A 57,671-nucleotide genomic window follows, 5' to 3' on the forward strand; every position below is an offset into this window, starting at 1 on the left:
CGGTAATCTTCCAGATCACCGGAATTTGCAGAGATTTCGCTGCTACAGCTGGCATCACGTTGACACAGGTATTCGTTAACACCAGTTCAGGCGCAGTCTCCCGGATAAGGGAAACCACGTCCTGATAGGCTGGTGATTGGCGAAGCTGTTCTGCATCCGTTGCGATTCCCCGGTAAGGTGTGTACACACCGTGAAGCATCGGCAGGAAACATATTTTGACCTGAATATCGAACCTCCGCGCAAGTCCGGCAAGCTTACCTTCCTGAGGCACGACAAGTATGCAATCGAAGATGGTACCCATTTCCCTCATAAAATGAAGCAGCAGCTTCTCCGCCCCCGTAATGCTGCGGGTGTTGCACACATGGGAAAACAACATGAGTCTAGGTTTATTCGCCATGGCCGCACGGACCCTGCATGAAGCATGCAGGGTTCTGTGCACACCTCCTTCCGGCCAAAATTAAGGGAATATTATGGTCAACAGTTCATTGATTCTTTTGCCATACGTGTGGTCTTTCAGTGTGCGTTCAAGTCCGCGCAAGGCAATTTCGCGGCGTTCTTTCTCATGGGAAATATAGTATTCCACCTTGTCGAGCAATTCCTGAGGGGATGAGTACGTCTCGATCTCCACACCCGGTTTATAGAAACGTGCCAGATCATCACGGGCATCGGTCAATTGAAGGGTAGCGGAAGCGGCAATTTCAAACGTTCTCGGGTTCGGTGAGGCTGGTGGAATCTTAATATGATTGTTGTTGACCGAATCGTCTTCGTGGGAGCGATGGAGGTTTATGACAATTTTAGTGCCGTTATACACATCATTGGTTTCCTGTGGACTCATCCAGCGACCCAGTTCAATCTTTTCACCGTAAGCAGCATAGTCAGGCAGACGGTCCCACCAGATGCCATTAAACACAGTATTGTGTGACATCAGCTGTGCCATGATCGGATTAAAGAAATACACCCGGTTCCAGTAAGCCGAACCGATAAAGCTAACTTCCCGGTGGAGTGAAGACGGCGTTGTAATTGGGAAGTAGTGGTTGGTAAAGGCAGCAAACGGCAGGTAGTGTACTGAAGGGCAACCATTCTGCCGATACAGATCCACACAGTTCAGTTCCAAGGTAAACACATGGTCGAAATGCCTCACTGTCTCAAGCGTCATATCCGTGTAATACGGATCATCGGTAAGCCAGATCGCCGTCCGAATGCCTGCTTGCCGAATTGCATCCAGATGCTCCATTGGAATATCCATGCCATCCAACACAAGCACAAGATCAGGCCGAGTTTGCAATGCAATTTCCGATACAGGCTGGCGTGGATCGGAAAGAGTTACCTGAGCAACCATGCCCTGTAATGTGGCCATGATTGCCTCATCCAGTGGAGAGTACGGGAAACCTTTACCTGAAGATACGTACAGGACGTGGATCTGTCGAAAAGGCAATGGTTCCTGTGCACAATTGACGATATAGTTGGCACGGCCGCGAAGATATCCTTCTTCCTTACCCGCATCATATCCGGCATGTTGCCCGTTTTTGCGTGCTTGGTCAGCCAGACTGAGCACTGGTGCATGAGACTTTCTCGTTTTACGGTGTTTGAGAGACATACCGCCACTCCTTTTATTTTTGGGATAGGGTTCTCTACCTCTGCTGTCCTGCAGATAGAGATTTACACGTGTTCCAGCAGCTGAGCAATACGACGAGTGAACGTATGCTGGTTCAGTGTGGTAAGCAGCCCACGCCAAGCTATGGCTCGCCGTTCCTTTTCATGGTGCAGATAATATTTGATTTTGCGCTGAAGTTCACCCGCCGTTGTAAAGGTCTCGATGTCATATCCTGGACGGTAGTAGCGGGGCAAATCAATGCGTGCATCCGTTATCTGCATCGTGCCACAGGCACTGATCTCATACGTCCGCGGATTAATGGAATGACCTTGGAGATGATGCGTATTCCGGTTGTCTTCCCCGTTCTCGCAAGTCCGATGAACGTTAATAACGATTTTGGCGCCATTGTAATAATCCACTGTCGCTCCCGGATCAATCCAGCCTTCATGGATGAATCGGCCCATGATGTCGGAGCGTTGCAGCCGGTTCCACTGGCTGCCGGCAATGAATACCTTTTTGTCCGCCAGAAAAGGAGCAAGCTCATCGAACAGTGCAATTCGATTCCAGAATCCGGTACCGATAAAACAAATGTCATACTGATGCTGTGGCCCCGTACGTCTTGGCTGAAACATCCCCGGGTTCACTGCCAGCGGCATATAGATCACCCGACCCGCTCCATGTGCAGTATAGAACGGCACTGCCGCTTCCTCATGCGTGAACACAACATCATAATGCCGGCAAATGCTTGTCGTATCTTCGGTAAAATAAGGGTCATCCACAAACCATACTGCTGTTCGAATTCCCAGTTCCCTTATGCCATTCACCTGTTCCAGATGATCGGGGGGAAATACGTGTAGTCCATTCATGACCAGCACCAGATCGGGCCTGTGCTGGCTGGCTTCCTGCAGCATGTTTGCCGGCGATCCGACAACACATTCACGAACAGATTGCTGCAATGCTCCAATGACGCCTTCATCGATGGCATCGAATCCTTGCGGAATGTACAGCACTTTCATATTCCGCACGGTCGGCTCAAACATCTGCACTCGCTCCATCATGGCCTGACAGCCGCCAAATCTGCGGCCTTCTGCATATCCGCCACGGTAAGCGGTCTCCGCTTCTGTAGGCGGCCGGTGTCGTCGTTTTGCCACATCCTTCACCCTGTCTTCCTTCAGGAGATTCCACTTCAGATTCTCCCCGAGATTGGTGTTCCCTCTAAAGGATATGCCCCGGGGTCAGATGCATCATGGACGGGTGTCCTGCAAGGCGCAAAATTGGCGTCTGCCCTCCACATCCGCCTGCACGGGCATGTCCGCTTTTGCGGTGATACAAATAACCCGGAGGGATCCATCCCCCGGGCAATCGTCATTCGCTGGATATGCATCTGTAGTCATTCGAAAATGCACACCTACTCTGTTATTGCGCTTTGTAAGCCAACTGATGTCCGTCCTCGAATCCCTTGGCGAAACCCGCGTTGAATCCCTCGTTGTACGCTTCGTTGTACCCCTGGCTGTAGGCACCGTCCGGGTTCGGATCGGTAGGGGTAGCCGGGACGAACGGTTGTGCGGGCTTCACACTCCGGTGCCGTCGTACCGCACGTTTCTTTTTTTTGAGCCACGCACTGCGTCCTTTGAGGGTACGTTTGTGCAGTACACGTTTGCCTTTGATCGCACGCAGTTTACGTACTTTACGCAGACGGGTCCCGCGAGCAAGCAGAGCTCTTTTGGTTCTTAGACGTATTTTTTTCTTCTTTAACATGTCAACATTCCTCCTGTATGTTCCGGACCATGCGTATCGCATATCCAGGGTCTTTGAGCCATGGTACACCAGGCTCCCCATGCTGGATTCGGGCCAATTGAATCCCCGTAACCATCCGGGACATCTCCTCTTGATAACGGCTCAGCAAACGAATGTTCTCGGCCAGACTGCGGGCGGATACTTCCGAGTGGGCAGACACGCTGGCCACACTGTCCAGAATGCGGGCGAGCGCCTGCTGACTGTGTGCAATGGACTCAATGAGGGACAGTTTCGCTTCCTGCTCACGCCGCAACAGACTCATTTTCCGAGATCCCCCATATCCATACCGCCAAACATGCCACCATCCATGCCGCCTTCTTCACCGTCACTCTGTACCATGATGGCCTTCAGGTTATTGCATAATCCGGTTTCCATTCGGGTCAATCCTTCCAGTATTTCCACCAGCTGATCATGCATTTTGAGTGGCTCTGCCACCTGATCGCTATGCGTCAGAAAAGCCTCACCATTCAAATGATTTAACGCCCAGTTCCTTACCTTCTCGGCTTCAATCGCCTTGGCCTCCAAAATCAGGGCAATATTCCACTGCATTTTTGCTGCTGCATCCAGCATCAGTATGAGACTTTGTTCTCTGCTCATGTCCATTCACCCGCCTTCCGGGCTTATTCTTCCTCTTGACCCGCCATCTCCCGCATCACCTGGGTCAGCGTTTCGGCTACGGCTTCTTCCAGGTCTGCTAGGCCTCCCAAATAGGAGATGATGCTTTTGTTGATCTGTCCCGAGCTATCCAGCAGACCGTCAACGCCATCCAGCTCCGGTTCGATATCCGGCAAATGATTAATGATTTCAGACATGCGCACAGCGACTTGACGTTTGGCATCCAGTACACGCGCAACCTGCTGGTGAGAATGTGCAATATGTGTGAGTATTTCATCGATTTTGCTCTGCATGGTCCTCCTCCTTACCGTCACGGCCTGCTTCACCCATAGAAAAACCCGGCCTATCAGCATTTGCCTGCTACAGCATATGCCGGGCCGGGATCGTCAGTTACTCCAGCTTGCGCCTATATCGTCAGATGACATAACTCCAATCGGAAGAGTATCGACTGAGGAATTGGCGGGTACGTTCCTGTTTGGGCCGCACAAATACTTCCTCCGGTGTGCCTTCTTCCACGACGGAACCCCCATCCATGAATACAACGCGATTCGCCACCTCACGTGCAAAACCCATTTCATGGGTGACCACAATCATGGTGATGCCTTCCTGGGCAATCGATCGAATGACCGACAGCACCTCACCTACAAGTTCAGGATCAAGTGCCGAGGTAGGTTCATCGAACAGAATGACCTCTGGATTGAGTGCCAGCGCACGAGCAATGCCTACCCGCTGTTGTTGTCCACCTGACAGCATGCTGGGATACTCATTAATTTTGGCGGACAGCCCTACTTGTTCAAGTACACGCAAGGCTCGTTCACAAGCATCGGCTTTGGACATTTTCTGGGCAATGATTAATCCTTCCGTTACGTTATCCAGCACCGTTTTATGTTTGAACAGATTATAGTGCTGGAACACCATCGCCGTTTTTCGCCGCAACTGCACAATGTCATGTTTGCGGGCATGCTTGCAGTCTACGGTTAATCCGCTGATCTGTACCTTGCCCTCATCGGCACGTTCAAGAAAATTCACACAGCGAAGCAATGTCGTTTTGCCAGACCCACTAGGTCCAAGAATGGCAACAACGTCCCCCTGCTCCACAGTCAGATCGATACCTTTCAACACTTCCTGCTGACCAAAAGATTTGTGTATATTCGTCAGTGATATCATGACACCCCTCCTTTGCTGTACACGGCAACTCTGCGTTCCAGCAAAGCTGTAATCCGTTCGACAATCACCGTCAGACCCCAATAGATCAATGCGGCAGCAATGAAAGCCTCCAGAAATTTCAGACTGACCGAAGCCACCACATCCGCTTTACCGAGAATATCCATCTGCGATACAGTAAACGCAAGTGTCGATCCATGCAGGAAACCAACAAACATGCTGCACAGATTCGGCAAAACCGCACCAACCGCCTGAGGTAAAATGATGCGTCTCAACGCTTGGGGGGTACTCATGCCCACGGCATGTGCAGCTTCCATCTGTCCGGTATCCACCGCCAGAATGCCGGAGCGGATAATCTCAGACATATAAGCTCCCGCAGTTAACGAGAAGGCAAATAACACAAACACTAGAATCGGAATGGAAGACGACTGAAAGGCCCAGCCGTACCGGGCTGCAAGCTTGTCGATGATCAGCGGAATCCCGTAATAGATTAGAAACAAGTGCATCAGCATCGGTGTCCCCCGAAAAAACGAAACATAGAAATCAGCGATTCGGTAGATCCAGGCTACCTTATAGATTCGAATTAAAGCAGTGACCAGACCAATGCCAAATCCTGCGATCAACGGTACAATCGTAATGACGAGTGTCAGTGGCAATGCCTTTAGAATCTGGAAAAAAGATGTGTAGATAAAGTTGATATCAATAGACATTCGCTCACCCCGCTATTCGTTTCAGGCGTTCAGCTCTTACCACTGGCCCAGGGACTTCCTTTTTACGTTCGTGACGCTGGAGTCTGCGTTCTGCGATAGCAAACCCTTTTTCAAGTACAAGCACGATAACATAGTAGACAATCGAAAGACTGATATACACTTCAAGTGCATGCGATGTAGCCGAGATCAGCGTTTGCCCCCTGCCCACCATGTCCATAACTCCAATCGAAAAGGCAAGTGACGTATCCTTTAACGAACCAATCAACGTATTCGCCATATTCGGAAAAGCAACAATGAGTGCCTGCGGAACCACGATCCGCCGAAACGACTGAAACGTGGTCAAGCCCGCAGCATAAGCTGCTTCCGTCTGACCCCTGTCCACACTGCGCACAGCTCCGCGAAAGATTTCAGCAAAGGACGCCGCATCACTTAACGCATAAGTCACGATGACGAATACCAGCGGATCGGTCCTGGACAGATCGACTCCTATGGGCTTGAGCAATTCAGGTAATCCGTAATAGACCAGAAACAACTTGATGAGAATCGGTGTGCCCCGCATAAAAGAGATGTACAGGGTAGCGAGCTGGCTCAGCACCGGAATCCGGTATAACCTCGGAACCGCCAGAAGCACACCGCCCACCAGACCGAGCACAATGGAGCCGCCCAGTACAATCAGTGTAATATGCAAATATCGCAGCAGTTCAGGCACGAAATCCAGAACCAATGACAGATCGAATGATTTACCCATAACCGTCGCTCACCTTTCTTAAGGCACTATTCCTCAACCGTGTAGTCGGCTCCCAGCCACTCTGTGCTCAATTTGCTCAATGTTCCATCTTCCTTAATTGATTTGAGCGCTTCATCAATTTTAGTTTTGAGCTCTTCCTCATCCTTGTTCAGAATGAAATACACTTTGGAGTTGGACAGGGCCTCTCCGACAGTCTTTAACTGTGCATCCACCACTTTGTTCTGATAATCGATGGCAAACTGCGTGCTGATGGTTGCAGCCACCCGGCCTGTTTTGATCTGGGTATTCGTATCTTCCCCTGCGCCGGAATACACAATGTCGATGGCGTTACCGTTCGCTGCATTCCATTTCTCAGCCAGTACAGCCGCATTACTCGTAGCGCCAACAATCAGTTTTTTACCTTTCAGATCCTCGATGGATTTTACATCCTGGTTTTTCTCGCTTACAACGATTTTATTAGGGAAAATGTTATATGCTTCATCATTAAAAAGGAACTTGGCCTGTCTCTCTTCATTCACTTCCATCTGGTGAGCGATCAGGTCTATTTTCTTCGTCTCAAGACTGAGCAGCAGATTTTTGAATTCCATTGTACTAAACTCGAATTCATATTCAGGCAATCGTTTATCAATCTCGCGGATCAGTTCTACATCGTATCCCGTCAGCTTGCCATTCTCATCAATGAAGCAAACATTCGGGAATTGAGTGCCTGTACCCACAATGATCTTCTTCACTTTATCTTGACCGGACGCAGATGCGGTATCCGATTCATTCGATGCATTGCCTGAACTGCAACCCGCCAGTACCGCCAACATAGTAATGAACAGCAATGCTGTCCGGAATTTCTGAATCCCCCATTGATTAACCATTCCCGATCTCCTCCACAGGCTGTCATTTCAGCCAATATGATGTGTACTCCCATTCCTCATCTTTGATTTAACTAACCATTCACACTTGTATAGTCGGAATTAGGTTGAACAAAGAATAGCACCGGATGTCATGCCCAGGCAATATGTATGTTAATAGGACATCCTGATAACGTTATAGAACTTCTCTATGCTTCACCCGTTCCCTGATCCAAAAGTAAACCAAAAGAAGCGACCTCCAACGGGAGATCGCTTCTTTAATTCCAGATCACTTTTATTCAAATACGCATCTATCTGCGACTAGCCCATTTAATTTTACGAGCTACCTCTATACGCTGCAGTTGCAACAGTCCGATTCGTTCTTCAAACTTTTTGCGTTCATCCGTTGAATGGGCCGCGTGAATCTGGTGGCGGAGACCTGTCAGTTTACTGTTGATATAATCAAATCTCATCCATAATTCTTCTTCAGGTGTGTGCTGCTCCGCTTCCGGCTGAAATATTTTGAGCTGGTGGATAAGGGACTGCTGCCATTCCTGATCCTCGATTTGGATGGCAAAATGCAAAAGATCCAGATAGTCGTCGATTTGCAACGATATACCGCAATCAGGTTTCGTATTCATTAGTCGTCTCTCCTTATTTCAGTTCTTGGCTGGAATCAGTTAGTTCTATTTTACAGGATAGAGCATGGTTTAGGCGAGTCCTGAAACGAGTAAAATTGGAAAAAGTTTTGTCATTTATACATATAGAAGCTTTCGATGAGCTTATAGACAGATCTGATTCGAGAATTATATTCCAACCATGAATTTCATGATAAAATAACACCAAAATATTAAACCAACTTAATAGGTTGGAATAGTATTTTTCTAATGAAGGGATGGATCGACCATGACCGAACAATACCGATTGGCTACGCTTGATGATGCCGAACAATTGCAGGCTGTTACCGTGAATGCCTATGAGACAATTCGGGCCCTGAACATTCCTTTTCCAGCCGGACACGCTACACTGGAAGTCATCCAGAATAATATTGTACAGCATGAATGCTATATTCTTGAAAAAGCAGGAGAAATCATTGCCACGGTTACCCTTGACCGAGCAGAAGATCTGCAGCGGCAAGCTATCAGTCCTTATCCATTCATCCGCTGGTTCGCGGTAAGTCCGGCCCATAAAAGTCAGGGTTACGGCTCCAAACTACTGGATTGGGTAGAACAACATATCATTCTGCAAAAGCTTGATGCCCCTGCCGTATTTCTGGCAACGGCCACCCGTCATCCCTGGCTTGCTCCCATGTATGAACGGCGGGGATATGAACCTTTCCATCACAAAACGGTACAGACACCTGAACGGCAGGAAGAGATTGTATTTATGATCAAAACGCTCGATTCTTCCCGTTATAAGACACCTTCTGTTCAAACAGGCTAAATAAATATCGGCTGGATGAACGTAAACATACATGATAACGATATACAAGGCGTGTGTAAATTAAAACCCGCTCCAAGGAAAGATTCCTTGAGCGGGTTTTTGTATGCGAATGCTAATCCTCATCACTTTCACTTTAAATAACACACATCATACCTTCCCGTCGCGCGGCTGTCTGGTTAAAAGCAGCATGATAAACGAAATGATAATAATAGAGCCGGTCCACATCCAGGCCATCGTCTGATTGCCCGAATCCACAGCAACATAGATCGCAGTGGGTACGGTTTGCGTTTTCCCCGGAATATTACCTGCGATCATGAGTGTGGCCCCGAATTCTCCCAGTGCACGGGCGAATCCCAGGATGAATGCCGTCATCAACGCTCTCCCTGCAAGCGGAAGTGAGATATAACGAAATACCTGCCATTCATTCGCGCCTATGGAGCGGCCTGCATCTTCCAGGTCCTTATCAATCCCGCTAAAACCGGATTTCATCGTCTGATATACCAATGGGAAAGCAACCACCACTGAGGCAATCACGGCAGCCCACCAGGAGAAAATTACAGGTGCGGAGAAGATGGCTTCAATCCACTGTCCTAGCACGCTCTTACGCCCCAGTAACACGAGCAATATGAATCCGACCACTGTCGGCGGGAGCACCAGTGGGAGCATAAATGCCGTTTCCAGAAAAATTTTGCCACGGAACGAGGTACGCGACATCTTCCAGGCCACAGCAATGCCAAACACTGCTGCGATCACACTGGACAACAGCGCAACCTGAAGGGAAAGACGAATCGGTGGCCAAAATACCGCCCAGTCTATTGCACTCACATTCATTCCGGAATGGAGAACCCGTACTTGGCAAATACCTCAAGCACTTCAGGCGTTTGCAAATACGTGTAGAATTGTTCTGCTTCTGTCCGGTGCTTCGTACCTTCAATAATCCCTACTGGATAATTGGCTGGTGTATAGCTGTTCTTGTCTACTTCAAAAGCAATTTTCACCTGATCAGAAGTGAGTGCATCCGTTTTGTACACAAACCCCGCATCCGCATTGCCTGTTTCTACATATTGCAGAACCTGTCTGACATCCTTGCCCTGTACAAGCTTGCTTTCCAGCTGATCCCATAGTTTGGCATTGGTCAGCGCTTCCTTGGCGTAGGTTCCTGCAGGCACACTTTCCGGTATACCAATCGCTACGGTCTTGATGGAATCAGCCGTCAGATCCTTCTCACTTGTTACAGTATCTGAGCTATCCGATGGAATGATGGCTACCAATGAATTTTGCAGCAAATTTTTCTGATCGCCGGATGCAATCAATTTCTCATCCACGAGCGCGTTCATATTTTTGGTCGCAGCCGATACAAAAACATCTGCTGGCGCACCTTGTTCAATCTGCTGTTGCAATGCACCGGATGCACCAAAGTTGAAGTTAAGCTCCACATTGGGATTCGCGGCTTCAAAATTCGTTTCAATTTCCTTCATGGCATCCGTGAGACTGGCTGCCGCTGAGATCGTTAGCTCCACCTTTTCCTGAGGATCTGTTGCCCCAGCCGTTGAACTCTCACCTGATGTCGCAGGTGCTGAACCCGTTTGTTCCGTAGCTGTGGATGAATCTGTACTCTCCGTATTTGCACCGCAACCGGCCAATACGAGAGCCAGTCCAAGTGACATACTCCCCAACACATATCCAATACTCTTTTTCATCTACTTCTCCCCCGATGTTATGTTTAGGTATAACTAGATATAATTAATTATATTTCATTATACATAAGATCATTGAAATAGGAAGGTAGTCTTTAACTCATCCGTTGAAGGGTAAGCCGTCTATAACTGAATTGTGGTGGGCGAGTTTATCCCCTCTGGCTGTTAATGGTATAGTACAAGAGACCCCGCGTTTATCCGGGACGATAAGCGTTGATGAACGAAACGTTATATGATCTGCACCTTGAAGGAGGATCTTCACTGATGACGGAGGAGCAATCCTATACCACCGAAGAAATATCCAAGCTACTTAAAATATCCAAACTGACAGTTTACGATCTAATCAAAAAGGGAGACCTCGTCGCTTATCGCGTCGGCAAACAAATGCGAGTTGACGCTACCGATCTGGAGGCTTATAAACAGCGCTCCAAGCAGCTTCAATCACCAGCGCACCGGGCCGCTGTGGATTCAGTTCACCCCTCCGAATCTTATACCGGGATAGGGAGTGACCAGACCAATCATACCGTTCATCCCACTGCAAGTGCTACGCCTCCATCCAGAGCGACATTCGCAGCTTCTTCTTCCACGACGGGCAACCCTTCGTCAGCCTATTCGGCTCGTCATCTGGTCATTACGGGACAAGATGTCAGCCTTGATATTCTGATGCGATATATGGAAAAGCACACACGGGATATTCGTCCACTCCGTTCGTTCATGGGCAGCCTTGATGGCTTGATCTCCATGTACCGCGGGGAATCCGATCTGGTCAGTACCCATCTGCTGGATGGAGATACAGGAGAGTATAATTTGCCCTACATTCGCAAAATCCTGATTGGCTGGTCGTATGTCGTCGTGAATCTGCTGACACGACCTGCCGGGCTGTACGTTCAACGCGGTAATCCGCGGGGCTTGCAGAACTGGACAGATCTGAATCAGCCTGAACTACGATTAGCTAACCGGGAGAAAGGTTCGGGGGCACGTGTATTGCTGGATGAACAATTGCGTCTACATGGTATCCCTGCTTCCCAGCTAATTGGATATGACGTGGAAGAAACCAGTCATATGGGTGTAGCAGCCAAGGTCAGTTCCGGTGAAGCCGATGTAGGAATCGGCAGCGAGAAGGCTGCACGACTTGTCGGTCAAGTTGATTTTATTCCACTTGTTCAGGAACGTTATGATCTGGTGATGCTCAAGAAACAGGGGAACGAAGCGTGGATCGAATCGGTGCTGCGCATTCTGCAATCACCGGAATTCAGGCATGAACTGCAATCATTCGAAGGATATGATGTATCCCGAACGGGTGAAATTTTGTACGAAGTCTAGCACAATGACACTTGGATTGCTCATAGGATCGCAAAAGAAAAACAGAAGAACCGCCGCTGAAGCTCTGACGGTGGTTCTTCTGTTTTCTCTTCATTTTGTAATGTGATATAAAATGAAATGAATTCCACTAGCCCTCACACTATCGTTATTTCGACTTGTCATATACGATACGAGCTACGGCATCATGCTGATGAATGGACTCTTCATTTTTGCAGTCGACCTTAAATTTATTCACCCAGTGCTTCTCATACAGATCTGCCGCTACCAGCCTGACGATATCTTCCACAAATCGCGGGTTCTCATATGCACGTTCCGTGACCTGTTTCTCATCAGGCCTTTTGAGTATGGGATAAAGACAGCTGCTTGCATTGGATTCGGCCACATTCAGCAGCTCTTCCTTCCAATAGCCCGGCAGTGCTTCTCCCGGGTTGGCTTGTACCTGGATACGCAATAACCCCCGCTGGTTGTGCGCGCTATATTCGCTGATCTCCTTCGAGCATGGGCATAACGTCGTGACCTGTATATGTAAACCTGTTCTCAGAACAGGGGATTTTCCAGCTTCCCAGATCACATGAACCGTAGCCAAAGAATGATTGAGTCCAGACAAACCGGTTACGGGTGCGGTTCGGTCGTAGAACCAGGGATAGGTCACTTTCAGCTCTGCCTTCGGCTGATTCATCTGTTCGGCCATCTGCTGCGTCAACGCAATCAGATCGGGAATCCGGTCACTCAGCCCTTCACTGCGACTGTGTTGAAGCTGCTCCATCAAGCGGCTCATGTTAATGCCTTTCGATTCGCGATCCAGCGAAGTCGTCAGCCGGAACGTTCCGATGCTGGACAAGCGAACGGGATCTTTGGCCGAAATGACACCCAGGGGATACTTCACCTGATCAATACCCACTTGTTGCAACTCAAACAGGAAATCATTTTTGCTATTCTGCAAATCCTGCATCTCTTCTTTTTGCACAGGTTTATCGCCCTGTATCGGATCAACGGAGCCGAATAACCGCAAGCGCTCGGCTTTATCCGGCATGATAAAAGAATCGTTCGCTACTCGGCTAATGCTGTTATTCTGTTGTACCTTTTGCATTACTAACCCTCCCTCCAGCACATATTTGCGTTAAAAACCGCGCATTCAGCGCCAGAACAGACCCGCTTCGTCCCGCTCAACCTGCTCCAGCAAAGCTTCAAAATCAGGACAAGGCTCAATAATGTCTACCACATTCCAGCTGCTGTGTTCGTCTTTGGCATATACCTTCCACTGATTCTCTTCCCAGTAAAATCGGGCAATATGCAGTTTGTCCCACTGATATCGTTCTTCAGCGGGCCTTTCCTCGGTCAAAATCAGTTCATTGTCATTCATCTCATACGTTAATTTCACCATGGTGCGCAGTGGTGCCGGGACCTTCTCATGGATATAACCGTTCATCACCGATTGAATTCTCCGAATGGTAAACGAGTCCAGCATGGAGATCACACCCTTTCATCAACATCGTTATGCAATCCAGTTCCACAGCCATGCCAGTACAAATGCACTGCCCAGTGACGTTACGAGCTGTTTGCCTGCCAGTTGCATGGCAAAGACTGCTCCCAACTCCTTGCGAATGGTCCACATCGTCACCAGACATGCCGTTAACGTGGAAGCCAGATACACAAGAATAAACAGCTGCCCGCCGCTCAAGTCGTCAACGAAGGAACCCTGATCCTGATTCAGCACCAACAACCCGTCTTTTCGCAAAATGGAAAACAAAATGCCGCCCGCGGCATCGCCCGGCAGATGAAAGATCGCAAGTGTCGGCGTCAACGCCCCAGTCAGAACAGACAGCACCTCCGTCTGTTCCAGCAGCGTAGCCACCACACAAATACCGATGAAAATAGGCATCGCCTGCACGAGAAACTGTTTCATGACAGACCGAACGCGCCAGCTTACAGAGCGCCATGATGGCTTTTGCAAAAAGGTACGTTTGGCATGTAACGGGAGTGTGTCATCCAGCCGATTTCGATTCCACAGACGTGTATGAATTGCGCCCGCAAGTACCAGTACAAGCATATAAGGAAAGAACAGCCACGGCTTTCCTCCGGAACTGAATATGGATAGAGAAGCCCCAATCTGGTAGCTGCACGCAGAACCAAAGGAAATCATGGAGACACAGGACTTTCGTGTACAGGAGCTGCACGTACGACTCTGGAACACAGCCACGACATTGCAGCCAAAACCGCTGAGAACCGGAATCAGATCCTTGCCGTTCAAGCCTATTTTGCGCATCCACCCATCCAGCGAGTCGGTAATCCGGTCTTTCAGTCCGCTCTCCTCCGTCACCGCCACACTGATCCCAATCAGAAATACGACCGGAAATGCCCAGATAAACGAATACAATCCCAGACTGATTATGCCGTAATCTCCGAGCATTATAGCTTGCAGCGGTTTCCAAAATCCCGCAGTCATACGATGGAGTGGTTCAAGTATCCAGACATCTGCGAGCAGTTGTATCCAGCCGGAGAACAGATAAGCCACATACACTGGAGCTGCAAATAAAAATGCCAGTGCAGCCAAAGCCACAAAACGCCCCCATACCGTATGCTCAAACATCGTTGTCTGCGGTTCGATTACAGGGGATTCAGGTGGTGATTCGAACTCCGGATGCCTCTTGATGGGTCTGGCGGCAATAACCGCCCGGCATATCAGGTCCTGTGCGTTTCCGTCCATTTCCCTTGTATTGAGCGCCAGAACGGAAATACCCAGACCTTTACGGTAATAGTCAGCCTGAGCCGATAATCCGGGACCGCATTTGTCGGCAAACGTAAGCACCAGTACAGCATTTTTGCCTGTGACATCCAGCATGCCCAGCAGTAAAGGCAGTTCCTGTACCACATCTGTTCCGCGGATGACCAGGATCACTGTATCGCCGGCTGCGAGCTGTTTTAACGTCAGCATGGTCGTGACACTGTCATCCTTGATCCGGATTCCAGGTGTATCGAGCAGTTCAAGCTGATGCGCAAGCAACTCCGACCTGCGGACGGTCACCGTGGAGCCCCGAACATTGGATTCCTCCCCTGTATCTCTGCCCGTAAGTCCTCGAAACAGAGCCGATTTGCCAGCGGATTCGAAGCCAACCAGCACCACTTTACGAAGTTTTTCGGGTTGTTCCACAACCGAATTCAGCATGTGCAGTCTTCACCGCAGCAGGACAGATCATCAAGAAACATGCCTTCTTTGCGATAGGTTTCCAGGGGAGCCAGATCCAACCCAAGTCTCTCACCCATGGCCTGGGCCACAACCGCAAAGCGCTGTCTGAATTTATAAATGAAGCAAAATTGGAGTTGACCATGCATGACCTGTGGTCCAGTAATAAACAGTCCGGGGGCAATCGTCGATTCATCCGCCGCTCCCAATTGCAGCTGACCTTCCTTGTTGCGCTCAACGAGATTCTCAATCAGGTGCAGACTGCTGCGGAACCCGGTCGCCAGAATAGGAGCCTGACCAGTCTTAAGCAAGTGGGACTCTCCGGAATCGTTCTCGCAATAGAGAACATAACCGCCCGGTTCATCCGGTTCAATCCACTTGACTTCATAACCTTGCATCATGTTTATTCGCTTATCCATCATCGCCGCGCGCAGGCGATCCTTCGTATAGGGGCTTAGTTCCACACTTGGATCACTGCTGCCTTTGGCGAGTCCTCGTCCATTCCGGTCGATTACCGTTACGTTTTTCCCCAGTTTACTCAAGTGAATGGCTGCATCCACACCGCTCTCATAGCCACCAACGATGACACATTCATCTCCCTGGACCACCGTCCAGCTGGAGAATAAACTGCTGTGCACACCATACTCAGCCCCAGGAAACAGGTCCAGTCTCGGATATTGAAACTCTCCTGCTGCCCAGATGACATAGCGTGCGCGCACTTGTCCAATGGATGTCACGACCTGGAAACCATTTTCCTCCGGGATAACCTCCGAAACGTCTACTCCCGTTTGCACAGGCAATTTCTTAAACTGGCTCACCACCTGCAAATACTTCGCATACTCCAACCCTGTCGGATGTTCTGTTCCCAGTGTGTACGCCGGAGACGTATTCAAAGCCACTGCATTCAGATCCATCATGCCATAGGCATTGCTTGTGAACGAAGGGGTGATCAGACGCATTTCCTCCGGCCACGCCAGAAAAGTTGCCCCCACCTCACTGCGTTCCAGCACGGTAAAACGAGGCATTCCCAGATCCTGCAGGACAGAGGCCATGCCGATTCCGGCTGGCCCCCCTCCCACAATTACACAATCATAATCAAATAAATCATGCATGTGTCTTACCAGCTTGACTTTGTGACGCCCGGAATTTGCCCTTGATGAGCCAGCTCACGGAACACAATCCGTGATACCTTGAACTTGCGCAAATATCCTCTCGGGCGGCCTGTCAGTTCACAGCGATTTTTCAATCGGGTCGGTGAAGCATTGCGCGGCAGTTTCTGCAACGCTTCATAATCGCCTTTTTCTTTCAGTTCCCGGCGCAGCTCCGCATATTTGGCTACAATTGCCTGACGTTGTTTTTCACGTACCACTTTTGATTTTTTGGCCATGGTTTACAGCTCCTTTTATGAATTAATTTTTATACGACTTCAACTGGCCAAGGCAGAGGATTGTCGAACTGCCCCCAGTCGGCCTGCATTTCTTCATCACTAAGCAGACATTGGTCAAGTTCGTCTTCAATGATCGCGCGCTCCATTTCAATCCCGATCATGACCAGCTCGGTCTGACGGTCTCCCCACTGTGCATCCCACTTTTCCAGTACATCTGGTTCCGTACGCAAAATTTCTTCCTTGTCCGCTTCCGGCAATGCCGCAACCCAATGTCCGGCAGGGCCAAACTGAATCGACGATCCCGCCTGACTCAGACTTGCAGCCACATCCCCTTCGGCCGCGAGCCAGACCAGCCCTTTTGCACGCACTACTTCTTCCGGCCAGTAGCTCATGAATTCAGCCAGACGAGAAGGATGGAATGGCTTCCGACGACGATACACGAAGGAGCCAATACCATATTCCTCGGTCTCCGGAGTATGTGATTCCTTCTCCAGCTCCTGAATCCATCCGGCAGACATGCTTGCTTTCTCGAAGTCGAAGAGCCCTGTATTCAGAATTTCAGATGGGTTGACCTGTCCGTTCATGGTCCGAATGATTTTGGCGTTGGGCTGAAGTTTGCGGATGACACCTTCAAGTTTGTTCAGCTCCACGTCATCGACCAGATCACATTTGTTCAGCAGAAGGACATCACAGGTCTCGATTTGATCAATCAGCAAATCCACAACATCGCGGGTATCTTCCTCACCTGTGGCCTGGTTCCGATCCAGCAGGCTCTGACCTGAAGCAAAATCATGCCAGAATCGATGGGCATCCACGACGGTTACCAAACAATCCAGCTTCGCCAGATCGGTCAGATCAATACCCGATTCTTCGTCGGCATATGTAAAGGTCTGCGCTACCGGCACAGGTTCACTGATGCCTGTGGATTCAATCAGGATATAATCAAACCTGCCTTCGTTCACCAGCTTCTCAATCTCCTGCATCAGATCATCCCGCAAGGTGCAGCAGATGCAGCCATTGGACAGCTCCACCAGCTTTTCTTCGGTACGCGACAATGTCGCCTCACCCTTCACCAGAGCGGCATCGATATTCACCTCACTCATGTCATTAACGATGACCGCGACCTTGAGCCCTTGTCGATTGTGCAGTACGTGATTAAGAACGGTTGTTTTACCTGAACCGAGGTAACCGCTAAGAACAGTTACCGGAACCTGCTTTTGTGTCATGTGTATCTACTCCTTATAGTTGTGGTCCATATGCCTCTGACCTTAATAGTAATTATTACGATTAACAACAATGACTATAATCCTGTTGAACGATGATGTCAAATCATTTTTAATGAAAAATCGAAAAAACCTCGCCCAAAAAAGGCCTATGGCCTGTTTCCTGTAGCTTCGCATCATAATGATACGTCTCCAGAAAAGTCAGTCCATACGCCTTTAACTTTTTTCTTATAGATGCCGTACAATCACGCCGTCACCACAGATTTAGCCCTATTGCCGGCTTCCATTCGTTGCCTGAAAGCCACAACAAGAATCATGGCTGCAACAGATAGCAGCGTGCAGATTGTAAACATGGTGGAATACGAGCTTATTTGTACAATTAGTCCCATCGCAAGTCCACCCAGAGAGAAGCCCAGATCATACGAGGACATGAAAATACCCATCAGTACATATCGAGAATCGGCAGGCAACACAAATGATAAATAAGTGGTTAATGTCGGGTACAACAATGCCACGGCGAACCCACTGAACACCGCAGACAGGTATACTAACGGACCGATCGTCTCCGACAGAGCGAGCAGTTGGGTTCCCAGTGCCGCACATAACAGCAGCCCGGCCATCAGCCACGTATTCCAGCTGCCGTCGGAAGGGATTTTTTTACGCAGAATGAATCTGCACAAGATGACGACCAGTCCCTGGATAGTTAAAAATACACCCGCACTCGCCTTCCCAGTCGATACCATATACAACGGAAGAAAGGTCGCCGTGGCCCCAAATACACATGAAGCAAACAGCATAACTAAACTGCTGATCAACAGTGGTGTGCTGCGCCAGTTGCCGCCGAATGACCGCACCATATCGCCGAGCGCATACGATTTATTCTGTACTGTGCTTCGGGGCAAGTCCACGCTATAGCCGATCAGGAGCGGAAAAGCCGCCAAACCGATCATTAGCAAAGTAAACCAGATATCGCTGGCAATTTCCCAGATCTGGATGGCGAGTATAGGAATGACCAGAGAGGGGACCATCGTAAAAAGGGTATACATGGACAATCCCTGAGCCCGGTCCTTGTCCTCCAGCTTTTCCACAATGCCAGCCTGCATCGTCATGGAAAAGAACGCCGTGGCTACACCTTGCAAAGCCCGCAGCCACAAATACGTTTCCACACCCAACACAACAAACAACATCAATGTTGCGGCATGCAAAATCAACAGCCACTTCATGACAAGAAGCGGACCGTAACGCCCCAGAAGCTGCGCTGCAAAAGGCCTTAAAAGCATACACGTAAACATGTACGCCCCCATCATCAGACCAATCTCGGCCTGATTCAATCCTGCTGCTTCACTCCGCAAAGGCAGTATAATCGTCAACGCCGAATTCGCGGCAAAAAATAAAAAGGCCAACAGATAAAACCGGATAAATGAAAAGGATACCGGGTTTAATTTGCCGTTCGCCGTTACAGAAGACCTCAAACCGTTATCCCCACTTTCTTCTGGTGTTAACGCACAGACATATCTGTGACTGGTTTCCTTCGTTCATAGGCAAAAGCAATCATGACCGCCCCCAGGATAGCACAAATCATATACATAAACGAATAGGAGGATAGATCAGCGAGCGGTCCCATCAACACACCGCCCAGAGATACACCCAGATCTGCAGTTGCAATAAATAAACCGATTAACACATTTCGATTCAACTGCGGCAGCACAAAAGATAAATAGGTGGTTAACGTCGGATAGAGAATGGATTGAGCGATACCCATCAAGATGGCCCCCACATACAGAAGGACAGCACCTCCTGTGATTGCCCAGCTTACACATAGTGCGGCTAATGCCAATAGCAGCATCGTTCCCATAATAAAAGGTGCATGCCACCTGCCATCGGAGGGGATTTTTTTGCGTAACCATATCCGGGCGAGCACAACGGTTCCTGCCTGAAGCATCAGATAGACACCCGCATTGCCGCTTGGCAATTGACTTGTGTACAGGGGAATAAAGGTCGTGATGGCCCCAAACACAACGGAAGCACTTAGCATCAGTACACTGCATTTAAACAAAAACGGATTTTGCACCAACTGACGAAAGGATTGAAACATGCTTACAGTCTGCTCTGATGAATTTTCAGCACGATGCTGCTCATTGCTCTTGTCCATCCTGGCGGTATACCCGAAGACGCCTGTACAGATAGCAATACCGACGAGCACAACCGTAAAATAATCCATGCCGCCTGTCTGCCAGATCCCTAGCGCCAAGACAGGTCCCACAATGCCGGGGATATAACTAAACAACGAATAATAAGATATGCCCTGGGAACGGTCTTTCTCCGGCAAGGCATCAATAATGCCAATCTGCAGAGCCATGGAAAAGAAAGCCGTCGATACCCCCTGTAAAATACGAGCCACCAGATAGCCCCCGAGACCGGTAAACGTGTATAAAATCAAGGCAAAACCATTGGTAATCAGAATAAAACGCAGGACTTTAATCGGCCCGCGCTTTTGAATAATGCGTCCGGCCCATGGCCTGAAAAACATGGTTGTGAACATATAGGCACCCATAATCAGCCCAATGGTTGTACTGCTCGCCCCCAAAGATTCACCCTGTAAAGGAATAATGACATTAAGAATTGCATTTGCACTAAAATACAGAAGAACCAGGATGTACAAACGCAGAAACGGCCATGACATCGCTCCACTCATCCCTGATCCTCCCCCTGAAACGTAATTAAACAGGTTAATAATCTCCTGGCATAATCGGACTGAACATCCTTCAGCTGCTCAATAGGCACCATTTCCTCAATCTGACCGTCCCTGAAAATAATAACTCTGTCACAAATATAGGCTGCCGCCTGAATATCATGCGTAATGAACACATAGCTCATCTGATAGAATTGCTTTAATTCTTTTAACAACTGCAGCACCTGAATCTGCACAGACACGTCCAGAGAACTGATAGCTTCATCGAATACAATGCATTGGGGTTCAGTAGATATGGCTCTCGCAATACATACTCTCTGAGCCTCTCCACCGGATAGTTCATGCGGATATTTGAGCCTGTAGGACGAATCTAATCCCACTTGATGCAACAACGTATCCACCTTGATTTGCATATCGGCTTCCACTTTTTTATGAGCCTTCAAAGGCTCCATAATGGCTTCCTCCACCGTGAGAAATGGATTAATGGAGGACGTGTAATTTTGAAATACTGCACTGATGCTGCCCCTTCTCACGCGGCGATCATTCACATTTTTTCCCTCGAATAAAATACGCCCGCGATCAGGTTTTTCAATGCCCAGGATGAGACGTCCCAATGTCGACTTGCCACTTCCACTTTCACCGATGATCCCGAGACATTCGCCATGCTGACATTCAAATGCAACTCTTTTCAACACCTGCTGCCTTTGTTTGGAGAACAATCCGCCTTGTTTATAGGACTTTTCTATCCCATCCACCTTGAGCATTTGTATCCCCTCCCTGCATTAATTTCCTGAAATGATTGCTCAGCTCCAACCGGGTGGAAATCAAATATTGAGTATAGGCATGCTTCGGCTTCTTAAAAACAGAACGAATAGGCCCACTTTCGACAATGGCACCGTCTTTCATGACCATCACTTCATCTGCAATCTTCTGGACCACACCGAGGTCATGGGATATAAAAAGCATGGAACACCCCATCCGTTCGCGTAATTGAATCAATTGTTCAACCACCTCATATTGAGAGATCGTATCCAGCGCTGTTGTGGGTTCATCCGCAATGATCAAATCCGGCTCCAACACGAGTGCCAATGCAATCATGATTCGCTGCAACATGCCACCGGATAGCTGATGTGGATATTGATTCAGAATTTCCTGCGGATTCTTTAACATGACACTTTCCATGGCGCTTATGATCTTCCGTTCGCTCTCTTTGTTATTCCAGTCGAAATGCGTCTGTAGCGTCTCCCGCATATGGACACCGATTACACAAGAAGGATCAAATGCACTCATGCCATTTTGCAAAATCATGCACAGGTTTTTGCCTCTTCTTCGTCTCATCTCTTGTTCAGAAAGCTGGCTCATGTCCTCGCCTTTGAAGAGAATCGTTCCGGATTGGCGAATCCAGGGTTTATTCAAACGCATAATGGACCTGCATGTGACGGACTTGCCACTTCCGCTTTCTCCGACAATGGCCAGACAGCTTCCTTGTTTGACCTGAAATGAACTGTTATGAATAATGACCTTGTCCGTATTGGCATCCCAAATCCTCAAATTTTCAACTTCTACTATATTCATAAACGGCTTTTCCCACCTCTTTTTTATAAAGCCTGCCTTGGGAAGTCATTAATTTGGGGTCCAAAGCAACCTGAAGCGCATCCGATAAAAAGTTAAAGGCCGATACGACAAGCACAATGGCTAGTCCAGGTGCCAGCATTAACTCCGGCCTCGAGAACATGACTTCCCTTGTCTCATTCAACATCATCCCCCATTCGGCATGAGGGGCCTGGATTCCCAAACCCAGAAAAGAAAGTCCCGAGATCTGCAGCATCATCGAACACATGGAACCACTGGCAATCACCGCAATATCGGCAAATGTAACCGGAACAATATGCCTGGTTATAATTCTAAAGCTGCCGATGCCAGAGGCTTTGGCAAATTTCACATACTCCATCTCGGAGAACTGCATTACGGATGTTCGAATGACGCGGGCAAACCAAGCCCATTTCATGACCACAAACGCAATCAGAATATGTTCAAGTCCCGCACCCAAAATGCCGACCACCGCCAGGGTCATGACGTATCCCGGGAAAGAAAGCATCACATCACAAAGTCTCATGATCCAGGCATCTGTCTTCCCCTTAAAGTACCCTGCGATAAATCCGACGACAGCTCCGACCAGAACAGATATCAGTAAGGCAACCAAAACCCATAGCACGCTGGGACGAATTCCATAAATGAGTCTGGATAACACACATCTGCCCAAATGATCATTTCCTAACCAATAATTCCAGGAGGAAGTAGCATATCGAAGTTTCATATTCACTTCCTCCGGGTCATGGGGTGCACACAACGGGGCAAATATGCCCATAGCAACAATGATCACAATGACAGCCAGCGATGTCATCGCAAGTTTGTCTCTACTCAAATTTCTTAATAATCGCATTAGAGATCCTTTCTTAATCGGGGATTCATCGCCGCATTGATCACGTCAGAAATCGTATTAAACAGCACAAAGGTTACGGCCAAAATAAGAACATACGCCTGAATGATCGGGAAATCCCGATTAAGGATCGACCGCACGCTTAATCTTCCGAGTCCCGGCCAGGCAAACACATTTTCAATCACGACGGTACTGCCCAGTACGATGGGAATCGCCATGCAAAATATGGATACCGCCACTTGCAGCGAATTACGCAAAATATGCAGAGTTACCTTCCGTTCACTCAAGCCGCTTGCCCTGCCATAGAGCACGTAATCCTCATTCATGTTGCTTAACATGGAACTCCGGACCGTCCTAAAATAAATGCCTGTATAACTCACCGTGATTACAATCACCGGCAGAATATAACTCTTCAACGAATCCATTCCGCTCGTAGGCAGCAAGTCCAGCTTGACGGACAAGTACCAGATCAGGATGGCTGCGAGCCAGTAGGATGGCATAGCCGTCAGGATAAACGATAGGCCTCTGACTGATTTATCGACGACTTTCCCTTCTCTCATGGCACAGATCACACCCAGAAGAATGGAGAATCCAATAATGAACACTGATGATACCAGCGTTAATTTTAAAGTATTCAGGAAGGCAGGGCCCACCAGAGACCACACCGGTTCACCGGATACATACGAGCTGCCAAAATCAAATTGCATACAGGCAATTAACCAATTCACATACTGAATGACGAAAGGTTTATCGAACCCCAATGCCTCATTCGTTTGGGCGATTAATTCATCCGTAATCTGAGGAACCTCCTGTGCCTGTAATACAACTACGGCGGGGTCCAGAGGCGAAAGGTTAATAAGTACAAATGTGATCAATGAAATGACGAACAGCAAGGGTATGGCGAGCAATATCCGTTTGACTATATAACTTCCCATATCCATCCCCGCTCTATTTAAATTTCATTTGCTCAAATGGCAATTCATATTGAGTCTGTTTAAATGAGATTCCGTCCAGATTTTGGGGAGCCACGACAGTAACCCGCCCATTGGTGATCGGAATAAACACTGCTTCATCATGGACCATTTTCATAATGTCGGCGTACAAGGATTGACGGGATTTCTCGTCTGTGGACACCATGACTTCATCAATTTTCTTATATAGTTCATCCGCCTGGGCTATGCCGCTTGTTGTATGTTTATAGGCGGAATCCGAAGTAAACGCAGAGATGGTGCTCTGTGGATCGTACGCCAGTCCCCAGGTTTGATTAAATAGCAGATCATATTCCCCGGTTGCCCTTCTGTTCGCGATCGAACTGGATTCCTCACCGACAATCTCCAGCTGAATGCCCAATCCTTTTAAGGAGTGCTGGATCAATTCCGCCTGTGTTTTTTGCGAAGATGAATTGCTGTCATAATATAGTGTCAGAGCTAATGACTGACCATTCTTCGTTCTTACTGACTTACTACTCGTTAATGTCCAACCTGCCTTTTCCAAAAGCTCCTTTGCAGTTTCGGGATTATACTCCCGCATCTTCAATTCAACATGGGCATAGTTAACGTTCGACGAGAATAAGGTGTCTGCTGCGGTCTGAGTTCCGTTAAAAATGTCATTGCTGATCGTTTCCCGATCAATGGCAACCCATATCGCTTCACGAACAGCCGTTTCGTGGACAGGGTTATCCACTTTGCTGCTATTGGCGACGATCATGTTTGTATTCATGGCTTCACTTCGGACCACTTGAAAATCACCCGAGTCAGCCAATTGATTCATGGCTTCAACATCAATGCTGTCAGCTCCCCGATCATCGGTGAATATAAAGTTGATCTCACCCTTCTGTAATGCCAGTAATGTCGTTTCCCCTGCCGGCAGAACCTTGGACGTGATTTTTTTGATTTCGGGTGCGCCGCCCCAGTATGCTTCATTGGCTTCAAATGTCGCATTCTCATCGATTTTATGACCTGTCAGCTTATACGGCCCTGTGCCGTGATAGCCGCTTACCCCGTCCTTTGTGCCACCATTCGTAAAATCCTTGGGGGATATAAATACATACGGTCTGGTCATGGACAGCTCCACCAGAGCTGGATAATAGGGATCGGAAAGCACCAGTTCAAATGTGTATTCATCCATGACTTTTGTACTTACGATTTTGGTGGACAGCTTAATCCAGGCATGTTTTTCGGCATTCGCCTGAACCGCGTCGATATTTTGTTTGACCGCCTCGGCGTTAAACGGCTCACCATCATGGAATTTCACATCCTGTCGCAAATGGAACGTATACGTTTTCCCGTCTTCGGCAATATCCCAGGATTCTGCCAGTAATGGCTTAATTCCATCGACCGTGTTTTCAACCAAGGATTCGTAAACCATCCCTTGTGCGGGCATGGAACCGGTGTATAAATGAGGATTCATATCATTAATATCCTTCGCGGATGCATAGATGAGTTCAGACTTGACCTCGCTATTCGCTGACTCCGTTGTTGTCCCCCCATCTTGCCCACATCCTGCGAGCATGGTAATGACAGACAATAACAGCAACATTAAACTAACAGCACTACCCTTTTTCACAACATTTCCTCCTGTTAATTAAAAAGATACAAACAAGTAAACCAATGACTTTACACTAGACTACTGCGCGATTAGAACAACCCTCCGCACGCAGTTATCTTCCAGAGTGAGATATAATTAAACCTTGCTATTCGCCAGCCCTGTGCAGATCATCCGAATGTCTTCATGAAAGGTTTGAACGACAAAAGCATCGGATAGACTCTGATTCGGGTGAGTGCGGGACACCTCTTGAATCTTCGCCTCATAGGCGGCAATAAACCTATCAATGGTTGGGCAGCTAACCTGCAAATGTCGCGCAATGCCCTGAATGATTTTGATGCGGTAATAATCCTCCTTGGGCATTCTGGGAATGTCCAACGCTCCGTCCTGATTGACAAACACCTTCCTGAAGGGAACGGCCGAAAAATCAAAATATTTGCCCTCCGGGTTAGGCTCCGAAAAGGGATCAATTAATAACGAGGTGTATCGTATGTATAATAGGTACTCTTGATGAAGGTCCTGCAACTGATTAAAGTTCTCGATATCCTGACGTGACAAACTCTCTAATCGGACCGGATAATTATCATCCGTCATGAATTGAAGCAGATTGACACCCTGGACTCGGAGCCTATCCGTAATTGTCATAATCTCGTTCCACTGTGTCCGCATGTCCCGAATCAAATATTGGGTTACAGGCCCTTCGGGGTAGATTTTATATACATATTTCCGTATGTCTGACGCTCCGAAGATGGCATCCAATGAAAAGTCATTCATGAACAGTGGCGGGTGTACATATAAAGAGATATTTCTCGTTTCCGCCTCGATTGGAGAAGACATAACTTCCAGCGCAATGCCCAATTGCTCGAACATCCTGTACAGTCTGTCCACATACTCAGAAGGAGTTGAAGTAGAACCGATATAGACCTTTTTCTTGACACCTGTTGTAATGACATGGTTGGACGGTTGGTCAGTCATCCATCGGGTATCCCCCAAATAAGTAGAGAAGCTGACCACTTCCGTATCCGCATGCAGCTGCCTCATATAATGGCTTACCAGCAGGTTGGAGCCAAAGGTTGGAGAAACCAAAATAATGTATTTTACTTGTTTGATGAAGTTATTCTTCATTTGCTTCAATACATCGACATAAGCATCCGTTGTCACAGCGAAGATGAGCGTATCCCATTCGCCTTCAATGGTCTCGTATCCCTTAAACACTTGATCGACGAAGCATTCACCTGCCAACGGTCGATGCTTTTCATTTTGAATGCTTGCTCCAATGAATCCGTTACTTTGCCGAACTGCTTCATAAAAAAATTCTGAGCGCACCGATTCTCTTCCCGCTATGCCTACGGTGCAATTGAATTGCTTTTTGAGCGATACTGCCAGCTGAATGGATGCAGGGCCTGTTCCAAGCAACAGCACTCGTTGAAATCCGCTCATATGTACCTCTCTTTCCCAAGCTCAAGTGAGCTATGCTTTTTGGTATAATGCAATATCGAACACATCATCCGGACGCAGAATATTGTCGACCATTTTCCACTTGCTGCTGTCGGTTTCTCTCAGTGGATAGTTAAACAATGACTTTAACTGGTTACCGTACCTCATCGCCACCACCACATGATCATTCGTCAATGCGTGCAATTGATCGAGCAGATCATATTTATTGGCAACCGTGGAACTGAAAATGATATGTGTTGCTTTCCTCGTAAAAGCAAGGTCCTGCACCAATGTTTGCTCCAAATGGATGTTCAAGCCCGCACCCAGCTTCTCCACAACCTGCTGCCCGAGTGTAATAGCTTCTGCATCAATATCGATGCCAACCACCTCTGCCCCTGTTCGCTTGGCAATAAACAAAGGTGTCATGGGAAATGACCCGGAGCCTACCAGCAGAACTTTGGAGCCCGAGGTGACATGAAAGCTGCCAAACTCTTTTTCAATACATTCTTCTATATTTCTGAAATAATCCGCGATTTCCACATCTCCGTCTTGCAGCTTCAATGCGCGATATTTCTCCATGACCGCCACACACCGTGCAGATTTGTCTCGCAGATCAAGGACAAGCTGGTGCAAGCTGCCTGATTCCTCTTGATCAAGCTGTTCCCAAATTCGTTCATTTTGCTTGTCTGTTATAAACGCGGAATAGTCATTAATTAAAGCCTCCAGCTCTGAGCTGTGCTGAACCGTATGATCATATCTGCCTGCCAGCTCATCAAATTTCCCGGAAAATTCACTCAAGCATGTTTGAAAATCAATCAATGTCTCCATTCCTTTTCCTCCTCTAACTCGTCATGGTCATGCATCTATAAATGCCTTGCCCTGGGCCACGATTCCAACCGATCCTTCGATCGTAATTCGTTCAAGTTCTGCTCCATTCCACTCAGCCATCACTTTAATCGCACCACCAGGCTGCTTGATATGCTGAACGATTTCCTTTTGCCTGCTCCATGCCAGATAGGCTCCCACCGAGGCTGTACCTGAACCGCACCCCCTTTCCCAGATCAGACTATCTAGCTGTGGGACAAATATGAGCGGTGCCAGCTCCTCCGATTGGGAGTTGTATAATAAAATGCCAATCAGCTTATCTCCCAAGGTTAAGCCTAATAATTGCGCTAGCGCTTGTGCCCTCTTTCTAATCGTTTCATCAAACGCTTCCACTTCGACGACGATATGGATGAACTCCCGATACCGCACGATCACCATATCCATGTCTGTTCCCTCGTACTTGATCGTTCGCTGTTCAATCTGCTGAGGGACCGGCATCGTGACTTGGCAAAAATATTCATTCTGCTGCTGCTTCTTCACCTGACACCTGATTAATCGATCTGTCCCGGAAACTTCCAAGATGATTTCTGTGAAATCGGTGGATTTCAACTCGTTCTCGGACGCGATATACGCAGCCAAGGCCATGCAAGCATTCCCGCAGAACTCTCCACCGGCCATTTCCAAATGGGCAGCCGCCTCCGGTTTATCCGATCCGCCAATAAACCCCACTTGTTCAGCGTATACGTTGTCATAGGACATAATTTGGCCAGCGATGTGTGAATATGTCTCAGCTGGATGATTCGTCTTCACCAGAACCGTCATATTTTGCGTGGGATTAAACTTGATAAAATCAATCTCCTGTTTCATCGCAGCCGCTACTCCTATTCTTGATATGAAATTAAGTTGAGCTAACTTAGCTATAACTTTAATAGTAATAATTACGATTAACGATCGAGAAAAATATAGCATATCCCACTTGGGAGCGTCAACAAATATTTCCATATCATAAAAGGAGCGTTACGACTGTCCTTTTATGTACAAACAGAAACAGAGTTGACGCATTTGCGTCACCCCTATTTAGCTCAACGTTTTCAGTTTAGAGATACATCAGCGACGATTAAAAGGCATAACGGATGCCAGCAATGCTTTTGCATATTCATTGGTTGTATCCGAGAGGCAATTCCGCTCAAGCTCTTCTACGATCTTCCCCGATACAGAAAAAGTACCCGATCACACAGATTCGCCACGGCCTGAAGATCATGTGCAGCAAAGAGATAGTCATGTTCATTTCATGCTGAAGAGAACGAAGCAGTTCCAGAATCTGAGCCTGAACGGAAACAGCAAAAAACGGCCACCTGATTGAGGTCACCGTTTTATGCGTTCATTCGCAATTTTATTAGCATATTATCTTATTAATTATCCACGTATCCACGTCACTGTTATCGGTTATTCGCCGTTGGACTGCAACTTTTGCAGTGACTGTTCAGCCAGCGCTGCCAGAAGATGTGCCCCAAGCGGCAGCGCCCGTTCGTCCACATCGAATGCAGGATGATGCCATTCGTGCGGCCCTGACGTTCCGAGGAAGAGAAACAGACCCGGTACCTCCTTTTGGTAAAAGGAAAAATCTTCGCCAGCCGGGGAAGGTATCGGTCGGATACTGTTCAACCCCATCTCACTCGCGACCTGCTCCGCGACAGCAGCCAATGACGCATCATTGACCACGGCAGGTGGTCCCTGAATCCACCGCACGGTAGCCCGTGTCCCGTAGGCTGCTGCTACTCCAGCAACCACCTGGTTGAAACGCTCACGAATCCGGGCACGTACCTTCTCGTCAAAGGTACGCACGGTACCGTCCAAAATGGCTTCTTCGGGAATGACGTTCCAAGCGGTGCCGCTGTTAATTTTGGTCACACTGATTACGGCGCTCTCCTGTGCTCCTACATTACGACTCACGATGGCCTGTAATGCAGTCACGATATGAGATGCAACCACAATTGGGTCAATGCCCGCTTCCGGCACTGCCGCATGGGTTCCGACACCCTCCACTTTAACCACAAAACCATCTGCCGCTGCGAGCAGCGCTCCTTCACGGATACCTACCGTACCGACCTGCAGATCCGGTTTGTTATGCAAACCAAAAATAGACTGAACTTCGGACAACGCTCCGCTCTGAATAACCTGCCGTGCTCCCGTCGCCTTCTCCTCCGAAGGCTGGAAAATCAAACGAACCTTGCCCGGCAGCCGGGATTCACGCTGTTTCAACAATCGTGCAGCACCGATCAGAATGGCGGTGTGTGCATCATGACCGCAAGCATGCATCCGGCCAGCGATTTGCGAGGCATACTCCAGCTTCGTTTCTTCCTGGATCGGCAGCGCATCAATATCTGCGCGTAATGCCACTACCGGGCCATCACCCAGCCCAATTTCAGCGATAAGGCCCGTTCGCAGTGAATATTCTTCTGCAATCCGTACCCCTTCATCCACCAGCCAGCCTCGAATAGCTTCTGTCGTTTCCCGTTCCTCTCCGGATAGCTCGGGGTTACGATGCAAATGTCGCCGAATCGCGGTTAAGTGCTCTGCGAATTCTTCATCCTGCCCAACGCAAAGTTCATGCTTGCGGCTCTGTTCTTCTTGCTCTGCCTGTTGCTCAGGTTGTTTCAGATCACTGCTCACGATATTGCCTCCTTTTATCATCGTATGTGCCATGTTAGATGGGTTAATATAATACACGGGTCATTTCACTTCAACAGATATGCTCTATATCATGTATATGCCTAACCGATCACCGCTTGCGCAGGTGTCGACTCATTCGCAAATTCACCCAATCCCTGTTCATCCAGCGCCTCCCGCAATAATTCAAATGAACGAATGCGCTTGGCAAAATCACGTGTGGCTGTAGTAACTATCAGTTCATCCACGGCAAAATCCTGCTGGAACTTCGCCACAGCCGAACCAACCGTTTCCTTCGTACCTCTCGTCACACTCGGCTCCAGAATTTCAATTCGATACTTCTCGTTTGACTGCCGTCCGAATTCTTCCGCCTGCTCAACGGAACCAACCGTCAATACCTTGCCATTCTCCAGATGGATCTTGACCAGCATATGTTCACTTGCCAGTCCTTCGGCTTCTTCCGCACTCTCCGCCACAATCAATGATATGGCGAGGATGGCATATGGCTCCCGTCCATGTGAACGGTCAAACTGTTCCCGGTAAATACGCAAAGCCTCCAGAGCAACCTCCGTGTTGCTATTAATAAACAATGAAAATACATAAGGCAGTCCCAGTTCTGCTGCCATGCCTGCGCTATCGATACTTGCCCCAAGCACGTAGAGCTCAGCCGGGATTTCGGATACCGGTGCAGCGCTCAAACCGGCCAAAGGATGTGTTTCATCTTCATGCGGTTCATTATGGATGAACTGCTTCACCTGATTGATTTTCTCCTTCAGTGAAGCGGCCTCCTGAATACCTTGCTGTAGTGCCTGTGTGGATCGGGGCAATCCCCCTGGAGCACGTCCAATCCCCAGATCGATTCTACCTGGACCAAGTGCAGAGAGCACATTGAAATTCTCGGCCACTTTGTAGGGACTATAATGTTGCAGCATCACCCCGCCAGAACCGAGACGAATCCGCTCCGTATGCGCCAGCAAGTGGGAAATGAGTACCTCGGGTGAGGAGCCGGCAACATGACCTGAGTCATGATGTTCCGATACCCAGAAACGATGAAATCCAAGCTGTTCAGCCCGCTGCACCAATTCAATCGTATGCCGAAAAGCATCAATCGGCGTCTCCCCTTCATAGATCGGGGTTTGATCCAATATGCCAACACGAATACCCATCATATTCTCCTCCTTCGATCTTGCCGAACCTGACTGAATGAATCCTTCCTTGCTTCCTTAATGACTCTCTCTATAGCTGCCGCAGCAGTTCCCCGAAAGGCTCTGCAAAAGGCGAATGTTCTTCTTTTAACGTAACGACGCTGATCTGCAACGATACACCTGCAACTTCATGTACCTGAATGGGGAACAGTTCCTGATCTTGCACTTCCTTTTGCACGGTCAGACCTGGGAGAAACGCAATACCTGCTCCTTGCTTCACCAGCTTCTTCGCCGTTTCCGAATTATCAACGTGATATGTAATATCCGGCGGGTGTTCCAGCGAGTCAAAGGCCCGGTGAATGCGCAGCCAGTCCAGTGAACCACATTCAAAAAAGACCAGCTGCTCATTCCTGATCGCCTCCATGCTGACATGCCCGCGTTCAATAAATGGATGGCCTTTGTACACGTATAGCTGAATTGGATCTTCATAAAAAGCAACCGTACGGATTGCAGGATGCATGACCTTCCGCACAAAAGCAAGATCGATTTCCTGACCCAGCAGCTTGGCGACGAGTTGGTCCGTCGTCGCTGTAGTCAGTTTGATGTTCACCTCAGGGTAAGCTTCCTTGATTTTGGGCAGAAAGTCGGGAATGACATAGTTGGATACGGATACCGTACTGCCGAGTCGGAGTGCATCGGGCGTCGTACGGCGTTGCTGTATCTTCTGTCTGCCCTTCTGAATTACTTGCAGTACCTGCTGGGCGTAGGGAAGGAACTTTCTCCCCTCTTCCGTGAGCACAATCTGTTTGCCAAGACGGTCAAACAATTTGCAGCCGAGTTCACGTTCAAGGGACTGAATACGAGCGGTGACAGAAGGTTGGGACAAAAAGAGTACCTCGGCAGCCTTATTGAAGCTTCCGTAATGATTGATGTATACAAATGCTTCAATGTTCTCAATATTCATAAGCGCCCCCCGAATCCACGTCCGCAGACGTTATCTATATCCATTTATCCAATTAATTTACTTGGTTTTATGATATCGTAATCCCATTCTTTTCCAGAGTCAATATCAATTCTTCCAGGGAACGATCCAATCGTGTAGTGATATCTGCCGAAAGTACAAATTTACCGTCATCGAGCCGATCAATTCCCTGATCAACTGCGTATACTCCGCCGAGAATATTTCTGCCTCCAAGTGCTGCCAGCACAGGCTTCAATGCATAATCAATGGCGAGCAGATGGGCAATCGAGCCGCCGATGACTAATGGAAGAGCCAGCTTGCCCCGCAGTCCTTCCTGTGGAATCAGATCCAGGAACAGCTTCAGCACGCCAGAGTATGATGCTTTGTATACCGGTGTTGCCACGATGACTGCATCCGCGGCTTCAACAACTGCGAGCGCATCCCGAATGAATGAGCTATCGAACCTGGCCTGCACCAGATCTTCCGCTGGCAGGTCGACGACATGAATCACCTCAACGGTAATGCCTGCCTCTTTTAATTTATTACTGCTGTAATCCGTAAGGCCTGTTAGACGCGAACGTTTGGAAGGCGATCCGGCAATAATAACGACATGTGACATCATGATTCCTCCTTGGAATAGCGGTCAAGCCGCTCCATTTACTTTGGGGTCCAACCGATCGCGAATATCGTCTCCAATCAGATTAACCGCCAATACAAACATGGTAATTGCGAGTCCCGGGAAGGTACAGATCCACCAGGCAACCGTCAGATAACCTCTCCCTTGCGAGAGCAACGCTCCCCAGTCCGGAATTTCCTTCAACACGCCAAGTCCGAGAAAGCTGAGACCCGAGCCTGTCAGAATGGAGGTACCTACGCCAAGCGTCGCCATAACCAGCAATGGTGACACTGAATGAGGCAGTACATGCTTCCAGAAAATACGGGCATTCGAGCCCCCAAGTGAACGTGTAGCTGTAATAAAAGGCAAACCTTTAACAGACATGACCTGCCCACGCATCACCCGTGCATATCCCGGAATGGAAGATACCGCAACAGCCAGTGCAATGTTAAGCAGTCCAGGCCCCAACGCTGCCGCGACGGATAATGCCAGCAACACGCCTGGAACAGCCATCAGAATATCGACGGCCCGCATGGTGATTGTATCCAGAATACCTCCTGCATAGCCGGCAATAATGCCAAGAGCACTGCCCACAAGACCACCCACCAGCACCGAAGCAAATCCAATCAGCAATGAGTCTCTGCTGCCATGCACAACCACACTGAAAATATCCCTGCCAAAATAATCGGTCCCAAACAGGTGCGCAGCAGTGGGAGCCTGCAGGATGGCATCCGTCATCATCTGAGTTGGATCATAGGGAGCAATCCATCCCGGCACGATTGCACAAGTGACGGTAAACACCACGACCAGCAAAGCTGCATAAAAGAATAAACGGGATACCGCGAATGAGACGCGGTGACGCAGGGGACGGCGACTCCACAGGCGTAAACGCCCTGTTCTGGCGGCCCAACCTTTTTTGTCACCCACCAATGGTTTCATGCTCATAAGACTCCTCCTTCCTCACGACGCGTTCAGATGTTTCAGACGGTTCCATCCGTTCTCATGTTCGGACTGCACGCCTAACTCTGGGATCAATGTACGCATAAGAGATATCCACCAGTAAATTCAACACGACATAGATCATTGCTGTGAAAAAGACTACGCCCTGCACAACAGGCAGGTCTTTGGCCATCAATGCATCCGCGATGATTCTGCCGATGCCTTGTCTGGAGAAGACTGTCTCCACCATGACGGTTCCAGCAAGCAAATCACCAATCAACATGCCGATGACCGTCACCGCAGGAATCAGTGCATTACGCAGCGCATGACCGTACATGATGGTCCGTTGTGAAAGACCTTTTGCTCGTAATGCCACGATAAAAGGTTCGTTCACCACTTCCAGCATGCTGTTGCGCACCATACGTACGATGAAACCCGCACCGACGAGGCCCAGTGTTGCAGCAGGAAGCACCAATGAACTGAATCCGTCCGAGCCCATCGCCGGAAACCAGCCGAGCTGGACCGAGAACAGCAGGATCAGCAGGATGCCGGTCCAGAAGGTTGGCATAGAGATACCAAACAATCCAACGAGCCGGGCGATAAAATCAATTACGCCATTACGATGAATGGCAGACAGTACGCCGAGTGTAATGCCAATGGTTATCGCTATGATTGAGCTGAGCGCGGTCAGCGCCAGTGTGGCAGGGAAATGTTCCAATATTTTGGGCAGCACCGGGTCGGAATTAATCATGGATTTGCCGAAATCCCCACGCAGCATGTCTCCGAAATAGTTGGCAAACTGGATGTAAAACGGCTGATCCAGACCGAGCTGAACCCGCAAGTTCTGAATCATCTCGGGTGTTGCCGATGACGGGTCCAGCATAAGCAGGACCGGATCACCCGGCAGCAGATACATGATGCAGTACACCAACACCGAAGCTCCCAAAATAACCAGAAGCGATGTAGCAAGTCTTGTCAGTATCGTTTGAACCATACCGGGTCGTCTCCTTCCTGTCTGCATACTTGGCGGTACGTTTTATGGCTGAATCCGAACATCATTGAACAACGGATAGCCGAGTGAATCAAACTTGATACCCTGCACCGACTTGGATGCAGCCACCGTATAAGGGAACACATAGATCGGTAGAATGACAGCCTGCTCGATCAGATATTGCTGAATCTGATTATAGATATCCACACGTTTATCCGGATCAGTCTCCACCGCTCCCTGTTCGAGCAGTTTATCGATCTTCGGATCAGATAAACCGGATAAGGTCGGACGTTCACCTTCTGCACTCGTATGATAGAAGGCATAGAGAGCATTCGGATCAGAATTGACCTGGCTGTTGCCATAGAGATCATAATCCCAGTTCTGATAGATGACAGTTGCAACGTCCTTCGTAATTTCAACCTCGACAGCGATACCCACCTGCTTGAGCTGCTGCTGAATAATCGCTGCAATGTCGTTACGCTTCTCCCGGTTCGGCGAACCGTCCACATAATGCAGGGTCAGCTTCTTGCCATCTTTTACACGAATGCCATCTGCTCCCTTGATCCAACCTTGCTCATCAAGCAGCTGATTGGCCTTGTTGATATCCGGATTGATACTTCCTTCCAAGGAAGCATTATAACCGAGGATTCCCGGAGACAGAGCAGACCAAGCTCGTTCGTAGTTGCCCAGATACAGTGTCTTCACGATGGATTCCACATCAACTGCGGATTGCACCGCCTGTCTGACTTTCACATCATCCCAAGGCGCTTTGCGCAGATTGAAGAAGAGGGTATACGGCAAACCAACGGTATTGGCCTGCAGCAATTGCTGGTTCGGATCGTTCTTCAGGGCAGCAATATTTTGCGGCGGAACGGTCTCGGCGGCGAGTACCTGCTTACTCTGTACACTGCCGATGCGTGTTGCTTCTTCCGGTACAATTTTGAACGTAATCGTATCAATATGAGGGGCGCCTTCGTTTTCAACGGTTGCGGGAGCCCAGCTGTAATCCTTGTTTTTGGCGACAACGATATCCGCATTCTCATCCCATTTCACGAAGGTATACGGACCGGTTCCCACAGGGTTTTTACCCAATTGATCTCCATACTTTTTGGCGGCTGCAGGTGATACGATTCCCAGCAGGGCCTGACTCAAATTTCCAAGAAAAGCTTGCGAAGGCTGTTCCAGATTCACCTTGATGGTGTATTCATCAATGACCTCCGAGGAGCTATACGGTCTAATCAGGGCAAGGGAATTGGCGGCTTTGGTGGCCGGATCGATCACCCGATCCAGATTGAACTTCACGGCTTCCGCGTTAAATGGTGTACCGTCATGGAACTTCACATCTTCACGCAGCTTGAATGTATAACTTTTGCCATCCTCTGATACACTCCACTCCTTGGCGAGCCAAGGTTTAATGGAACCATCCGGCAGCTGTACCACCAGATTGTCATAGATCGTTCGAATCGCACGTACGGTTACGGCAAGGCCACTTCGATGCGGGTCCAGCGTATCCGGCGATGTGGCGAGTGCGTAGGTCAGATTCCCACCTTCTGTTTGCCCAGCCGACTGCTCCCCACCGGAAGCCTGAACTGCACTGTTCGAGTTACCTGCCGCTCCGCAACCGGATAATACCAGCACCAATACTGCCGCCAATGCCATATATTTCATCCATGAGATAGACCTGTTCATATAGCTTCCCCCTCTGTGTATACAGGTGTCATTGATTCATTGAATTAATGATTTAATGAATTATAGATTTTAATCAACATAACCTATCCGTTAACTCGGTTTTATAGCATCATTCAACCCTTACGCATATGCAATCCGAATAGTTCACCCGGATCCCTCATTCCTAGACTGCTGCCGAATTTCAACTCTCCAGTTTCTTAAGCCTCGGTTCCAACTTGCTCCCGGGCAGCCGTGTAACGATTCACGGGAATTTGCACACCGAGATTGCCACGCAATGTGTCATGCTCGTATTCGGTGCGATAAATGCCGCGCTCTTGCAGAATCGGAACAACCAGTTCCACGAAATCAGCCAATCCACTTGGCAGTTCGGAATGAATAATGAATCCATCCGCTGCTTCGGCTTCGAACCATTCCTGGATCTTGTCAGCCACCTGCTCCGGTGTGCCAAGGAATTTGCTCTTCGGTGTTGCTGCCCGCAGGGCTACTTCACGCAGCGTCAATCCTTGCTCCTTGGCATCCCGCTTGATTTTGTCCGTACCGCTGCGGAAGCTGTTGCTGCCAATGCCATTCAATTCAGGGAATGGTTCATCCAGCGGATATTGGGAGAAGTCATGATGCTCGAAGAAACGTCCAAGGTAATCCAGCGCTTTATCGATCGTGACCAGGCTGGCGATCTCCTGATATTTCTGTTCTGCTTCCTCTTCTGTCCGTCCAATGATTGGATTGATTCCTGGCAAAATGACGATATCTTGTGTGGAACGTCCATAGGTTGTTGCGCGGGTTTTGACATCTTTGTAGAAGGCCTGTGCATCCTCAATAGAATCATGCCCTGTAAAAACAGCATCCGCTTCTTTGGCAGCAAGAGTCTTGCCATCTTCTGAAGAACCTGCCTGGAAAATAACCGGCTGCCCCTGCTTTGAACGTGCAATGTTAAGTGGACCCTGTACGGAGAAGAACTCTCCCTCATGATTGAGTGTGTGCAGTTTGGATGGATCGAAGAAAACGCCGCTTTCTTTGTCTCTAACAAAGGCATCGTCTTCCCATGAGTCCCAGAGGCCCTTAGTCACCTGCAAATATTCGGTTGCAATCCGGTAACGTTCCGGGTGGGTAGGATGGTTACTTTTACTGTAGTTTTTGGCTGAACCTTCAAGCGGGGATGTAACCACATTCCAACCAGCACGGCCATTACTAATCAGATCAAGGGAACCGAACTGTCTGGCAACTGTGAATGGATCACTATAGGAGGTGGAAAGTGTTCCAACCAGACCAATCCGCGACGTAATGGCGGCCAGGGCGGACAACAAGCTGATTGGCTCAAATCGATTCAAGAAGTGAGGTATGGATTTCTCGGTAATATAAAGACCATCAGCGATAAAAACGAGATCGAATTTCCCTTCTTCTGCCTTCAACGTTTGGCGTTTGTAAAATTCAAAATTCACACTGGCATCGGATTGAATCTCCGGGTGTCTCCAAGTCGTCATACTGCCTCCGACACCGTGGACAATCGCTCCAAATTTCAAACTGCGCTGAGCCGTCATAACCATTCCGCCTTCCTTGGATTAGGATATATCAAGAATTTTCTAAAGTCCGATCTGATACGGATTACGAATGAAGAAAAATCACAAAGTTAACTATTCCTATGAGTTTGGTCAGCTTTAATTTCACAAATCTTATCACTGCCCCGCACATCGGTCAACAGCATTACTTATAGAACTTTTCTATATAAGGATTGGACATCTGAATAAGAGGATGGATTATGGCTTATAAAAATCCCCGACTGCTGCACACTGATATGACAGCCTTTAGCAGCCGGAAACTGCTTTATCAAGAGATCCGCCACATCCGGTCAGACTGCTGCTTCATCGGGCTGGGCGAGAAGTTCCGCCAGTTTCTCCAAATCAGGCTCCAGCAAAGCTTCATACTTGCCGTCTCCACCCACCTCAATGACAGGTACATGTCGAATGCCATATTTGGCTTCAAGCACGTCCCTCAGCACATCGTTGCCTTGCACTTCGATGTTCTCAAAAGGCTGGTTGCGGGCCGTTAGGAATGCCTTGACCTCCCCGCAGAAATGACAGCCTGTTTTGCTCCAGAGCACTACTTTTTTCGATGTAGCAGACATCGGCATACCTCCTGATTGATTCATTGTCAGATCAGGATGGATCACCACCCAGACCATTAATTCCTATCTGTTAAATAAGAATTATGGCTATAAATGTACTCCTCACCTCTTCAAGCGTCAATGGATCTGCCAATAGAATAAACCTATAAGAGGATAGAAAGATTATATTTAAAATTTGAAAAGAGCTCTTTAAGAGCTCTCTAATTCCTGAACCTATCACTAACCATGTTAAAGACCTGTTTGGCAGAACCGGCATAATGGTTAACCTGGTCCGGCCGTTTATCCATAGCCCATCGGAGGGTATCAAAGGCTTTTAACAGCAATAGATGCCTGGTCAGACCCAGTTCCTCCATACTCATTCCGTATCCTTCCAAGAACGCTTTCAATTGTTCCGTATCAGGGCCTTCACCACGGAGATGACACCCCATCAGATGGATGACATCTCCATGTGGCACGACAGTAACTTCCGCACTCCCCCAATCCAGTAGTATCAACTGACCTGTCGGATGAACTATCGTATTTTTTAATGAGATATCACCATGACATAAACCGAATCGGAACTTTTCATCTTGCAACTGCTCGAACCATTGTCGTACAATCTTCGATTCCCTCTTCTTGATTACGCCCAACTCAAGCAGCGGATCCCGCTCTGTCAAACTATCGATGTTATACTGCACATATCCTTTCCAGCTGCCATCTGATCCTGGATGAGGTGGAGAATGAAATGTACCCTGAATGGGATCAATCAGCTCCTCGCCAAAACCGGTCACTTGAATGGAATGTATACGTCTCGCATATTCACCGAGCTTCCTCCAGATGTCAGTCGGGGCTACTTTACTATCCAATCCGTTATCCCCCTCGACAAACGTTTGAATCATATATGCCAATTCATCCTTAACCCCAACGGACAATGTATATGGCCCAGGGATACCCGCTGCTGCTGCCTGCTCAATACACCATTTTTCTTTGATAAAGGTGGGATAATGAACCTTGTTGTTCATGCGGACCACGACTTTATGACGTTCCGTCTCAACCAGGCAAACCTGATTCACAAAACCTTTTCCGATAATCGGGTATGAGGATCTCACTTGTTCCTGAAAAAACTCACCAGCAATAGTTTGGGCTTGTACTGCCATGGTGTCTTTCATCGTGCATTCCCCCTGTCTCGGTATACTTCAATATGCTTTGCAAAGATTGAATGGGCTTAGTGTAAAAGTAATTCACCAATCTTTCAATCGTTACATCTCATGATTCGTGGTATATGTAAAGTTCGGATGCGGAAAGATGCGTAGCGTTACGATACGCTGTACATCATATTCCGCATCATGCTGTCGTGCCGATATACAAGGCAGCCGAACCCGGTCATTACAAATCTTCGTTCAAGAGCTGGGGAGGAGCAATAATGGGCCAGTCTTCTTCGATCGTACGCAATTGGTTCGCAGATACATGAACGACATGCCCGGATTGCACTCCCCACCGTTCCGCAGCATAAAGGGTTGCAAACCTCCTGCGTTTACTGCCACTGATCTGGTACCATATATCCCGCTCATTCGTCGCGGCAATAATCATGCCTTCCTCCAGTGCATCGCGGTTGCTCTGAACAGGTTGAGCATGAACATGACTTCTTTCCAGGGGCCAGCCTTGTACCTCACCCGCAGATATCAATGGCTCACCTTCAGGTGCCCCGAGCAGATCCGGTTTCGCAACCAGAACGGGAGAAATACCTCGTGGAACGGGGATGTTCAGCTTGCGTCGCTGCCCACGTATCAGTCGATAAACATCGCCCTTGATATCAGAGATGTAACAGCCCTCCGGGTAAAAGTCCGTGCTGCGTCTCAGCTTATGGGTTACATCGCTGCTGCCCTTGGTGGAAATGCGCTGTCGCAGATCAGGGGAATCCGACGTGCCCTGGGGTATCTTGTTCTCCTGCTGACTTGTCGACACCTTGGCGCGCAGCGAGAGCCGGGAAGTATCAGCAACCAGCGCATGGGGATCTCCCCATTTTTGTGTATAAAATTGCTCGTTATCCTTATTCACGACTTCATAATCCTGTTCTCCCAGCTTCTTCATGCTTACACTTCCGTAGTGATGTATGAATGCATCGCCGGCTACCCCCAGCCTGTATCCCGCCAGTTTCGCCCGGATGATCCAGTCATCATCTTCAAAATTGCCCACGGCGTAACCTTCATCAAGATAACCTACCCGCTCCAACAATTCCCGTGAGAAAAGCCAGCAAAATCCAACCAGTCTTTCGGTCTCCCGATGTTTCGTGGCATCCGGGCGATTATGTCGGGCAGCAAAAGACCACATATCCTCCACTTCCCTGTATGGGACTTCAATCTGCTGATCTCCGCCAATGTAATTCGTAACCGGACCCACAACTCCCATCTCGGGATGACTGTCAAGACAGGTCATCATGTTTTCCAGCCAGCCCGGGGTGACCAGTGTATCGTTATTCAGCACGACGATATGTCTCCCCTTCGCCATCATCAGTCCATGATTGACACCACCGGCAAAACCACGATTCTTATCCAGCGCAGCGACCCTTACCATTCCACCTTTACGAAGCATGGCTGCCGCGGTGCCATCCTTGGATGCGTTATCCACAACAATAATTTCAAAGGGGGCCGGTGTATGCTTTTCAATACTGGACACACATTGAAGGACATATTCGCGCTGGTTGTATGTCGGAATAATAATGCTTACGCCTTCGAATACCAGTCCGAATGAGCTCTCCCCCTGTCGAACGCCCTCATCATAGCCTCTATGGTATCCCTGCTTATACAGTTTTGCGTTCTTGGCTGCCCGTTTACCTGAGGCTTGGCGTTTATTCTTCCCTCCACTCCTGCTTCGAGCTGCATGTAAAACAACGGTATCGGATGACGATGCTTTCCGCTGTTTTGAACGTCTGTCTGATGTGCTCATGTTGCTTCCTCCATTTCCCCTCATCCACATGCGCGTTACGATGAACGTCGCACCAGATCGTCCATTAGAGATGAAGCTCTCCTGTAACCAATTTGTCAGCCAAATGTCCAAAATCTATGGCAACCCGCCCCAGCTCACCAGCGATTCGGCGGCACAGAATGACGGCCGGAATTCCCGCTGCTACCAGAGCGATATCGAACGAATGCTCCGCAGTCTGCTGCATCACTCTCGGGATATCCGCTACCCCCTCCACTGTTCCTATGATGCCTGTCACTTGTATCCCGCGACCGTTCAACAAGGCCCCGAGCTCTGCAGCTTGGCTTCCAATCAGCAGCACCCGGCGCCCCTGTACCACAGGCAGCAACAGACCGGAATGATGCAGGCTGTAGTTAATCGTGGAACTGGTCAGATTCAGACGGGACCAGTCAATTCCAAAATGCCGTAATACTGGAAATAACAGTCCCTGAAAAGTAGGCGCACGCGAGATGGGGACACCGACCCAATCGGCGCCTCGAATGGCTTCCGCGAGCGCAGCGCGGATGTCCGGGGTGGAGCGTGGCACCCCTGCATAAGGCAGAAACGGTGCCAGCCCCTGCACTTGCTCGCCTGGCAGCACCGTATCGGCTGCCAGGGTCAACAGTTCGCCATCTCCGAGGCGAACGACAGACAGGGGGCGCTGCGCATCCAGCGCCCCCTGGATGTGGCCAGCCATCTCATGAGGGCTGGCCAGCCGGGTAAGCGTGGGCGCATATTGGCGGAATCCCGCCTCGATCAGATCTGCCGCCGCCACGGTAGGCAGAATATGATCAGGCGGGATGTGCTGCGCCACCAGCGCCTCCCCGCCCGCGAACACGCCGTCGCGGAAGCCCTCGGCGTAGCCGCTCTCGGGCGCTGCTGCCGGCTGCGCAGGCGCCAGTGCCCTTGCGCTGCCAGCATGCGCGGCAGCGCTTTCCCGCCCCGCGTGAGCGACACCACCGCGTCGGTGTGTCGCTTGCGGCGGGGCGGGGCCAGCACCGCTGGCAGGCAGCGCCTGTGGCGTGCTGCCTTGCGGTGCTGGCCCAGGCGCACGCTGCGCAGCCGTGCGCTGTTTGCCGCGGGCGCCTGCGGTCCGCCCGCCCCGCGGCGCGGCAAGCGCGCGGCGGGCAGCTGCGCGCTTGCCCGCTTTGGCTCGCGCCCCTTTACGGCCACGGCTCACGCCTGCACGCTCGCCAGCTTTCAAGCGGGTGCCTGCGCTGCCCCGCCCTTCGCCTGTTTTCACGCCCGTTTTGGTTCGTGCTCCTGCGCTCCCACCACGTCTTGCACCAGTGCGCCCGCTGGCTTTGCCTTTCGGTTCTGCAAGAAGCTTGCGCTCTATTCCTGCGAGTTCCAAACTTCCCTGCTTCGTACCGTTGTTTCCCCATTCATGATTCGAACTTGCTTTGGGCTGCACTCCTACAGATACGTACAAGGAACCGGCATGACTGCCCAGTGTCTTATTCCTCCTACCCAAGTCGCTGCGTTTTGCTACTCTCACGGCATTCCCTCCCTTGGCATGCACTAGGAGTGCCCCCGCTGCACAAAGCGCCGGAGCTTTCTTCCGGCTCCGGCGCAGGTTGTTCTGCTCTCATGGGACCTCTCACAGCGGCAGCATCAGGCACATATATTTTAGGGTAGTTGACCCTTCATGCGGATGGCTGCTTCCTGAAGCGATTGGAACGTCCCGGCATCACTCCAATATTTTTGCAAAATATCGTATTCCAGTCCTCCAGCTGCTGCATAATGATTGTTCACGTCCGTAATTTCGAGTTCGCCGCGTGCAGAAGGTGCAATGTTTTGAATAAGGTTAAATACATGGTCATCATACATATATATGCCAGTAACACAATAAGAGGTCTTGGGATCACTCGGTTTTTCCTCAATGTATGCAATTCGTTCCGGATGCTTTGGATCAAACACCGGCACCCCATACCGCCGTGCATCGTCCACTTCTTTGAGCAATACACGAGCTGTGCCCGCGGGCTGCTGCAAATACCGATCCACATAAGGCTTCAAATCGTCGCTAAACAGATTGTCACCCAGCAGCACAACAAATTTCTCTCCAGGAAGGATAAACGATGTCGCCAGATCCAATGCTTCAGCAATCCCGCCTGCCTTTTCCTGAATCCGATACGTCAGCTTGACGCCATGATCTGCTCCACCACCCAAATACTCCGTGTATAACCCAGCGGAATGTTTGTTGATCACTATCAATATCTCTTCAATGCCTGCCTGGCGGAGTCTGTCGATGCCATACATAATCATCGGATGCTTGCCGACTGGAATCAGATGCTTGTTAATCAGCCGGGTCAGAGGATACAGTCGTGTTCCTGTTCCGCCAGCAAGAATTACACCTTTCATTCCACTATCCCTCCTTCATCGGATGTCTCAATATATTTAAGGGGATCGACATGCCATTTGTTGATAAAAATGGATCGATTGCGCTCAAGCAACTGTTTCCATGCTACAGGATCGGTCTTCAGGAAACTCGCGCTGCCGCGATGATGTACCAGGACATCTCCGCATACCAGCAAACGATAGCCTTTCTGGCAGGCCCTGTAGCAATAATCGTCATCTTCATAGTGTCCCGGCGAATAGACTTCGTCAAGCACACCAATGTCCTCCATCACACTTCGCCGTATGAGCATGCATAAGCCGACAATCCGTCTGACTTCCTTCCACCTGGAAGAATCGACAATATTGTTGGCAGCAGCGAGTTCCTGAAAATGTGCCATGTCCCGGAACTCAAGCTCCACCTGCTGGATACCACTTGCGTAGTTGGTCACCGGACCTGTAATACCAATGTTTGCTTCACTGTAGAGGGCTGCCCTCAGATTTTCGAGCCAGCGGGTAGTAACCGTAACATCATTATTCAATAGCAACAGCTCATCACCACAGGCTGCACGGAGCCCCGCATTGCAAGCCGCCGGAAACCCCCGATTGTCCGGTAACCGGACAAAACGAATTCGTTCCCAGGCACAATACGCTGCTGTTCCATCAACCGAGCCATTATCCACAACGATGATTTCATATGGTGTATGAGGATCGGTATATTTTCGAATGGCTTCGATACATGGTTTCAGCAGATCCAGCCCGTTGTACGTTGGAATAATAATACTCGTCAGTGTCATCTGGCGTTCCTCCTGTAGGCTACTTCTGCACGGGAAATGGATCGAGCTTGTGACATATTGTCGCCCATGTCCAGCCAGGTTGCAATCGCCTCCAGATGATCGCCAATGATCAATTGAGCGACTTCGTTGCCGCTGCCCGTATTAGTTGAGCGCAGACGATTGGAACGAATGACATCCACCTGACTGGGCGCAGTCACTTTTAATCCGTGCTGAATGGCCAGACTTTGCGCCTTGGGAGGAACTGCCAGCGCCTCCGGTTTTACGATCTGGATCATGTTACGCGAGAGGGCATGGGGTACGGCCGTCAACGAATTGGAACCCAGATCAGAACGATTAAGCACGCGGTTGAGATATGCCTTGATGCGGCTCACTTCATCCTGGCGGGCAAATGGAGGCAAAAGGGATGAAAGATTGTTCAGCGCAACATCATCTCCACGGTCGACCGCATACAGAAACGGGGCGAGTTGCTCTGCCGGGACGACCATATCCCCATCCACAAAGAGAAGGGTCTCTGCCTCCGTCATTTTGGCCCCCAAGGCGCGGCCTACATCATGTCCTGCTCGATCAGGTTCATAGACGAGTGTGATACCAGGCTGTTCAAGCACCTGTGCTAAACTGTTGTCCGTTGTTCCATTCAATACCACAACGATATCCGTCAGCGGTAAACGTTTCAGTTGTACAAGTACTTGCCCCAGCGTAAGTTCCTCATTGCATGCACAGACGACTGCAGCCGCAGGTTTATTTAGGGCAATTGGAATGATATTCAATGAACGCCCTGCAGCATGAGTATAACCCTGCATAAATGCTTTCCCTGCGTGCATTGCAGCAGAATATCCCCTTAGCTCCGCTGAGATAGTAGCCTCATGCTCCTGCCATGCTGAACGTGCATGTTGTTCAATCGATTGCTCACTTTCCAATGCCTTGCATCCTGCCCGTTGCCCTGCGCGGAACGCTTCTTGTAATATAGAGCTGTTCGTAGTCGACCTGCTCGCGGTCGAACTCTTTAACGGCGATTTTGTCGGGTTCTTCCTGCCTATGGTTCTGGTTCTGTTCCTTCTTGTTCGTCTGCCTGCTATCCGTTGCCGACGATCGCGCCCTGAACGCTCCTTCATTTCCTCACCTCCAGCATGCTGCATCTTTTGACGAGGTTTCTTTCTTGTTTTAGGCAACATGCTCACCTCGTCAGGCTACGAACACGCTGCAGATCAGAATATCCTCCGCGTGGACCAAGCGTATCGGTTATCCACCTGATCGCTGTCAGATGATCATTCCATACCACTTGACTGAGCGGGTCAGGTCCGCTTCGTTTCTTGACTCGAACTGCGTTCATTTTGCCTACAGGTACATGATGAACGGCACGCACCTTCAACCCGCTGGTAACCGCCTTTGCATGTGCCAACGGTGGAATCTCCAGTGTGTCCGCACCAATCACTTCAAGTGCCCTGCGACTTAAGGCATGCGGAATGGCTGTCATGGAAGCTCCTTGCAGATCAGGTCTGGCTAGCATGCTGTTTAGCGCATGTTTGGCCTCTACCACAGGGTGAACAGGGATACGCGCCACCGGCCCGTTATAATCATTAAGGGCCACATCCGTTCCATCCAAAATTGCTCGCACATAAGGCGCAAGATGTTCTGCCGGAATTGGAATGTCTGCATCCGTGAACAACAGCACCCTGCCACGAGCTGCCTCTGCACCGATTCTTCTTCCTCCATCATGTCCCAAAGCTTCGGCATAACGAAGAACCTTTGCCCCCGCTCTTTTTGCCGCTGCTGCCGTTCCATCCGTTGAACCATTCACAATAACAAGCACTTCAGCATCACGGCATATCCGCAGTGCCCGACGGACGACTGCACCAATGGTTCGCTCTTCATTCATGGCAGGTATAATGACCGAAAGCAGTGGTTTATGCGAGTCCGCTGAACCTTGTGCAAGTGTCTCTCTCATCGCATGCTCAGCTCCGAATGCTGGCAATTCCGTTTGCTCCACGGGTGGAATCACGTACTTGTAGGCCTTTGTACCCTTTTTGTAGGCAGATTTCAAACGACGCTTCTTTAAATGCGCTTTTCTTTGTGCCAGCTTCGATTTAGCTGCATAAAAAGCTGTATTGCCGCGTTTTTGCAACACAGTCACCTCCCAGGTGTACATCATCGTCATGCAAAGGGAGTACACGTTATTCTATGTATTCATGGAGCAGTGGAAACGGCGTATGTCCTTGAATTAAGCAGGTTCTGTCTGCTAGCAGGCTCAATCAAACCATTAATATAGACATGATTCGTCAAAAAATGTGAAATATGCTACAGCTCCCCTACTTCAGACACAATTTTAAAAAAATTTAAAATTGCATCTTTTCCAAAGTTTTACATTGTGATAATATACGTTGCAAGCAGGACATTGACAAAAAAATCCTAACGAGGAACAAATGTTCCCTATAGTTCTTTTTTTATTTCTGTTAATTGACCTTAGGTTAATTATGCATACAAGGAGGCTGTTTTTGCTCTGTTGCATGTACCTTGAGAGGAGTGATGCCGTTCAATATGTAATTCAGGCTTTATTATGTGAACCCGGAACGAACACCCCGGCTCCGTAAGAACATCTTCTGCTTCGCAAGTGGACAAGACCCCAGGCTTCTGAAAGAGGAAGCACAATAAACGATTAAGCCTCATGGCTGAACCGAATAAACGGTATTCCTTTGACACGCCCTACCACAGGCATACAGGCTCTGCCGACTTTGTTCTTTATCGTTTCTTGTCATATTCCACGTTTCAGATTCAGCCCCACACTCCGCGCTGCCCAAGTTGCAGACGGAACTCCAACCGAGATTGGCATAATCATGTGTTTTCCAAAAAATCATATTGAGAATGGGAGAGTTTACTATGAAATTTTCTAAAGTTATGCCAACAATTCTTGGAGGAGCTCTTTTGCTCGCTTCCGTATCTTCTGCTGCTGCAGCTCCATTGTCTGATCAGTCCATTCCATTGCAGGCCCCTTATGCCTCTGAGGAGGGTATCTCGTTGAACAGCGGCTCTGACGAAACGATCTTCAATTTCCTTGGACAACAGGAACAATTCCTGAATTCCGACGTGAAATCCCAACTCAAAATTATTAAAAGAACTACAGACACCTCTGGTGTACGACACTTCCGCCTGAAACAGTACATTAAAGGAATTCCAGTGTACGGTGCCGAGCAAACGATCCACTTAGACAAAACTGGCCAGGTTTCATCCGCACTTGGTGATCTCCCACCAGTTGAAGAACAAGCTATCCCTAATGACGGTGTCGCTGAAATCAGCGCAGAAGATGCGATCAAGATTGCATCGGAAGAAGCCACTTCCCGCGTTGGAGAGCTTGGCGAACCTCAGAAAACCCCTGAAGCGGAACTGAACATTTACCATAATGAGGAAGATGACCAAACCTACCTTGTTTACATTACCGAAGTCAATGTGCTGGACCCCGCCCCACTACGTACCAAATATTTCGTAAATGCCGTTGACGGCAGTATCGTTTCTCAATATGACATCATCAACTTCGCAACAGGCACAGGTACAGGTGTACTTGGTGATACCAAGACCCTTACAACTACCCAATCCGGCAGTACCTTCCAACTGAAAGATACCACTCGCGGAAAAGGGATTGAAACCTACACCGCAAGCAATCGCTCCACCATTCCTGGTACTCTCCTGACGGATTCCGATAATGTATGGACTGATCGTGCCGGAGTAGATGCCCATGCCTATGCTGCTGCCACGTATGATTTCTACAAAAACAAATTCAACCGTAACGGTCTGGATGGTAACGGCTTGCTGATTAAATCCACGGTACATTACGGCTCCAATTACAATAACGCGTTCTGGAACGGGGTACAGATTGTATTTGGTGACGGAGATGGTACAACCTTTACTTCCCTGTCCGGTGATCTGGACGTCGTTGGTCATGAATTGACTCACGGAGTCATTGAGAACACGGCCAATCTGGAGTATCGCAATGAGCCGGGCGCATTGAACGAAGCCTTCGCAGATATCTTCGGCAATACCATCCAAAGCAAAAACTGGTTGATAGGTGATGACATTTACACACCTAACATTGCAGGCGATGCACTGCGCTCCCTATCCAACCCTACATTGTATGGACAACCTGACAAATACGCTGACCGTTATACTGGAACAGCTGACAATGGAGGCGTTCATACCAACAGCGGTATCATTAACAAAGCCTACTATCTTGCTGCTCAAGGCGGCACACATAATGGCGTGACTGTAACAGGAATCGGGCGTGATAAAGCCATTCAGATTTTCTACAGCACACTTGTGAACTATCTGACGCCTACATCCAAATTTGCTGCTGCCAAAACAGCGACAATCCAAGCCGCTAAAGATCTGTACGGAGCAACTTCTGCTGAAGCTACTGCAATTACCAAAGCTTATCAAGCCGTAGGACTGTAAGAATCATTCGTTGTTGAACTCATATTCAATCGTTCAGGCACCCCTCATCGTCCGAACGGATCAAGCTTATATATGAAAAAAAGCGGTGTCCCGGACATATCCGGGAACCGCTTTTGTCTATTTAAACATGTGAAATCATTCCTCTAAAGTTATCTTTAATGAAGACTCATGATCTCACACTTTTACACTGAAGGCCCAGCGGCAATCCATGATAACAATCCGTAGGTGTGTGTGGAGCCCGCAGTACGTGACACTTCCAGCACGGCTTCATCCTCACTCTGGGAGAGGAGTGACACCTGGAATCCCCGATCATTACACATAGCAACAATCACATAATGCTCCGATATAAACGACTCCTCAAAGGCTACCGTTACTTCCACGCACTGTTCATCCTCAGGCAGTATAAAGGCCTCCATACCGAACTGCTGCACCACAGGCTGACGGCTGACACTCCGTACGGGCTGGAATGACAGGTGTTCAGGACCCACAGCTCCATGCTGCAACTGGCTGCTTCCAACAGCTCCATCACTCAAATGCTCCTGCTTAACTGCTTGCTCCCTCAGCTTGAACTCCTTATTTCCATCGATCTCTTGTGAAAATTCAGACTGTGGCTGGACCGTGCCAGCTGTCGTCAATGAATCTCCAAGCTGGTTAGCTTGCGATAGATGCTCTTGTTGTTGCCCCAGCTCCTGACTCGACGTCTGGATAAACTGCGTTTCCATCAGATCGACACTTGAGGGTTCCACGACAATTGCCGGTTGTGATGGTGGTACAGCCTCACTTCCCGCTTGAAGCAATGCCTCTTGTTTTTTGATCGCTGCCAGTTGTTCGAGCGTTTCTCCACTGAACTGACGAATCGCATTCCATATCTCTTCGCTCAAATGGGCCGGACCTACAATTCCCGCATTCAAGTGATTGGAGGTAATGCTTTGTTCACTCAGTTTGCTGCCAGTTACACTGCCGTCGGCCAATTTGGCACTTGTGACTGATCCATTTTGCAGATGTACCCCGCCTACTGCTTCCTCTTCTAGATGGGTTGTGCGAATACTGCGTTCTTGAATATGATCAGCATGAATCGTTCCATCCTGAATATGCCGAGATTCCACACTTTTATCTGCAATGTGGATAGCCGATACCGCTCCTTCAAGCAATTTATTACCATTCACACTGCCGTCGGCCAGTTTGGCACTTGTTATGGAACCATTGTGCAGATGAATCGCACTGACTGATTCCGCTTTGAGGTGGGAGATCCCAATACTACGCTCTTGAATATGGTCAGCATGGATGGCTCTCTCTTGGATATGGCGGGATTGTATACTTCCATTTGAGATGTGGACATCTGACACCGTATCTTCAAGCAATTTGCTGCCGCTCACGCTGCCATCAGCCAATTTGGCACTCGTTACAGATCCATTTTGCAGATTTACCGCACTGACCGATTCCTCTTCCAGATGGGACGTGCCGATACTATTCTCCTGAATATGGTCAGCGAGAATCGCTCCTTCCTGGATATGCCGGCTTTGCACACTTTCCGGTGCAATATGAATTCCCGATACGGTATTTTCGAGTAATTTGCTGCTATTAATGCTGCCATCGGCCAGTTTGGCACTTGTTACGGACCCGTTTTGCAGATGAACTGCACTTACTGCTTCCTCTTCCAGATGGGCTGTGCCTATGCTGCGCTCCTCAATATGATCAGCATGAATGGCTCCTGCCTGAATATGCCCGGATTGCACACTTTCCGATGCGATATGAATCCCGGATACCGTACCTTCGAGTAGCTTGCTGCCGTTTATACTGCCGTCCGCCAGTTTGGCACTCGTTACAGATCCATTTTGCAAATGAATTGCACTTACCGACTCTTCTTCCAAATGGGCTGTGCCTATGCTGCGCTCTTGAATATGATCAGCAAGGATTGTTCCCTCCTGAATATGACGGGATTGCACACTATCGTCTGCAATGTGGATATCCGATACCGCTCCTTCAACCAACTTGCTGCCGTTTACACTGCCGTCAGCCAACTTGGCACTTGTTACAGATCCATTTTGGAGATGAATGGCACTTACTGCTTCCTCTTCCAAGTGATACATGCCGATGCTGTGCTCCTGAATGTGGTCAGCAAGGATCGCTCCTTCCTGGATATGGCGGGATTGCACACTTTCAGAAGCGATATGGATTCCCGACACCGCATCTTCGAGCAATTTGCTGCCGGTTACACTGCTGTCGGCCAGTTTAGCACTGATAACGGACCCATTTTGCAGGTGAATCGCACATACTGCTTCCTCTTCCAGATGGGTTGTGCCTATGCTTCGCTCCTGAATATGGTCAGCATGGATGGCGTCTGCCTGAATATGCCCGGATTGCACACTTTCGGATGCAATATGGATCCCTGATACCGTACCTTCGAGCAATTTGCTGCCGTTTATACTGCCATCCGCCAGTTTGTCACTCGTTACAGATCCATTTTGCAAATGAACCGCACTTACAGACTCCTCTTCCAGATGAACTGAGCCAATACTGCACTCTTGAATATGATTAGCAAGGATTGCTCCTTCTTGGATATGGCGGGTTTGCACACTTTCGTCTGCAATGTGGGTAGCCGATACTGTCCCTGCGGCTAATTTACTGCCATCAACACTACCACTCGCCAGTTTTGAGCGTGTTACAGATTCATCCTGTAATATAATCGTACTTACTGCTTCTTCTTCCAGATGGGACGTTCCGATGCTGCGTTCATGGATATGATGAGGAAGAATTTCACCATCTTGAATATGACGGGAATGTACGGATCCTTGCTGCAGGTGAATAGCACTTGTCGACTCTGCCTGAAGATGCAAACCACTGATCAAACCTGGCTGAAGATGAGCTGCTGTAATGGATAAAGGTGCCAGATGGTCAGTTTCGACAGATCCAGGTGCCAAGTGATGGGATGTGACCACCTGTTCAGCAATATGTTCCTCAAGAATGATGTCTGCCTTCAGATGCTGTGAACTCACTACATGAGTTCCCAAATGCTCAGACTTCACGCTTCCTTCAACCAGATGGACGGATTGCACAACGGATGGCTGCAAGTGCTCGCTACCTACAGCAGCCTGTTGTAATTCTGTCCCGGATACCGAGTCCGCTGTCAAATGGTTCGCAGTAACGGACCCATGCCGCAGTTTGTTGCCGGTAATACTGCCATCGGCGAATAATTCTGGTGAACGTATTTCCTCCGACAAATGTTCCAGTGAAACGGCATGCTGCTTCAGGTGATAACCGCGAATGGTTCCTGCTGGAATATGTTTGGCGTTAATGCTCTCTGCCATAATCTTGGAAGAAGTCACGCTGCCATCTGCCAGTTTAGCTGACGTGACAGCAAAATCCGCCAGTTTATCTGTGGCAACACTCTCTGGTGAGAGCTTGGGGGAGGTAACCGCATGATCTGTTAGATGAGGCGGAAAAACGGACCCTCCAGCCAACTGGGCTGAAGTTACACTATCAATAGCCAATTTGTCTGTTGTGACCGCGGCCCGGGCAATAGCATCCGTTTCAACACTGCCTGGCTGAAGATGAGGTACACCCACGGCATGTTCTGTCAGGTGTTCCGATTTTACGGCATAAGGTCTCAGGGCCTCGGAACCCACGCTGCCTGGTGCCAGATGTGTACCTGTGACTCCACCACTCGCAAGATGCGAGGATATAACACTTCCCGGAGCAAGCACTCTGCTACTAACCGATGCCGTTCCAAGCTTTTCTGTTGTCACACTTCCATCCGCGAGCTTAACGTCTGTAACGGCAGCATCCTGCAATTCATACGTACCTACTGCCGACTCTGCAAGATGCCGCTCAGACACCACGCCATCTGCGAGAGCATCTCCGGACACACTTCCAGTAGATAGATGGGTTGTCTCAATGCTTCCACTTGCAATGTGAATGGAGTGAATTGCGGAATTATCCACATGTACCGGCGTGATTCCCCGATTCGCAATGTGTTCCGCACGAATGGACCCTTTGGCAAGATGCTTGCCCTGTACAGCTTCATCTGCAATTTTGGAAGAAATGACGCTCTGATCGGAAATCTTGGAGGCCGTAATGGACTGTTCCAGCAATTTTGCTGTTCCAACAGACTGGTCTGCCAATTTGCTGCTGGTTACTGCGCCTTCCGTCAAATGCTCATTGTATACTTCTCCATTGCCAATCTGCTCCTTGCCAACTGCACGAGCGCGAATCTGGCTTGAACCGATTGAACCGTCCAGTAGATGTCTTCCACTTAGCGAACCCTCAGCTAAATGTCTTGTTTGTATGGATCCATCCTCAATCTGGTCACTTCCAATACTACCATTTGATAGCTGTGAACGACCTACAGCCCCTTCTGCCAAATGTGTCTGTTTAACAGCACCTGCCTGAATATGGTGAGACTCAATGGATTGTTCTTCGATTTTGCTGCCTGTGACAGCACCTTCACGAATTTTGGATGTGGTCACTGCATCGTCAGCCAGTTTGGAGGTATGCACAGCTCCTCCCGTGAGATGCCTTGTGTCCACGCCGCTAATCGCGATTTTGTCTCCAGTTACGGCATGATTCTTGATTAATTCTTCCGTTACCAGCATACGGCTGAGATGTCTTGTGCCGATGGAACCATCGGCAATTTTGGCCGAATCGATTACCTGGTTGCCAAGCTTCTGAGAAGTAATGCTGCCATCTCTGATTTTCTCACCGGCAATAGAAGCATTTCGTATTTTGTGACCAGACACGGAGCCGTCAATCAGGTGCTCCTCAGATACAGACGCTTCCGCAAGTTTCGCAGAAACAATTGCCCCGTCTGCAATGTGAATGCTGGTCACCGCATAATCCTGCAATGCTTCACTGCCGACCGCATCCGGTTTCAGCTTGGAGGCATCCACAGAGAAAGGAGCCAGTTTGCTCTCCGTAACAGCAAATTCACTCAAGTCGTCCGTGTAGATATAGTGTCCGGTATGACCTGGCATCTGGTTCTGGTTCAGGATCTGCAGTCGGTCCCTGCTCGCTGTTTCTAGCTTGTTGATACCCACCTCTTCTTCCAGAACAAGCGGAGCCACGCTGCTGACCTGAATCTGCTTTTCCAGGTTATCTTGCGTCTCGACAACTTTCTCGCTATCAGACTCTACGGGTTCCGGCTTGACGACTTTAGTTAAGATATCCAGATCTTCCATCTCGTTCGTTGAAGCAGGTAACTCCATTGATTCGGATAGGAATTCATCTGATGCCTGAATGGCCTTCGAATTCCGTTTATTTGTATTCAAGCGTTCTTCCCTATTCGAAGTGAAACCTGAGTCCATTGTGTCTGACCGTCGATTGGTCAGATCCAGTTCCTTAAATTTGGGGCTCACATGCCGCAGTTTTGGCGTAGGAACCTTCTTATTGCCTTTTTTACTCATGCAGCTAGCTCCTTCCTCTAACGTTCGTCTCCGGCATCATATGCTTCGATATAGGCATCTGCCACTTCAAATCACGACTTTTGCCGATAACATTGGATGAGTGTAGGAGTCAACATATGAGTGATTCACTTGTCCATGGCGAAATAGGCTGTGCACGGCTTTAGATGAAAGGCGGCTGTCCACGCCCCTGATCCAGCAATGTCATAAGATAATCCATAAGCATTTGTATAAATCCGTAAAATGACTTCCCATCCGCACAGCGACCCACCTCTACCTGGATTGCGTGGAAACGGAAGGCTAACAAGTACATGTCGATGCATATCGATGCATCATGATTCCGGTCTGCGTTATCGTGATGTCCAACCATGCGGAGACAGGCCGGCATTTTATGGATGGACGATCCATGGTCGCGATAACATTGAAGGAGGAACGGTCATGCTACAAGAAACGATCGGTATTATGTTCGATTCACGCATGTACCGGGGGATACCAGCTGGAAGAACGGGTCAGGAATCACTCGCGAATGTTGAACAGGCAGCGGCCTGTTATGGATTAACACCTTGTTTTTTGCGGCTGGAAGACGTGGATGCGGACACCAAAACCTGTATTGCTTATGTAAAAAAAGATGGCATATACGTTCGTCAAAGAATGCCCTTGCCCTCCGTTATTCATAACCGGGCACTCCAGCTTCGCCGTTCGGAGCAGCATCAGGTGACCAAACTGCTGTTGCAGGGCATACAGGTATACAATGTCCGCAATCGATACCGCAAAGATCATATTCACGAGATGCTTTATCAGGACCCCGCTCTCAGGCAACATCTCCCCCGTGCGGTCAAAGCTACACCTGAGTCTTTGGCATATATGATGGAACATTACGATGATCTGGTGATCAAGCCATGCAGCGGAAGCATCGGTCACGGCATTATGCGTATATTCCAAAAGGATGGTCAATGGAAACTGACATGCGAGACAAGGACTTCACGCAAGGGATGGGCAACCTTTCGACTGAATAAGGGACAATTGCCATCAGCCACCCTGCGCCGTATTTTCCGACATGCCTATCTTATTGAAGAACGCATACCTCTGGTTCGCTTTGAAGGAAGACCTGTAGATCTGCGAGTATCCGTACAGCGTGGAAGTGACGGTTTGTGGGGGATCACGGGTATATTCGCTAAGGTGGCTCCGGCCCATACGTTTGTTACCAATATCGCCCAAGGCAGCAAAGTCATGACGCTGGCTGAAGCACTTGACTTGGAGACAAACGATTGGCATGCACTTGAACTGGAGGCCAGAATCCGGTCTGTCGGGCTCCGAATCGCCCGGACGCTAGCTTCAAGCCTGCCTCATCTTGCGGACCTCGGACTTGACCTGGGGATAACAGAGAACGGCAAGATTTATTTTATCGAATGCAACGGAAGGGATCAGCGCTATGGTTTCCGCAAGGCCGGGATGACAGAGACTTGGAAAGCCAGCTACCGGCAACCGATGGCTTACGGACGTCTGCTGCTGGAGCAGAATTCGCGCATACCGAGGCAACCCCAGACGTATGATCGCGGCCTATATTGATTTCGTGGGCATTCTGTGTCAATATTATGCAGAACGGCCGGTCTTGCCGGCCTAGAAGTTCGCACTAACCCTAAGGGGGATATTCATGGCAAAAACGCTGTTGCGGTTAATGACCGAGCTTTCTTCTCGCAAATGGATCTCCCGGACTGTGGGAGCCTTCTCCAAGAGCCGGGGAAGCAAGGCATTTATCCCTTATTTTGTCCGGACCTACGACATCCCTGTTCAGGAAGCTGAGAAAGACTGGAAGGAATATCGTTCTTTGAATGATTTCTTTACACGTAAACTTAAACCGGGCATGCGCCCGCTTGAACTTTCAGAACATGCACTGATCAGTCCGGTAGATGCCAAAATCACGGCAGCCGGTCCTGTATCTGCTGGAACGCTCCTGAATGTTAAGGGACAAAATTATACACTTGCTGAATTATTAAACCACTCACCACATCTGGAGAAGTACAAGCACGGTTATGCTTTTGTCCTGTATCTCAGCCCACGCGACTATCACCGCATTCACGCTCCTGTTAGCGGTCGTCGCATTGAGAGTGAACATATTAAGGGCAAGGTTTATCCTGTAAATGATTTTGGTCTGACCCATATGAAATCAGTGCTGAGTCGCAACGAAAGGCTCATTACGTATATTGCTCATGACTTTGGAGAAGTGGCTGTCGTGAAAGTAGGCGCAATGAACGTGAGCAGCATACAGTACGCGGGTGCAGACGTAAGTTCATGGGCACAAGGCGATGACCTCGCCTATTTTGAATTCGGTTCCACCGTCGTACTGTTAACGCAGAGCGGCACATTCGAACCGAAACCGGGCTTGCAGCCTGGCGACTCCGTCAAAATGGGAGAATTGCTCGGTCGGTTAAAACCAATCCATTGAGCAATACGCAGATGATTCCTGAGCAACAGGAGTCATCTTTTTTATTTTCCGATCTAAAGAAAGAGATTACACAGAACTTTGGCCCATATAAAAAAGGTACTCACAGCCGGAACACCTTTTTAGGGTAAAGTGTCCAGGCTATGAGTACCTTTTGCTGATCAGAGAATTCGATTATCCGCTTCAGAGTTATGCAGAAGTCGGATGATTACCGTTCCCATTCCATGTATACATGCAATACGAAGCTAAGCTTCGTCATATTGGTTTTCTGACCATTCCTTAAAACCATACGTCCTGCATTTCCTCTGCCGGTTTGGAGCGGCGCAGGCGGTTCCGGAAAATATTAAAGCCCCTGATAGAGCATCCCCGGTTGCGGACCCGACGTTTTCCGTTCATCACAAGTTCCCCCTTTCGATCGTCTGGAATGCTACATACTTACCCCTGCTTCCCAGAATTGAAACGTTGCCATATTTTACCGGCCAGAGAGACCCTATCGAATCTCAGATGGACTTTTGCCGGTGTA

Annotated in this window: 54 protein-coding genes (2 of these 54 cut by a window edge); 5 read left to right on the forward strand and 49 right to left on the reverse strand. The window is 49.0% G+C overall.

Annotated elements, in window-relative coordinates; all coding sequences use genetic code 11:
- From RS891_RS25805 to RS891_RS25865, 13 genes are all read right to left on the reverse strand, one after another.
- Positions 1-439, reverse strand: partial view of a glycosyltransferase family 4 protein gene (locus RS891_RS25805; RefSeq protein WP_315793573.1) — the 5' end (the start) only. 1,202 nt of this gene lie to the left of the window's left edge; 439 of the gene's 1,641 nt are visible here — the first part of the coding sequence; it begins with the start codon at positions 437-439; the stop codon falls past the left edge of the window.
- 18 nt (positions 440-457) lie between these two features.
- Positions 458-1,597, reverse strand: coding sequence for a CgeB family protein (locus RS891_RS25810; RefSeq protein ID WP_315793574.1), 1,140 nt, complete (start codon positions 1,595-1,597; stop codon positions 458-460).
- A 62-nt stretch (positions 1,598-1,659) separates the two neighbouring features.
- Positions 1,660-2,754 carry a CgeB family protein gene (locus tag RS891_RS25815; RefSeq protein WP_258530897.1) on the reverse strand — a complete coding sequence of 365 codons (1,095 nt, stop codon included), beginning with the start codon at positions 2,752-2,754 and terminating at the stop codon, positions 1,660-1,662.
- Positions 2,755-2,838: 84 nt separating this feature from the next.
- A complete protein-coding gene (locus tag RS891_RS25820) occupies positions 2,839-2,988 on the reverse strand; it encodes a hypothetical protein (protein WP_315793575.1) in 150 nt (49 codons plus the stop codon).
- Between the two features lie 22 nt (positions 2,989-3,010).
- Positions 3,011-3,352, reverse strand: a complete 342-nt coding sequence (locus RS891_RS25825; protein ID WP_315793576.1) for a hypothetical protein — start codon at positions 3,350-3,352, stop codon at positions 3,011-3,013.
- 1 nt (position 3,353) lies between these two features.
- Positions 3,354-3,653 carry a hypothetical protein gene (locus RS891_RS25830; protein WP_076290843.1) on the reverse strand — a complete coding sequence of 100 codons (300 nt, stop codon included), beginning with the start codon at positions 3,651-3,653 and terminating at the stop codon, positions 3,354-3,356.
- Entirely contained in the window at positions 3,650-3,988 is a 339-nt protein-coding gene (locus RS891_RS25835) for an alpha-helical endospore appendage domain-containing protein (RefSeq protein WP_113056049.1), read from the reverse strand. Before RS891_RS25835 ends, RS891_RS25830 begins: the two co-directional genes overlap by 4 nt.
- Positions 3,989-4,011: 23 nt before the next feature.
- Positions 4,012-4,299, reverse strand: coding sequence for a hypothetical protein (locus RS891_RS25840; protein WP_063566664.1), 288 nt, complete (start codon positions 4,297-4,299; stop codon positions 4,012-4,014).
- A 121-nt stretch (positions 4,300-4,420) separates the two neighbouring features.
- Positions 4,421-5,173, reverse strand: a complete 753-nt coding sequence (locus RS891_RS25845; protein WP_315793577.1) for an amino acid ABC transporter ATP-binding protein — start codon at positions 5,171-5,173, stop codon at positions 4,421-4,423.
- Positions 5,170-5,880 carry an amino acid ABC transporter permease gene (locus RS891_RS25850; protein ID WP_315793578.1) on the reverse strand — a complete coding sequence of 237 codons (711 nt, stop codon included), beginning with the start codon at positions 5,878-5,880 and terminating at the stop codon, positions 5,170-5,172. The genes RS891_RS25845 and RS891_RS25850 overlap by 4 nt, the downstream gene beginning before the upstream one ends.
- 4 nt (positions 5,881-5,884) lie before the next feature.
- Positions 5,885-6,628, reverse strand: a complete 744-nt coding sequence (locus RS891_RS25855) for an amino acid ABC transporter permease (protein WP_113055930.1) — start codon at positions 6,626-6,628, stop codon at positions 5,885-5,887.
- Positions 6,629-6,654: 26 nt separating this feature from the next.
- Complete coding sequence (locus tag RS891_RS25860) at positions 6,655-7,494, reverse strand: transporter substrate-binding domain-containing protein (RefSeq protein WP_113055931.1); 840 nt, start codon at positions 7,492-7,494, stop codon at positions 6,655-6,657.
- Between the two features lie 287 nt (positions 7,495-7,781).
- The gene (locus RS891_RS25865; RefSeq protein ID WP_113055932.1) at positions 7,782-8,111 is read right to left on the reverse strand and encodes a hypothetical protein; all 330 of its coding nucleotides are present in this window, start codon (positions 8,109-8,111) and stop codon (positions 7,782-7,784) included.
- 265 nt (positions 8,112-8,376) lie between these two features.
- Here RS891_RS25865 and RS891_RS25870 point away from each other — a divergent pair, with 265 nt between their 5' ends.
- Entirely contained in the window at positions 8,377-8,913 is a 537-nt protein-coding gene (locus RS891_RS25870; RefSeq protein WP_113055933.1) for a GNAT family N-acetyltransferase, read from the forward strand.
- Positions 8,914-9,060: 147 nt separating this feature from the next.
- Here RS891_RS25870 and modB read toward each other — a convergent pair whose 3' ends face one another.
- Positions 9,061-9,744 carry a molybdate ABC transporter permease subunit gene (modB, locus tag RS891_RS25875; protein WP_315793579.1) on the reverse strand — a complete coding sequence of 228 codons (684 nt, stop codon included), beginning with the start codon at positions 9,742-9,744 and terminating at the stop codon, positions 9,061-9,063.
- A complete protein-coding gene (gene modA, locus RS891_RS25880; RefSeq protein ID WP_113055934.1) occupies positions 9,741-10,613 on the reverse strand; it encodes a molybdate ABC transporter substrate-binding protein in 873 nt (290 codons plus the stop codon). The genes modB and modA overlap by 4 nt, the downstream gene beginning before the upstream one ends.
- A 261-nt stretch (positions 10,614-10,874) precedes the next feature.
- On the opposite strand from modA, the gene RS891_RS25885 reads away from it, so the two are divergent.
- Positions 10,875-11,933 carry a substrate-binding domain-containing protein gene (locus RS891_RS25885; protein ID WP_315796438.1) on the forward strand — a complete coding sequence of 353 codons (1,059 nt, stop codon included), beginning with the start codon at positions 10,875-10,877 and terminating at the stop codon, positions 11,931-11,933.
- 145 nt (positions 11,934-12,078) lie between these two features.
- On the opposite strand, the gene folE2 is transcribed toward RS891_RS25885, so the two are convergent.
- From folE2 to RS891_RS26045, 32 genes are all read right to left on the reverse strand, one after another.
- On the reverse strand, positions 12,079-13,023 hold the full coding sequence (folE2, locus tag RS891_RS25890) for a GTP cyclohydrolase FolE2 (RefSeq protein ID WP_315793580.1): 945 nt from the start codon (positions 13,021-13,023) through the stop codon (positions 12,079-12,081).
- A 45-nt stretch (positions 13,024-13,068) separates the two neighbouring features.
- On the reverse strand, positions 13,069-13,401 hold the full coding sequence (locus RS891_RS25895; protein WP_113055936.1) for a DUF3024 domain-containing protein: 333 nt from the start codon (positions 13,399-13,401) through the stop codon (positions 13,069-13,071).
- Positions 13,402-13,428: 27 nt separating this feature from the next.
- Entirely contained in the window at positions 13,429-15,099 is a 1,671-nt protein-coding gene (locus RS891_RS25900) for a nucleoside recognition domain-containing protein (protein ID WP_315793581.1), read from the reverse strand.
- Positions 15,093-16,229, reverse strand: coding sequence for an NAD(P)/FAD-dependent oxidoreductase (locus tag RS891_RS25905; protein ID WP_315793582.1), 1,137 nt, complete (start codon positions 16,227-16,229; stop codon positions 15,093-15,095). The genes RS891_RS25900 and RS891_RS25905 overlap by 7 nt, the downstream gene beginning before the upstream one ends.
- A gap of 5 nt (positions 16,230-16,234) precedes the next feature.
- Positions 16,235-16,504: a 30S ribosomal protein S14 gene (rpsN, locus tag RS891_RS25910; RefSeq protein ID WP_090904459.1), complete on the reverse strand. Its 270-nt coding sequence runs from the start codon at positions 16,502-16,504 to the stop codon at positions 16,235-16,237.
- Positions 16,505-16,533: 29 nt separating this feature from the next.
- Positions 16,534-17,730 (reverse strand): GTP-binding protein, encoded by a 1,197-nt coding sequence (locus tag RS891_RS25915; protein WP_113055939.1) that lies wholly within the window; start codon positions 17,728-17,730, stop codon positions 16,534-16,536.
- Between the two features lie 242 nt (positions 17,731-17,972).
- Entirely contained in the window at positions 17,973-19,199 is a 1,227-nt protein-coding gene (cntE, locus tag RS891_RS25920; protein ID WP_315793583.1) for a staphylopine family metallophore export MFS transporter CntE, read from the reverse strand.
- A gap of 26 nt (positions 19,200-19,225) precedes the next feature.
- Complete coding sequence (gene cntE, locus RS891_RS25925; protein WP_315793584.1) at positions 19,226-20,422, reverse strand: staphylopine family metallophore export MFS transporter CntE; 1,197 nt, start codon at positions 20,420-20,422, stop codon at positions 19,226-19,228.
- Positions 20,419-21,183: an ABC transporter ATP-binding protein gene (locus tag RS891_RS25930; protein WP_315793585.1), complete on the reverse strand. Its 765-nt coding sequence runs from the start codon at positions 21,181-21,183 to the stop codon at positions 20,419-20,421. Before RS891_RS25930 ends, cntE (RS891_RS25925) begins: the two co-directional genes overlap by 4 nt.
- On the reverse strand, positions 21,149-21,994 hold the full coding sequence (gene cntD, locus RS891_RS25935; RefSeq protein WP_315793586.1) for a staphylopine uptake ABC transporter ATP-binding protein CntD: 846 nt from the start codon (positions 21,992-21,994) through the stop codon (positions 21,149-21,151). Before cntD ends, RS891_RS25930 begins: the two co-directional genes overlap by 35 nt.
- Complete coding sequence (gene cntC / locus RS891_RS25940; RefSeq protein WP_315793587.1) at positions 21,975-22,862, reverse strand: staphylopine uptake ABC transporter permease subunit CntC; 888 nt, start codon at positions 22,860-22,862, stop codon at positions 21,975-21,977. The genes cntD and cntC overlap by 20 nt, the downstream gene beginning before the upstream one ends.
- The gene (opp1B, locus tag RS891_RS25945; RefSeq protein WP_315793588.1) at positions 22,862-23,794 is read right to left on the reverse strand and encodes a nickel/cobalt ABC transporter permease; all 933 of its coding nucleotides are present in this window, start codon (positions 23,792-23,794) and stop codon (positions 22,862-22,864) included. The genes cntC and opp1B overlap by 1 nt, the downstream gene beginning before the upstream one ends.
- Positions 23,795-23,807: 13 nt before the next feature.
- The gene (gene cntA, locus RS891_RS25950; RefSeq protein ID WP_397386971.1) at positions 23,808-25,397 is read right to left on the reverse strand and encodes a staphylopine-dependent metal ABC transporter substrate-binding lipoprotein; all 1,590 of its coding nucleotides are present in this window, start codon (positions 25,395-25,397) and stop codon (positions 23,808-23,810) included.
- Between the two features lie 144 nt (positions 25,398-25,541).
- Complete coding sequence (locus RS891_RS25955) at positions 25,542-26,843, reverse strand: opine metallophore biosynthesis dehydrogenase (protein WP_315793589.1); 1,302 nt, start codon at positions 26,841-26,843, stop codon at positions 25,542-25,544.
- 30 nt (positions 26,844-26,873) lie between these two features.
- Positions 26,874-27,668, reverse strand: coding sequence for a nicotianamine synthase family protein (locus RS891_RS25960; RefSeq protein ID WP_315793590.1), 795 nt, complete (start codon positions 27,666-27,668; stop codon positions 26,874-26,876).
- 27 nt (positions 27,669-27,695) lie between these two features.
- Entirely contained in the window at positions 27,696-28,532 is an 837-nt protein-coding gene (locus RS891_RS25965) for a histidine racemase CntK family protein (protein WP_315793591.1), read from the reverse strand.
- 579 nt (positions 28,533-29,111) lie between these two features.
- Complete coding sequence (locus RS891_RS25970) at positions 29,112-30,338, reverse strand: amidohydrolase (protein ID WP_397386866.1); 1,227 nt, start codon at positions 30,336-30,338, stop codon at positions 29,112-29,114.
- A 101-nt stretch (positions 30,339-30,439) separates the two neighbouring features.
- Positions 30,440-31,501 (reverse strand): LLM class flavin-dependent oxidoreductase, encoded by a 1,062-nt coding sequence (locus RS891_RS25975; RefSeq protein WP_315796443.1) that lies wholly within the window; start codon positions 31,499-31,501, stop codon positions 30,440-30,442.
- 70 nt (positions 31,502-31,571) lie between these two features.
- Complete coding sequence (locus tag RS891_RS25980) at positions 31,572-32,444, reverse strand: LysR family transcriptional regulator (RefSeq protein WP_063566647.1); 873 nt, start codon at positions 32,442-32,444, stop codon at positions 31,572-31,574.
- 67 nt (positions 32,445-32,511) lie between these two features.
- Positions 32,512-33,060 (reverse strand): NADPH-dependent FMN reductase, encoded by a 549-nt coding sequence (gene ssuE, locus RS891_RS25985; RefSeq protein WP_315796445.1) that lies wholly within the window; start codon positions 33,058-33,060, stop codon positions 32,512-32,514.
- 24 nt (positions 33,061-33,084) lie between these two features.
- Positions 33,085-34,002, reverse strand: a complete 918-nt coding sequence (locus RS891_RS25990; protein ID WP_315793592.1) for an ABC transporter permease — start codon at positions 34,000-34,002, stop codon at positions 33,085-33,087.
- Positions 34,003-34,057: 55 nt separating this feature from the next.
- Positions 34,058-34,990, reverse strand: a complete 933-nt coding sequence (locus RS891_RS25995) for an ABC transporter permease (RefSeq protein ID WP_315793593.1) — start codon at positions 34,988-34,990, stop codon at positions 34,058-34,060.
- Between the two features lie 42 nt (positions 34,991-35,032).
- Positions 35,033-36,676 carry an ABC transporter substrate-binding protein gene (locus RS891_RS26000; RefSeq protein WP_315793594.1) on the reverse strand — a complete coding sequence of 548 codons (1,644 nt, stop codon included), beginning with the start codon at positions 36,674-36,676 and terminating at the stop codon, positions 35,033-35,035.
- 197 nt (positions 36,677-36,873) lie between these two features.
- On the reverse strand, positions 36,874-38,214 hold the full coding sequence (locus RS891_RS26005) for an LLM class flavin-dependent oxidoreductase (RefSeq protein ID WP_064635749.1): 1,341 nt from the start codon (positions 38,212-38,214) through the stop codon (positions 36,874-36,876).
- 308 nt (positions 38,215-38,522) lie between these two features.
- Positions 38,523-38,798 carry a glutaredoxin family protein gene (locus tag RS891_RS26010; protein ID WP_315793595.1) on the reverse strand — a complete coding sequence of 92 codons (276 nt, stop codon included), beginning with the start codon at positions 38,796-38,798 and terminating at the stop codon, positions 38,523-38,525.
- A gap of 200 nt (positions 38,799-38,998) precedes the next feature.
- Positions 38,999-39,946: a phosphotransferase family protein gene (locus tag RS891_RS26015; RefSeq protein WP_315793596.1), complete on the reverse strand. Its 948-nt coding sequence runs from the start codon at positions 39,944-39,946 to the stop codon at positions 38,999-39,001.
- Between the two features lie 217 nt (positions 39,947-40,163).
- The gene (locus tag RS891_RS26020) at positions 40,164-41,723 is read right to left on the reverse strand and encodes a glycosyltransferase family 2 protein (protein WP_315793597.1); all 1,560 of its coding nucleotides are present in this window, start codon (positions 41,721-41,723) and stop codon (positions 40,164-40,166) included.
- 64 nt (positions 41,724-41,787) lie between these two features.
- Positions 41,788-43,236, reverse strand: a complete 1,449-nt coding sequence (locus RS891_RS26025) for a GT-D fold domain-containing protein (protein ID WP_315793598.1) — start codon at positions 43,234-43,236, stop codon at positions 41,788-41,790.
- A gap of 131 nt (positions 43,237-43,367) precedes the next feature.
- Positions 43,368-44,099, reverse strand: a complete 732-nt coding sequence (locus tag RS891_RS26030) for a sugar phosphate nucleotidyltransferase (RefSeq protein WP_113055958.1) — start codon at positions 44,097-44,099, stop codon at positions 43,368-43,370.
- Positions 44,096-44,869, reverse strand: coding sequence for a glycosyltransferase family 2 protein (locus tag RS891_RS26035; protein ID WP_315793599.1), 774 nt, complete (start codon positions 44,867-44,869; stop codon positions 44,096-44,098). Before RS891_RS26035 ends, RS891_RS26030 begins: the two co-directional genes overlap by 4 nt.
- Positions 44,866-45,981, reverse strand: a complete 1,116-nt coding sequence (locus RS891_RS26040) for a glycosyltransferase family A protein (protein ID WP_315793600.1) — start codon at positions 45,979-45,981, stop codon at positions 44,866-44,868. Before RS891_RS26040 ends, RS891_RS26035 begins: the two co-directional genes overlap by 4 nt.
- Positions 45,982-46,043: 62 nt before the next feature.
- A complete protein-coding gene (locus RS891_RS26045; RefSeq protein ID WP_258530900.1) occupies positions 46,044-46,994 on the reverse strand; it encodes a glycosyltransferase family 2 protein in 951 nt (316 codons plus the stop codon).
- 749 nt (positions 46,995-47,743) lie between these two features.
- On the opposite strand from RS891_RS26045, the gene RS891_RS26050 reads away from it, so the two are divergent.
- Complete coding sequence (locus RS891_RS26050) at positions 47,744-49,309, forward strand: M4 family metallopeptidase (RefSeq protein ID WP_113055961.1); 1,566 nt, start codon at positions 47,744-47,746, stop codon at positions 49,307-49,309.
- A gap of 182 nt (positions 49,310-49,491) precedes the next feature.
- On the opposite strand, the gene RS891_RS26055 is transcribed toward RS891_RS26050, so the two are convergent.
- Entirely contained in the window at positions 49,492-54,708 is a 5,217-nt protein-coding gene (locus RS891_RS26055) for a WIAG-tail domain (protein WP_315793601.1), read from the reverse strand.
- A gap of 435 nt (positions 54,709-55,143) precedes the next feature.
- Between RS891_RS26055 and RS891_RS26060 the strand changes: the two genes are divergently transcribed.
- Together RS891_RS26060 and asd are read left to right on the forward strand one after the other, a co-directional pair.
- Complete coding sequence (locus tag RS891_RS26060) at positions 55,144-56,274, forward strand: YheC/YheD family endospore coat-associated protein (protein WP_113055963.1); 1,131 nt, start codon at positions 55,144-55,146, stop codon at positions 56,272-56,274.
- An 85-nt stretch (positions 56,275-56,359) separates the two neighbouring features.
- On the forward strand, positions 56,360-57,151 hold the full coding sequence (asd, locus tag RS891_RS26065; protein WP_076290875.1) for an archaetidylserine decarboxylase: 792 nt from the start codon (positions 56,360-56,362) through the stop codon (positions 57,149-57,151).
- A 487-nt stretch (positions 57,152-57,638) separates the two neighbouring features.
- Here the strand turns inward: asd and RS891_RS26070 are convergent, their stop codons facing one another.
- Positions 57,639-57,671: the end of a helix-turn-helix domain-containing protein gene (locus RS891_RS26070; RefSeq protein ID WP_113055964.1), read on the reverse strand. It continues 753 nt past the right edge of the window; 33 of the gene's 786 nt are visible here — the last part of the coding sequence; its start codon lies beyond the right edge, outside the window — the gene reads right to left on this strand; its stop codon occupies positions 57,639-57,641.

This window comes from Paenibacillus sp. BIC5C1 (genome assembly GCF_032399705.1).
GTDB classification, from domain to species: Bacteria; Bacillota; Bacilli; order Paenibacillales; family Paenibacillaceae; genus Paenibacillus; species Paenibacillus taichungensis_A.

Bases quoted from the DNA above. Each gene is read 5' to 3' on its own strand.
- RS891_RS26040 (WP_315793600.1), bottom strand. From the start codon at position 45,981: ATGAAGGAGCGTTCAGGGCGCGATCGTCGGCAACGGATAGCAGGCAGA.
- RS891_RS25990 (WP_315793592.1), bottom strand. From the start codon at position 34,002: ATGAGCATGAAACCATTGGTGGGTGACAAAAAAGGTTGGGCCGCCAGA.
- RS891_RS25845 (WP_315793577.1), bottom strand. From the start codon at position 5,173: ATGATATCACTGACGAATATACACAAATCTTTTGGTCAGCAGGAAGTG.
- RS891_RS25835 (WP_113056049.1), bottom strand. From the start codon at position 3,988: ATGAGCAGAGAACAAAGTCTCATACTGATGCTGGATGCAGCAGCAAAA.
- RS891_RS26050 (WP_113055961.1), top strand. From the start codon at position 47,744: ATGAAATTTTCTAAAGTTATGCCAACAATTCTTGGAGGAGCTCTTTTG.
- cntD (WP_315793586.1), bottom strand. From the start codon at position 21,994: ATGAATATAGTAGAAGTTGAAAATTTGAGGATTTGGGATGCCAATACG.
- RS891_RS25855 (WP_113055930.1), bottom strand. From the start codon at position 6,628: ATGGGTAAATCATTCGATCTGTCATTGGTTCTGGATTTCGTGCCTGAA.
- RS891_RS25840 (WP_063566664.1), bottom strand. From the start codon at position 4,299: ATGCAGAGCAAAATCGATGAAATACTCACACATATTGCACATTCTCAC.
- RS891_RS25850 (WP_315793578.1), bottom strand. From the start codon at position 5,880: ATGTCTATTGATATCAACTTTATCTACACATCTTTTTTCCAGATTCTA.
- RS891_RS25955 (WP_315793589.1), bottom strand. From the start codon at position 26,843: ATGAGCGGATTTCAACGAGTGCTGTTGCTTGGAACAGGCCCTGCATCC.
- RS891_RS25860 (WP_113055931.1), bottom strand. From the start codon at position 7,494: ATGGTTAATCAATGGGGGATTCAGAAATTCCGGACAGCATTGCTGTTC.
- modB (WP_315793579.1), bottom strand. From the start codon at position 9,744: ATGAATGTGAGTGCAATAGACTGGGCGGTATTTTGGCCACCGATTCGT.
- RS891_RS26035 (WP_315793599.1), bottom strand. From the start codon at position 44,869: ATGACACTGACGAGTATTATTATTCCAACGTACAACGGGCTGGATCTG.
- RS891_RS25895 (WP_113055936.1), bottom strand. From the start codon at position 13,401: ATGCTGGACTCGTTTACCATTCGGAGAATTCAATCGGTGATGAACGGT.
- cntC (WP_315793587.1), bottom strand. From the start codon at position 22,862: ATGCGATTATTAAGAAATTTGAGTAGAGACAAACTTGCGATGACATCG.
- RS891_RS26000 (WP_315793594.1), bottom strand. From the start codon at position 36,676: ATGAACAGGTCTATCTCATGGATGAAATATATGGCATTGGCGGCAGTA.
- RS891_RS26020 (WP_315793597.1), bottom strand. From the start codon at position 41,723: ATGAGCACATCAGACAGACGTTCAAAACAGCGGAAAGCATCGTCATCC.
- RS891_RS25980 (WP_063566647.1), bottom strand. From the start codon at position 32,444: ATGAATATTGAGAACATTGAAGCATTTGTATACATCAATCATTACGGA.
- cntE (WP_315793584.1), bottom strand. From the start codon at position 20,422: ATGAGTGGAGCGATGTCATGGCCGTTTCTGCGTTTGTACATCCTGGTT.
- RS891_RS26015 (WP_315793596.1), bottom strand. From the start codon at position 39,946: ATGAAAGACACCATGGCAGTACAAGCCCAAACTATTGCTGGTGAGTTT.
- RS891_RS25820 (WP_315793575.1), bottom strand. From the start codon at position 2,988: ATGACTACAGATGCATATCCAGCGAATGACGATTGCCCGGGGGATGGA.
- RS891_RS25830 (WP_076290843.1), bottom strand. From the start codon at position 3,653: ATGAGTCTGTTGCGGCGTGAGCAGGAAGCGAAACTGTCCCTCATTGAG.
- opp1B (WP_315793588.1), bottom strand. From the start codon at position 23,794: ATGGGAAGTTATATAGTCAAACGGATATTGCTCGCCATACCCTTGCTG.
- RS891_RS25930 (WP_315793585.1), bottom strand. From the start codon at position 21,183: ATGCTCAAGGTGGATGGGATAGAAAAGTCCTATAAACAAGGCGGATTG.
- RS891_RS25905 (WP_315793582.1), bottom strand. From the start codon at position 16,229: ATGCATGATTTATTTGATTATGATTGTGTAATTGTGGGAGGGGGGCCA.
- rpsN (WP_090904459.1), bottom strand. From the start codon at position 16,504: ATGGCCAAAAAATCAAAAGTGGTACGTGAAAAACAACGTCAGGCAATT.
- RS891_RS25870 (WP_113055933.1), top strand. From the start codon at position 8,377: ATGACCGAACAATACCGATTGGCTACGCTTGATGATGCCGAACAATTG.
- RS891_RS26060 (WP_113055963.1), top strand. From the start codon at position 55,144: ATGCTACAAGAAACGATCGGTATTATGTTCGATTCACGCATGTACCGG.
- RS891_RS26010 (WP_315793595.1), bottom strand. From the start codon at position 38,798: ATGTCTGCTACATCGAAAAAAGTAGTGCTCTGGAGCAAAACAGGCTGT.
- RS891_RS26055 (WP_315793601.1), bottom strand. From the start codon at position 54,708: ATGAGTAAAAAAGGCAATAAGAAGGTTCCTACGCCAAAACTGCGGCAT.
- modA (WP_113055934.1), bottom strand. From the start codon at position 10,613: ATGAAAAAGAGTATTGGATATGTGTTGGGGAGTATGTCACTTGGACTG.
- RS891_RS25995 (WP_315793593.1), bottom strand. From the start codon at position 34,990: ATGGTTCAAACGATACTGACAAGACTTGCTACATCGCTTCTGGTTATT.
- RS891_RS25865 (WP_113055932.1), bottom strand. From the start codon at position 8,111: ATGAATACGAAACCTGATTGCGGTATATCGTTGCAAATCGACGACTAT.
- RS891_RS26005 (WP_064635749.1), bottom strand. From the start codon at position 38,214: ATGACGGCTCAGCGCAGTTTGAAATTTGGAGCGATTGTCCACGGTGTC.
- RS891_RS25915 (WP_113055939.1), bottom strand. From the start codon at position 17,730: ATGACACAAAAGCAGGTTCCGGTAACTGTTCTTAGCGGTTACCTCGGT.
- RS891_RS26030 (WP_113055958.1), bottom strand. From the start codon at position 44,099: ATGAAAGGTGTAATTCTTGCTGGCGGAACAGGAACACGACTGTATCCT.
- folE2 (WP_315793580.1), bottom strand. From the start codon at position 13,023: ATGCAAAAGGTACAACAGAATAACAGCATTAGCCGAGTAGCGAACGAT.
- ssuE (WP_315796445.1), bottom strand. From the start codon at position 33,060: ATGTCACATGTCGTTATTATTGCCGGATCGCCTTCCAAACGTTCGCGT.
- RS891_RS25965 (WP_315793591.1), bottom strand. From the start codon at position 28,532: ATGAAACAGGAGATTGATTTTATCAAGTTTAATCCCACGCAAAATATG.
- RS891_RS25825 (WP_315793576.1), bottom strand. From the start codon at position 3,352: ATGTTAAAGAAGAAAAAAATACGTCTAAGAACCAAAAGAGCTCTGCTT.
- RS891_RS25885 (WP_315796438.1), top strand. From the start codon at position 10,875: ATGACGGAGGAGCAATCCTATACCACCGAAGAAATATCCAAGCTACTT.
- RS891_RS25810 (WP_315793574.1), bottom strand. From the start codon at position 1,597: ATGTCTCTCAAACACCGTAAAACGAGAAAGTCTCATGCACCAGTGCTC.
- RS891_RS25975 (WP_315796443.1), bottom strand. From the start codon at position 31,501: ATGGGTATTCGTGTTGGCATATTGGATCAAACCCCGATCTATGAAGGG.
- asd (WP_076290875.1), top strand. From the start codon at position 56,360: ATGGCAAAAACGCTGTTGCGGTTAATGACCGAGCTTTCTTCTCGCAAA.
- cntA (WP_397386971.1), bottom strand. From the start codon at position 25,397: ATGTTGCTGTTATTGTCTGTCATTACCATGCTCGCAGGATGTGGGCAA.
- RS891_RS25900 (WP_315793581.1), bottom strand. From the start codon at position 15,099: ATGCTGAATTCGGTTGTGGAACAACCCGAAAAACTTCGTAAAGTGGTG.
- RS891_RS25960 (WP_315793590.1), bottom strand. From the start codon at position 27,668: ATGGAGACATTGATTGATTTTCAAACATGCTTGAGTGAATTTTCCGGG.